The organism is Pseudomonas soli (assembly GCF_021283165.2).
Taxonomy (GTDB): Bacteria; Pseudomonadota; Gammaproteobacteria; order Pseudomonadales; family Pseudomonadaceae; genus Aquipseudomonas; species Aquipseudomonas soli.
Genome location: NZ_CP128543.1, coordinates 1,914,708 through 1,972,378, shown reverse-complemented (window position 1 = coordinate 1,972,378; position 57,671 = coordinate 1,914,708). Strand labels below are relative to the sequence as shown.

Genomic DNA, 57,671 nt, shown 5'->3' with positions numbered 1-57,671 from the left:
ACCGAGGAAGACGTCGAGTTCCGCAACGGCCATGTGCGCGTGCGCGAGCAGATCGTCAGCTTCGAGCAGTTGGTGCAGCAGGCATACTTCGCCCAGGTATCGCTGTCGACCACCGGTTTCTACCGTACGCCGAAGATATTCTACGACCGCAACCAGGCCCGTGGCCGCCCGTTCTACTACTTCGCCTTCGGCGCCGCCTGCGTGGAGGTTATCGTCGATACCCTCACCGGTGAATACAAGATGCTGCGCGCCGACATCCTGCATGACGTGGGCGACTCGCTGAACCCGGCCATCGACATCGGCCAGGTGGAGGGTGGTTTCGTCCAGGGCATGGGCTGGCTGACCACCGAGGAACTGGTGTGGAACGCCAAGGGCAAGCTGATGACCAACGGCCCGGCTAGCTACAAGATCCCGGCAGTGGCCGACATGCCGATCGACATGCGCGTCAAGCTGGTGGAAAACCGCAAGAACCCCGAGGACACCGTGTTCCATTCCAAGGCCGTGGGCGAGCCGCCGTTCATGCTCGGCATTGCCGCCTGGTGCGCGATCAAGGACGCAGTGGCGAGCATCGCCGACTACCGCGTGCAGCCGAACATCGACGCGCCATCGACGCCGGAGCGAGTGTTGTGGGGTTGCGAGCAGATGCGCAAGGCGGTGGCTGCGGCGCAGCCTGCCGAACAGCAACTGGAACCTGTGACGCACTGACGCCACGCTCCCTGTAGACGCGACCTTGCGTTGCGCCTACAGGGGACCGAGGAGGACTGAAGACATGCATCAATGGATCAACGCCCTCGCCGACCACCAAGCCCGTGGCGAACCCTGCGTGTTGGTGACCATCATCGAGGAGCGCGGCTCCACTCCGCGCAACGCCGGCTCGAAAATGGTAGTCAGCACCAGCGCGCTGTACGACACCATCGGCGGCGGCCACCTGGAGTTCAAGGCCCTGCACATCGCCCGGCAGATGCTCGCGGAACACCGCAGCACCCCGCATCTGGAGCGCTTCAGCCTCGGCGCCAGCCTCGGCCAGTGCTGCGGCGGCGCCACCGTGCTGCTGTTCGAGCCGATGAGTGGCGTGCAGGCCGAGATCGCCGTGTTCGGCGCGGGCCATGTCGGCCGCGCTCTGGTACCCTTGCTCGCCGCGCTGCCCTGCCGGGTGCGCTGGATCGATTCGCGCGAGCAGGAATTCCCCGCGCTCATCCCCGACGGGGTGAGCAAGATCGTCAGCGAAGAGCCGGTCGACGAAGTCGCCGACCTGCCCGCCGGCAGCTACTGCATCGTCATGACCCATAACCACCAGCTGGACCTGGAGCTGACCGCCGCGATCCTCAAGCGCAACGACTTCACCTGGTTCGGCCTGATCGGTTCGAAGACCAAGCGCGTCAAGTTCGAGCACCGCCTGCGCGAGCGCGGCTTCGAAGACGCGCTGATGGCGCGCATGCGCTGCCCGATGGGCCTGGCCGAGGTCAAGGGCAAGCTGCCGATCGAGATCGCCGTGTCCATCGCCGCCGAAATCATTGCCACCTACAACGCCTGCTTCGGCCAGCACGACGCTGCCGCCAATTCAGGCCCCATCGCCCAGTTGCTGCCGTCCTCGCGACGCAGCCAGACCCTTTGACGAGAGCCCCATGAGCGCAACCCGCAAAGCCTACCGAGCCGCCATCCTGCACAGCATCGCCGACCCCGCCGAGGTCGGCCTGGAGGCGTCCTGCAAATACTATGAAGACGGCCTGCTGGTAGTCGACGGCGGCCGCATCAGCGCCCTGGGCCATGCCAGCGAGCTGCTGCCGACCCTCGACGCTGACATCCCGGTGCAACACTACCAGGACGCCCTGATCACTCCGGGCTTCATCGACACCCATATCCACTTCCCGCAGACCGGCATGATCGGCTCCTATGGCGAACAGCTGCTGGACTGGCTGAACACCTACACCTTCCCCTGCGAAAAGCAGTTCGCCGACAAGGCCCACGCCGACCAGGTGGCGAAGATCTTCCTCGCCGAACTGCTGCGCAACGGCACCACCACCGCGCTGGTGTTCGGCAGCGTGCACCCCGAGTCGGTCAACGCCCTGTTCGAGGAGGCCGAGCGCCTGGACCTGCGCATGATCGCCGGCAAGGTGATGATGGACCGCAACGCGCCCGACTACCTGACCGACACCGCCGAGTCCAGCTACCGCGACAGCAAGATGTTGATCGAGCGCTGGCACGGCAAGGGCCGCCTGCACTACGCGGTCACCCCCCGCTTCGCGCCGACCAGCACGCCGGAACAGTTGAGCGTGGCCGGTCAGTTGCTCAAGGAGCACCCGGGCGTGTACATGCACACTCACCTGTCGGAGAACCTCAAGGAAATCGACTGGGTCAAGGAACTGTTCCCCGAGCAGAAAGGCTACCTTGACGTCTACGACCACTTCGAGCTGCTCGGCGAGCGCTCGGTGTTCGCCCACGGCGTGCACCTGTGCGACGACGAGTGCCAGCGCCTGGCCGAAACCGGTTCGGCCATCGCCTTCTGCCCGACCTCCAACCTGTTCCTCGGCAGCGGCCTGTTCAACCTGCCCCAGGCCGAGCGCTTCAAGGTCAACGTCGGCCTGGGCACCGATGTCGGCGCCGGCACCAGCTTCTCGCTGCTCAACACCCTCAACGAGGCGTACAAGGTGATGCAGCTGCAAGGCGCGCGCCTGCACCCGTACAAGTCGCTGTACCTGGCTACCCTAGGCGGCGCCCGCGCCCTGCGCCTGGACGACCGCATCGGCAGCCTGCGCCCGGGCAATGACGCCGACTTCGTGGTGCTCGACTACAAGGCCACCCCGTTGTTGGACTACCGTCTGCAGCAGTCGAAGAGCATCGAGGAGACCTTGTTCGTGCTCACCACCCTGGGCGACGACCGCACCGTGCGTGAAACCTACGCCGCCGGGCGTTGCGTGCACCAGCGCTAAGGCTGTTTCGCCAACCCTCGGTACAGTGCGCCGCCGATCGCTGCCCCGATCAGCGGCGCAAGCCAGAACAACCACAGCTGCTGCAGCGCCCAGCCACCCACGAACAAGGCCGGCCCTGTGCTGCGTGCCGGGTTGACCGAGGTGTTGGTGACCGGAATCGAAATCAGATGTATCAGGGTCAGCGCCAGGCCAATCGCAATTGGCGCAAAGCCGGCCGGTGCCCTGGCATCGGTGGCGCCCATGATGATCACCAGGAACATCGCGGTCATCACCACCTCACTGGTGAAGCCTGCCGCCAGCGTGTAGCCGCCCGGCGAATGCTCGCCGTACCCGTTCGAGGCCAGGCCGCTGGCCAGTTCGAAGCCGGCTTTGCCACTGGCGATGAAGTAGATCACCGCTGCGGCCAGGATGGCGCCGATCACTTGGGCAATCACATAGGGCAGCAGCTCTTTTGCCGGGAACCGCCCGCCCACCACCAAACCGAACGACACGGCCGGATTGAGGTGACAACCCGAGATATGGCCGATGGCGAAGGCCATGGTCAGGACAGTCAGGCCGAACGCGAAAGCGACACCGAGAACGCCGATGCCAACGGGAGAACTGGCGGCCAGCACGGCACTGCCGCACCCGCCAAGGACCAGCCAGAAAGTGCCGACCAGCTCGGCACCCATGCGCACACCCAGAGATGAAGTCATGAACCCTTCCTCAAGTAATTGGACGCAACGACTGCGCAAGCCCAACTGCTTGATGAAGGTTTGCTGGTGTGAAATCTAGCAGAGCTTTGGCCAAGGGCCAGTAACGACGAAGGGCCGCTAAGCGGCCCTTCGGTCATCAAGGCAAACGTTCAACCCTTGGCGGTAGCCTTGGGCTTTTTCAGCAGGTGCGAGAACACCGCGTGCAGGTCGTCCGAGGCGCTCTCCTCGTCGAGATTGAGCTTGCTGTCGATATGGTCCATGTGATGCATCATCAGGCTTACCGCCTGCTCGGCATCACGGGCCTCGATCGCATCGATCAGCTGCATGTGCTCATCGTACGAGCAGTGCGAGCGGTTACCGCTTTCGTACTGGGCGATGATCAGCGAAGTCTGCGACACCAGGCTGCGCTGGAAGCTCACCAGTGGCGCATTGCCGGCGGCTTCGGCCAGCTTGAGGTGGAACTCGCCGGACAGGCGGATACCGGCGCCACGGTCGCCACGGGAGAAGCTGTCACGCTCCTCGCGGACCATCTGGCGCAGTTCGTTGAGCTGTTCGAGGGTGGCGTGCTGCACGGCCAGCTCGGTGATCGCGCGCTCGACCATGCGCCGCGAGAAGAACACCTGCCGCGCCTCCTCGACCGTAGGGCTGGCCACCACCGCACCACGGTTGGGCCGCAACAGCACCACGCTCTCATGGGCCAGGCGCGACAGGGCGCGGCGGATGATGGTGCGGCTGACGCCGAAGATCTCGCCCAGTGCTTCCTCGCTCAACTTGGTGCCCGGTGCCAGACGCTGCTCGAGGATCGCCTCGAAGATATGCGCATAGACGATGTCGTCCTGGGTACCGCTGCGGCCGGCCTTGCCAGTGCGCACAGGTTTTTTCAGAGGTTGCAGCTGTTCGTTCATGGGCTCTCGAGCACAAAGGATCTGCCAGTCGGTCCGTGACTGTAATACCGGTCAGCGGGGGGATGGCAAGTCCTGGAAGAAGAAAAGGGGCCAAGGTATGGCGCCATTGTACACAGGCTGACCCGTTTCTGCAGGTGGCCTTTTACCTATATAGCCGTTGTACGGCAGTTTGTGAGCACAAAAGATAAAACATTATTTGCATTCTTTGTACACAAACGCATAATCCTGCGAGCAACTTCCTGACCCAAAAGTCAACAAAATGGTCGGACGTCTGCCACACCCCCTCGCGAAGCCCCCCAGTGCATGGCTCAGGACCAGGCTTCGAACAACAAGAAAGACTTGAGGAGTACTCGCTGTGGAAAGCCGCAAATCCGAAGCACCTACGCTGGATCTCGCCCCACCGCTCGAAACGGGCTGGCTGGAGCGGATTTTCAAACTCAAGCAGCATGGCAGCACCGTCCGCACCGAGCTGATCGCCGGGGTGACCACCTTCATCACCATGGCCTACATCATCTTCGTCAACCCCAACATCATGGCCGACGCCGGCATCGACCACGGCGCGGCGTTCGTCGCCACCTGCATCGCCGCCGCCCTCGGCTGCCTGCTGATGGGCCTGTACGCCAACTGGCCGGTGGGCCTGGCGCCGGGCATGGGACTCAACGCCTTCTTCACCTACACCGTGGTCGGCACCATGGGCTACAACTGGGAAACGGCGCTGGGGGCGGTGTTCGTCTCGGGCGTGCTGTTCATGTTCCTGACCGTTTCGCGCGTGCGTGAGTGGCTGCTCAACAGCATCCCGGTGAGCCTGCGCCATGCCATGGGGGCCGGCGTCGGCCTGTTCCTCGGGCTGATCGGCCTGAAAACCGCCGGCATCATCGTCGACAGCCCGGCAACCCTGGTCAAGCTGGGCTCGCTGCATGAGCCCGGCCCGCTGCTGGCGGCCGTGTGCTTCCTGCTGATTGCCATCCTCAGCTACAAGCGGGTGTTCGGCGCGATCCTGATCAGCATCATCGGCGTCACCCTGGCCGGCTGGGGCCTGGGCCTGGTCAAGTTCGGCGGGGTGGTGTCGATGCCGCCGAGCCTGGCACCGACCTGGATGGCCATGGACGTGGTCGGCGTGTTCAACGTCAGCATGATCAGCGTGGTGCTGGCGTTCCTGTTCGTGCACATGTTCGACACCGCTGGCACGCTGATGGGCGTGGCCCAGCGGGCCAACCTGGTGGCACCGGACGGGCGTATCGAGAACTTGTCGCGGGCACTGAAAGCCGACAGCACCTCCAGCGTGTTCGGCGCGGTGGTCGGCGTGCCGCCGGTGACCAGCTACGTGGAAAGTGCCGCAGGTGTCGCGGCAGGTGGACGCACCGGCCTGACCGCCGTGGTGGTTGGCGTGCTGTTCATCGCCGCGATGTTCTTCGCCCCGCTGGCCGGGATGATTCCGGCCTATGCCACCGCCGGCGCGCTGATCTACGTGGCGATGCTGATGATGGGCAGCATGGCGCATATCGAGTGGGACGAAGCCACCGACAGCATTCCGGCGATCGTCACGGTGATCATGATGCCGCTGACCTTCTCGGTGGCTGATGGCATCGCCCTTGGTTTCATCAGCTACGTGGCGCTCAAGGCGGGTACCGGCAAGTTCAAGGAGATCTCGGCCAGCCTGTGGGTGCTGTGCGCGATCTTTATCGCTAAGTTTGTGTTTCTCTAATCTTCACAGCTTCAACAAAGGGCGCTTCGGCGCCCTTACTTGTTGATCCTGGTAATACAGTTTTTTTCCTCGCGAAAATGCCCGTTCGCGGAAGGTTGGCTGGCCTTGCATCAGGCGGAGCTTCTTTTACAACTTCAATGGCATCATAAGCCGCTGGCAGGATCGCGGTCACATCAAACGCATCCTTCTTGTAGCCTATGCCTGGCACTAAACTGACACCGGCTTTAAGAAGTACCACTAAGGTAACACCCTCTATAGCGGCTTTACGGTAGGGTTCTACATATTCTGAGTCTGGCCCGAGATAGAAAGCCTCCCCTTGAGCTTGCCTACCTGGCCTTGAATGGCCTCGGGAAACACCTTGCAACAACCCTTTTACATTAAACGCATCTGTCGCATGACACCCAAGCAGTACAAGCCTCGGCATCTGACTCACAGACACTTTAACATGACCGCTTGGGTCTTTGTTGTTCACTGGATCTCTCTGACAGTAGCCGTATCCATTCAAACCACCTTTGGCGAACGGACTCATACTGTCCGGGCTATTGAAATTCATCAAAACCGGATTGTACGCTCTGTAACCATTACCCAAAAGGTAATGACCAGTTGCCCTTTCCACCAACTCGCCAGTGAACCCGAGAGAAACTTGAGCGAGCCTATGGTAGCCATAGGGCGCGTATGCATATTGAGTGCTCATCAGGCCGGCTGCTCAGCTGACTGAAAGGCCGATGGTCTCAAACGACCGACACACAGACCACTGACAAAAATGTCAGGGGCACGCTGGGCCCACCTGAAAGCATATTCAGCAGACGAAAAAAAGCCCGCCAGTGTGAGAGCGGGCCAAGGACCTACGAAGATTCTTCTAGCGACCAACTAGCTTCCACGATAGGTCGAATAGCTGTACGGCGAGATCAGCAGCGGCACGTGGTAGTGCTCCTGCTGCTCGTCGATGCCGAAGCGCAGCACGACCACGTCGAGAAACGCGGTGTCCGGCAGCTTCACACCCTTGGCGCGGTAGTAGTCACCGGCGCTGAACTGCAATTGATAGACGCCGGTGCGGTAATCGTCGCCCTGCAGCAGCGGCGCATCGACGCGGCCATCGCTGTTGGTCAGGGCGGTGTTCACCAGTTCCAGTTGCTGGCCTTCGACGCGGTACAGCTCGACCTTGATCGAGCTGCCCGGGCAGCCATGCGCGGCGTCCAGTACGTGTGTGGTCAAACGTCCCATTTGCTTGTCGCCTCTTGTCATCTACGTGGGCAAAAAATACACGGCAACAGGCTGGCACCGTGCGGGAATGCAGTCATTAAGACAGTTTAACGATAGATTGTACACAATTTTTTCTGCATCCTCGGTCAACACTCCACGAACACTCCATCAGTCGCAAAGACACGCCCGATGCCGACCCTCACGGCATTAGCTGACCAATCAGGCAGGTTTCTTGCAAGCCATTCTCAGGCGACAAATGGGAAGAAATGCGGAAAAACAGGCTTACAAAGTATTTAAGAAGTTGTATACAATCAGCCCATCCGGTGGTGCGACATCCCGACGCGGCCCGCCCACCACCCGCACATACGTACAAGAAGGAAGACTGCAGTGAGCGCTGACTACCCTCGCGACCTGATCGGTTACGGCAACAACCCACCTCATCCGCAATGGCCGGGGAATGCCCGCATTGCACTGTCCTTCGTGCTCAACTACGAAGAAGGTGGCGAGCGCAACATCCTGCATGGCGACAAAGAGTCCGAAGCGTTCCTTTCCGAAATGGTCGCCGCCCAGCCGCTGCAAGGCGCGCGCAACATGAGCATGGAGTCGCTCTACGAATACGGCAGCCGCGCTGGCGTATGGCGCCTGCTCAAGCTGTTCAAGGACAGCGGCGTGCCGCTGACCATCTTCGCCGTGGCCATGGCCGCCCAGCGCCACCCCGACGTGATCCGCGCCATGGTCGAGGCCGGCCACGAGATCTGCAGCCACGGCTACCGCTGGATCGACTACCAGTACATGGATGAAGCGCAAGAGCGCGAGCACATGCTCGAGGCCATCCGCATCCTCACCGAGATCACCGGCGAGCGCCCCGTGGGCTGGTACACCGGCCGCACCGGCCCGAACACCCGGCGCCTGGTCATGGAGGAAGGCGGCTTCCTCTACGACAGCGACACCTACGACGACGACCTGCCCTACTGGGAGCCGAACAACCCGACCGGCAAGCCGCACCTGGTGATCCCCTACACCCTCGACACCAACGACATGCGCTTCACCCAGGTGCAGGGCTTCAACTGCGGCGAGCAGTTCTTCCAGTACCTGAAGGACGCCTTCGACGTGCTCTACGAGGAAGGCGCCGAGGCGCCGAAGATGCTCTCCATCGGCCTGCACTGCCGCCTGGTCGGCCGCCCGGCGCGCCTGGCCGCGCTCAAGCGTTTCGTCGACTACGCCAAGAGCCACGAGCAGGTCTGGTTCGCCCGACGCGTGGACATCGCCCGCCACTGGCACGCCACCCACCCGTACAAGAAAGAGAACGCCTGATGACTGCCTTCAAGACCCTCAAGCCCTCCACCCTGGACCGCGCCGCCTTCGTCGCGGCCTTCGCCGACATCTACGAGCACTCGCCGTGGGTCGCCGAGAAAGCCTACGACCTGGGGCAACTGGCCGAGCTGGACGAGATCGAGGCGCTGCATCAACGCATGAGCGACATCCTGCTCAGCGCCAGCCATGCCGAGCAACTGGCACTGATCAATGCTCACCCGGACCTGGCCGGCAAGGCCGCCATCCAGGGCGAGCTGACCGAATCGAGCACCAACGAACAGGCCGGCGCCGGTATCCACCAGTGCACCGCTGAAGAGTTCGCCCGCTTCACCGAACTCAACGACGCCTACAAGGCCAAGTTCCGGTTCCCGTTCATCATGGCGGTCAAGGGCAGCAACCGCCACCAGATCCTCGCCGCCTTCGAAAAGCGCATCCACAACGACACGGAAGCCGAGTTCAAGGAAGCCCTGGCGCAGATCAACCTGATCGCCCTGTTCCGCCTGCAGCAGCTGTAAGGCGCTGGCAGCGCCCTGGCCCGAGTGCGTGACGCGTCCGCACCCAGGGCCTCGGCCCGCCAGGCCACCAAAATCCAGAACAACGAATAGAAGAGATAACCGCATGCGCACCCTGATGATCGAGCCCCTGACCAAAGAAGCCTTCGCCCCCTTCGGTGACGTGATCGAAACCGACGGCAGCGACCACTTCATGATCAACAACGGCTCGACCATGCGCTTCCACAAGCTCGCCACGGTCGAGACCGCTGAGCCGGAAGACAAGGCGATCATCAGCATCTTCCGCGCCGACGCGCTGGAAATGCCGCTGACCGTGCGCATGCTGGAACGCCATCCGCTGGGCAGCCAGGCTTTCATCCCGCTGCTCGGCAACCCCTTTCTGATCGTGGTCGCGCCACTTGGCGATGCACCTGTATCAGGCTTGGTCCGCGCCTTCCGCAGTAATGGCAGGCAGGGCATCAATTACCATCGCGGCGTCTGGCACCACCCGGTGCTGACGATCGAAAAGCGGGATGACTTCCTGGTGGTTGATCGCAGTGGTTCCGGCAACAACTGCGATGAGCATTACTTCCCCGAGGAACAGATGTTGATCCTCAATCCCCACCAATAAGAAAAGGTCGGTCACCCAGGTCCGCCTGAACCGTGACCGGCGAGAGGTACATACTGTGGAAGCACACCTTCACGAATGGCTGAACCTGAGCATTCGCTGGGTTCACATGATCACCGGCGTGGCCTGGATCGGTGCATCGTTCTACTTCGTCTGGCTGGAGAACCACCTGAATCGAAGCAACCCGCGCGATGGGTTGTCGGGTGACCTCTGGGCCATCCACGGTGGTGGCATCTACCACCTGGAAAAATACAAGCTGGCCCCGCCGAAGATGCCCGAGAACCTGCACTGGTTCAAATGGGAAGCCTACTTCACCTGGATGTCCGGGATCGCCCTGCTGTGCGTGGTGTTCTACTGGAACCCGACCCTGTACCTGCTGGCACCCGGCAGCACCCTCAGCGGTGCCGAAGGCGTGGCCATCGGTATCGGCTCGCTGATCGCCGGCTGGTTCATCTACGACTTCCTCTGCGACTCGCCCCTGGGCAAGAAGCCGGCGCTGCTCGGTGCCGTGCTGTTCGTGCTGATCATCGCCGCCTGCTGGGGCTTCAGCCTGGTGTTCAGCGGCCGCGGCGCCTACCTGCACACCGGCGCGATCATCGGCACCATCATGGTCGGCAACGTGTTCCGCATCATCATGCCGGCGCAGCGCCAGCTGGTGGCGGCCATCGAGAACAACCAGACCCCCGACCCGGTGCTGCCGGCCAAGGGCCTGCTGCGCTCGCGCCACAACAACTACTTCACCCTGCCAGTGCTGTTCATCATGATCAGCAACCACTTCCCGAGCACCTACGGCAGCCAGTACAACTGGCTGATCCTGGCCGGGATCGCGGTGGCCGCAGTATTGATCCGTCACTACTTCAACACCCGCCACGACAGCAACAAGTACGCCTGGACCCTGCCTGTCGGCGCCCTGGCGATGATCTGCCTGGCGTACGTGACCGGCCCGAAACCACTGCCGAGCGCACCTGAGCAGGCCGCCGCCAAGGTCGAGTACCAACCGCTGCCGGCCACCGCCGTGGGCGGCAAGACCGCCGCCGAACTGCGCGCCGAGGAAGCCGCCAAACCTGCGCCCCCCGCCGAGGCTCCGGCCCAGGCCACAGCCCAGGCTGGCGGTGAAACCTTCGACAAGATCCACACCGTCATCCAGGAACGCTGCACCGTGTGCCACTCGGCCAAGCCGACCAGCCCGCTGTTCAGCGCCGCACCTGGCGGCGTGATGTTCGACACCCCGCAGCAGATCCAGGCGCAGGCCGCGCGCATCCAGGCGCAGGCCGTCGCCAGCCAGATCATGCCGCTGGGCAACATCACCCAGATGACCGTCGAGGAACGCAAGCTGGTCGGCGACTGGATCGCCAAAGGCGCGCAGGTCAACTGAGACACCCCACGACTGCGTGGGAGCGGGCTTGCCCCGCGATGAGGCCGGTACTCCCGGCCTCGCTTCCAAGCTCTACGTAACAAGCAAGCATCGAGCGTTCGGCTTCACGCGGAAACCCCAGCCTCCTTTACCGGAGACTGCCACGTGAAGCCGCCCGCTTGGATCCGAGAATAAAAACAAAACTCGAGGTGCTGCATGTCCGAGTCACCCAAGGCGTACATCCCTGTTGCGCCGCCACGACAGCCCCTGCCTTTGTTCCAGCTGATCCTGGTGGGTCTGCAACACGTTCTGCTGATGTACGGCGGCGCCATCGCGGTGCCGCTGATCATCGGCCAGGCGGCGGGCCTGTCCCGCGAGGAAGTCGCCTTCCTGATCAACGCCGACCTGCTGGTCGCCGGCGTTGCCACCATCATCCAATCCTTCGGTATCGGCCCGGTCGGCATTCGCATGCCGGTCATGATGGGCGCCAGCTTCGCCGCCGTCGGCAGCATGGTGGCCATGGCCGGCATGCCCGGTGTCGGCCTGCAGGGGATCTTCGGCGCGACCATCGCCGCCGGGTTCTTCGGCATGCTGATCGCGCCGTTCATGTCCAAGGTCGTGCGCTTCTTCCCGCCGCTGGTGACCGGCACGGTCATCACCTCCATCGGCTTGTCGCTGTTCCCGGTGGCGGTCAACTGGGCCGGCGGCGGCCATGACGCCGAAGCCTTCGGCGCGCCGATCTACCTGATGGTCGCCGGCCTGGTGCTGGCGGTGATCCTGCTTATCAACCGCTTCATGCGCGGGTTCTGGGTCAACGTGTCGGTACTGGTGGGCATGGGCCTGGGCTACGTGCTCGCCGGATCCATCGGCATGGTCGACCTGTCGGGCCTGAGCGAGGCGCCGTGGCTGCAGGTGGTCACCCCCCTGCACTTCGGCATGCCGACCTTCAGCCTGGCGCCGATCCTGTCGATGTGCCTGGTGGTGGTGATCATCTTCGTCGAGTCCACGGGCATGTTCCTCGCCCTGGGCAAGGTGACCGACCGTGAAGTAACGCCGGGCATGCTGCGGCGCGGCCTGCTGTGCGATGCCGGCGCGTCGTTCATCGCCGGCTTCTTCAACACCTTCACCCACTCCTCGTTCGCCCAGAACATCGGACTGGTGCAGATGACCGGGGTGCGCTGCCGCTACGTTACGGTGATGGCCGGCGCGCTGCTGATCCTGCTCAGCCTGCTGCCCAAGGCGGCGTTCCTGATCGCCTCGATCCCGCCTGCGGTACTGGGCGGCGCGTCCATCGCCATGTTCGGCATGGTCACCGCCACCGGGATCAAGATCCTCCAGGAGGCAGACATCTCCGACCGACGCAACCAGCTGCTGGTCGCCGTCAGCGTCGGCTTTGGCCTGATCCCGGTGGTGCGCCCGGAGTTCTTCGCTCAGATGCCGCAGTGGATGGAACCCATCACCCACAGTGGCATCGCCATGGCCACCCTCAGCGCCCTGGTACTGAACCTGCTGTTCAACATCCTCGGCGGCGCCGACCGCGCCGCGCACAACGATGCCTGTCACCAGCATTGAGTGACCAGGGGCGGCGCCGCTCTGGCCGCCCCGCTTCAACCCTGTGGTAACGCAGTACCGTCGGCCCGCCGGAATGGGCCGTCCGGGGCGCCTGCGCGCCGAAAAAGCCCTTACAAAAACAATAAGTCCGGGAATCACAACATGAAGCGCATCACCACCTCCGTCCTGCTGGGCAGCAGCCTGCTGGCCACCCTCCCCGCCCATGCCGGCGAATGGCTGCAGTGGCACGGCGAAAGCCTGTCCTATCTCTACGGCAAGGACTTCAAGGTCAACCCCGATATCCAGCAGACCATCACCTTCGAGCACGCCAACAAGTGGAAGTACGGCGACACCTTCCTGTTCGTCGACAAGATCTTCTACAACGGCAAGGCCGACCCCGGCAAAGGCGTGACCACCTACTACGGTGAGTTCAGCCCGCGCCTGTCGTTCGGCAAGATCTTCGAGCGCAACCTGGCCTTCGGCCCGGTCAAGGACGTGCTGCTGGCCATGACCTACGAGCGTGGCGAGGGCGACAACGAGGCCTACCTGATCGGCCCCGGCTTCGACCTGAACGTGCCCGGCTTCAACTACTTCACCCTGAACTTCTACCTGCGCAACACCGAAGGCAGCCGCCCCGGCGACAACGTCTGGCAGATCACCCCGGCCTGGTCCTACACCATCCCGGTGGGCAAGTCCGACATTCTGATCGACGGCTACATCGACTGGGTGGTCGACAACGACCAGACCCGTCGCGGCACCTACCACGCCAACCTGCAGTTCAACCCACAGGTCAAATACGACCTGGGCAAGGCCCTGAACCTGGGCGCCAAGCAGCTCTACGTCGGCTTCGAATACAGCTACTGGAAGGACAAGTACGGCATCGACAGCCACGGCAACGTGGACAGCAACCAGAGCGTGGCCAGCGCCCTGGTGAAGGTGCACTTCTGAAAAACTGACCGAACGCCCAAATTTGCACCACCGTGCTCCAGGACGGAGCACTTGAGGCCCGGCGCGCAAGTGAGTAATCTGCGCGCCCCCTCGATCGGGGCGGGAAGGATCCCGCCCGCGTTTGCTGACCGCCCAGTCAATGTTTCCGGGCGGTTGGCCAACGTGTTGCCAGCGTGAAATACCCATTTCATCCGTTCAGAAAGACGTCGAGCAGGATGGTTGTGCCCAACGTGGAAAAGTTGGCGCAGCTCTTGCCAAACAGCTGTGGCCAATTGAAAAAAGCTGACCCAAAAGACAAGAACAGCGCCCGAGCGCTGACAACAGATCCAATAAAGGGAGCGACACACGCAATGCGTACCATCAATAGCCTGATCCTCGCCGGCGGCCTGCTGGCCTGCGGCGCCAGCCAAGCCGGTGACCTGCTGCAATGGCAGAACAACAGCCTGACCTACCTGTGGGGCAAGAACTTCAAGGTCAACCCCGAGATCCAGCAGACCGTGACCTTCGAGCACGCCGATGCGTGGAAGTACGGCGACAACTTCTTCTTCCTCGACAAGATCTTCTATCAAGGCAAGAAGGACGCCAGCAACGGCCCGAACACCTACTACGGCGAGTTCAGCCCACGCCTGTCGTTCGGCAAGATCTTCGACCAGAAGCTCGAGTTCGGCCCGGTCAAGGACGTGCTGCTGGCCATGACCTACGAGTTCGGCGAGGGTGACACCGAGTCCTACCTGATCGGCCCCGGCTTCGACCTGGCGATCCCAGGCTTCGACTACTTCCAGCTGAACTTCTACCAGCGCACCACCGACGGCAGCCGTCCGGGCGACAATGTCTGGCAGATCACCCCGGTCTGGTCCTACACCATCCCCGTGGGTTCGTCCGACATTCTCATCGACGGCTTCATGGACTGGGTGGTGGACAACGACGAGAACCGTCGCGGCACCTACCAGGCGAACCTGCACTTCAACCCGCAGGTCAAGTACGACCTGGGCAAAGCGCTGCACCTGGGCGAGAAGCAGTTGTACGTGGGTATCGAGTACGACTACTGGAAGAACAAGTACGGCATCAAGGACAGCGATGCCTTCACTACCGATCAGAACACCATGAGCTTCCTGGTCAAGGTTCACTTCTGATCCGAGTGTAAGCCGGCCCCACAGTGATCGTGCTGTTCCTGTGGGAGCCGGCTTGCCGGCGAACCGGGGCAAGCCCCGGCCAGGCGCCTCAGTTCGCGGGTCTTAGCGCCCGCCAGAACTTGCTCACGACAGCAACCACCGCCAGCACCACAGCCCCCGCAATCACCCCCGCCACACCATTGAGCAGTGCCCCGGTCAACGCCCCGCCCCGTCCTTCGCTGAACGCCTCGATGGCGTGATGCAGCGGCGCGATGCCATGCACCAGGATGCCGCCACCGACCAGGAACATCGCCGCGGTGCCGATCACCGACAGGCTTTTCATCATGTACGGCGCGGCGCGCAGGATGCCGTTGCCCACCGCCTGGCTCAGCGCCGAGGCTTTCTTGGTCATCCACAGCCCCAGGTCATCGAGCTTGACGATGCCTGCCACCAGGCCATACACCCCCAGGGTCATGACGATGGCGATCCCCGACAGCACGATGATCTGCTGGCTCAGCGGCGCATCGGCCACGGTGCCAAGGGTGATGGCGATGATCTCGGCGGAGAGGATGAAGTCGGTGCGCACCGCGCCCTTGATCTTGCTCTTCTCAAAGGCCACCAGGTCGACCTGCTCGTCGGCCACGGCCGCCTTGCGCGCCTCATGCTGCGCGTCGTCCTCGGCCTTGCTGTGCAGGAACTTGTGCGCCAGCTTCTCGAAGCCCTCGAAGCACAGGTAGGCGCCACCGACCATCAGCAGCGGAATCACCGCCCAGGGAATGAACGCGCTGATCAGCAGCGCCGCCGGCACCAGGATCGCCTTGTTCACCAGCGAGCCCTTGGCCACCGCCCACACCACCGGGATCTCGCGTTCGGCGCGCACACCGGTGACCTGCTGGGCGTTGAGCGCCAGGTCGTCGCCCAGCACCCCGGCGGTCTTCTTCGCCGCGACCTTGGTCATCAACGAGACATCGTCGAGGACCGTGGCGATATCGTCGATCAATACCAGTAAGCTGCTTCCTGCCATGTCAAAATGTTTCCAGTAGGTTCGAATGGCCGGGATTCTAGCCCAAAGACGCTGCCTTGAGCGCCCGTCCGAGCGGGTGCTACCATGCCGGACCCCTCTTGGAGGGGCCAGACCCGAGGAAGATTCCCGACAATGAGCACCATTCGCGAGCGCAACAAGGAATTGATCCTGCGCGCAGCCAGTGAAGAATTCGCCGACAAGGGCTTCGCCGCCACCAAGACCAGCGATATCGCGGCCAAGGCCGGCCTGCCCAAGCCGAACGTGTACTACTACTTCAAGTCGAAGGAAAACCTCTACCGCGAGGTGCTCGAGAGCATCATCGCGCCGATCATGCAGGCCTCGACACCGTTCAACGCCGACGGCGATCCGAAAGAAGTGCTCAGCGCGTACATCCGCTCGAAGATCCGCATCTCCCGCGACCTGCCCCACGCCTCCAAGGTGTTCGCCAGCGAAATCATGCATGGCGCGCCGCACCTGTCGCCGCGCCAGGTGGAGCAGCTCAACGAGCAGGCCCGCCACAACATCGAGTGCATCCAGCGCTGGATCGAGCGCGGCCAGATCGCTCACGTCGACCCGCACCATTTGATGTTCAGCATCTGGGCGGCGACGCAAACCTATGCGGATTTCGACTGGCAGATCGCCGTGGTGACCGGCAAGGCCAAACTGGCCGACAGCGACTACGATGCGGCGGCGGAGACCATCATCCGCCTGGTGCTGAAGGGCTGCGAGCCAGAGGTGGCCTGAACCATCGCAATCGCGAGGCAAGCCCGCTCCCACGACCTGAACTGCCCTAAGCATTCAATACCTTAGGGAAAAGTCCAGGTCATGGGAGCGGGCTTGCCCCGCGATAGTTCTAAAGCCTGATCAGGCTGCAACCCCCGCGTCCGCCGTCAGCCCCACCTCTTCGATCGCACTGATCGCGCACTGCTCGTCGATATCCGACGTATCCCCGCTGATCCCCACCGCCCCCAGCACCTTGCCCTCCTGATCACGGATCAGCACGCCCCCCGGCACCGGCACCACTGGTCGCTCGCCGAGCCCGTTCAAAGCCGCATAAAAGGCGGGGCGCTGCTGCGAGTCCAGCGCCAGCAGGCGTGAACCCTTGCCCAGCGCCACCGCGCCCCAGGCCTTGCCAATGGCCACCTCGGGGCGCAGCAAGCTGGCGCCGTCCTCGCGCTGCAACGCCAGCAGATGCCCACCGGCGTCGAGCACCGCCACGGTCAAGGGCGCGGCGTTGATCTTGCGGCCTGCGGACAACGCGGCATTTACCACGCCCACGGCCTGTTTGAGGGTCAATGCGTTCATGAAAAGGTCCTCTTCTTGTTGTGAGAAGCCCTGAGGGCAGTTGAAAACCAATAGACAAGATAGAACACAACAAAGACACTGTTTGTATACAATTTTCTGATCCAATGTGTCTCACTGCGACGAAATGCCGCCCTTTTTCGCCATGACCAGCAAGTCGAACCCACCGACGAAAATGGATTGACCTTTTGCGCCGACCATGAATACACTCTGCCGCAACGCAAGTTGTATACAATTACAAAATCGATGAGGCACAAACCATGAGCAAAATGAGAGCAATCGATGCAGCCGTTCTGGTCATGCGCCGTGAAGGTGTAGATACCGCGTTCGGCATCCCCGGCGCCGCGATCAACCCGCTGTACTCGGCCCTGAAAAAAGTCGGTGGCATCGATCACGTCCTCGCTCGCCACGTCGAAGGCGCCTCGCACATGGCCGAGGGCTACACCCGCGCCAACCCAGGCAACATCGGCGTGTGCATCGGCACCTCCGGCCCTGCCGGCACCGACATGGTCACCGGCCTGTACAGCGCCTCGGCCGACTCCATCCCGATCCTGTGCATCACCGGCCAGGCCCCGCGTGCCCGCCTGCACAAGGAAGACTTCCAGGCCGTCGACATCACCAGCATCGTCAAGCCGGTGACCAAGTGGGCGACCACCGTGCTGGAGCCGGGCCAAGTGCCCTACGCGTTCCAGAAGGCCTTCTTTGAGATGCGTACTGGCCGCCCAGGCCCGGTGCTGATCGACCTGCCGTTCGACGTGCAGATGGCCGAGATCGAGTTCGACATCGATGCCTACGAGCCACTGGCGATCAACAAGCCAGCCGCCACTCGCGTACAGGCCGAGAAAGCCCTGGCCTTGCTCAATGACGCCGAGCGCCCGCTGCTGGTAGCCGGCGGCGGCATCATCAACGCCGACGCCAGCGACAAGCTGGTCGAGTTCGCCGAACTGACCGGCGTACCGGTAGTGCCAACCCTGATGGGCTGGGGCACCATCCCGGACGATCACGAATTGATGGTCGGCATGGTCGGCCTGCAGACCTCGCACCGCTACGGCAACGCGACCATGCTCAAGTCCGACCTGGTGTTCGGTATCGGCAACCGCTGGGCAAACCGCCACACCGGCTCCGTCGACGTCTACACCGAAGGCCGCAAGTTCGTGCACGTGGACATCGAACCGACCCAGATCGGCCGTGTGTTCACCCCTGACCTGGGTATCGTTTCCGACGCCGGCAAGGCCCTGGACGTGTTCCTCGAAGTGGCCCGCGAGTGGAAAGCCGCAGGCCTGCTCAAGTGCCGCAAGGCCTGGCTGGAAGACTGCCAGGAACGCAAGGCTACCCTGCAGCGCAAGACCAACTTCGACAACGTCCCGGTCAAGCCACAGCGCGTGTACCAGGAAATGAACGAAGTGTTCGGCAAGGACACTACCTACGTCAGCACCATCGGCCTGTCGCAGATCGCCGGCGCGCAGTTCCTGCACGTGTACAAGCCACGCCACTGGATCAACTGCGGCCAGGCCGGCCCGCTGGGCTGGACCATCCCTGCCGCCCTCGGTGTGGTCAAGGCCGACCCGAAACGCAAGGTGGTCGCGCTGTCCGGTGACTACGACTTCCAGTTCATGATCGAAGAGCTCGCGGTGGGCGCGCAGTTCAACCTGCCCTACGTCCACGTGCTGGTGAACAACGCCTACCTCGGCCTGATCCGCCAGGCGCAGCGTGGTTTCGACATGGATTACTGTGTACAACTGGCGTTCGAGAACATCAATTCCACCGACGCCGCCACCTACGGTGTCGACCACGTCGCCGTGGTCGAGGGCCTGGGCTGCAAGGCCATCCGCGTGTTCCAACCGGCCGAGATCGCACCTGCCCTGCTCAAGGCGCAGAAGATGGCCGAAGAGTTCCGCGTGCCGGTGGTGGTCGAAGTGATTCTCGAGCGTGTGACCAACATTTCCATGGGCACCGAGATCAACGCGGTCAACGAGTTCGAAGACCTCGCCCTGGTCGGCAACGACGCGCCGACCGCCATCTCGCTGCTGGACTGATCGCCTGACGCCCCCGCGCCGCGCGCGGGGGCAATCAACGCAAGGAGACGACTTATGCCTCGCTTCGCCGCCAACCTGTCCATGCTGTTCACCGAACAGGACTTCCTGGCTCGCTTCAAGGCCGCCGCCGACGCTGGTTTCAGCGGCGTCGAATACCTCTTCCCGTACGATTTCAGCGCCGCCGAGATCAAGCAGCAGCTCGACGCCCATGGCCTGACCCAGGTGCTGTTCAACCTGCCGGCCGGCGACTGGTCGAAAGGTGAGCGCGGCATCACCTGCCACCCCGACCGCGTCGAAGAGTTCCGCGTCGGTGTCGACAAGGCCATCGAGTACGCCAAGGTGCTGGGCAACACCCAGGTCAACGCCCTGGCCGGCATCCGCCCGCAAGGCCCGGACTGCGCCACCGTGCGCAAGACCTTCGTGGAAAACCTGCGCTACGCCGCCGACAAGCTCAAGGCCGCCGGCATCCGCCTGGTCATGGAAATGATCAACACCCGCGACATCCCGGGCTTCTACCTGAACACCACGAAACAGGCCCTGGAAATCCAGGCCGAGGTGGGCAGCGACAACCTGTTCCTGCAGTACGACATCTACCACATGCAGATCATGGAAGGTGACCTGGCGCGCACCCTGGAAACCAACCTCAAGCTGATCAACCACGTGCAGCTGGCCGACAACCCGGGCCGCCACGAGCCGGGTACCGGCGAGATCAACTACCGCTTCCTGTTCGAGCACCTGGACCGCATCGGCTACCAGGGCTGGGTGGGCGCGGAGTACAAGCCCAAGACCACCACCGAGGCGGGTTTGGGCTGGCTGAAGACGCACAACGCAATCTGAAGGCCGAGCGCAGGCCCGCTCCTGAAAGGCCTGCACCGCCTGCTCCATCGAGATTCAACAATTACAACGAGGTAATCTCTCATGGCTAAAATCGGTTTCATCGGCACCGGCATCATGGGCAACCCCATGGCCCAGAACCTGCAAAAAGCAGGTCACAGTATCTTCGTCTCGACCCACCACGACGCAGCTCCGGCCAACCTGATCGCCGCTGGCGGCGTGGCCCTGGCCAACCCGAAGGAAGTGGCCCAGGAAGCTGAGTTCATCATCGTCATGGTGCCCGACACCCCACAGGTCGAAAGCGTGCTGTTCGGTGAAAACGGCGTCGCCGAAGGCGTGGGCCCGAACAAGGTGGTGATCGACATGAGCTCGATCTCGCCTACCGCCACCAAAGCCTTCGCCGAGAAGATCAAGGCCACCGGCGCCGCCTACCTGGACGCCCCGGTGTCCGGCGGCGAAGTCGGTGCCAAGGCCGCGACCCTGAGCATCATGGTCGGCGGTTGCCCGAAAGCTTTCGAGCGCGCCCTGCCGCTGTTCGAAGCCATGGGCAAGAACATCACCCGCGTCGGTGGTAACGGCGACGGCCAGACCGCCAAGGTGGCCAACCAGATCATCGTCGCCCTGAACATCCAGGCCGTTGCCGAAGCCCTGCTGTTCGCCGCCAAGAACGGCGCCGACCCGGCCAAGGTGCGTGAAGCCCTGATGGGCGGCTTCGCCTCCTCGAAGATCCTCGAAGTGCATGCCGAGCGCATGATCAAGGGCACCTTCGACCCTGGCTTCCGCATCAACCTGCACCAGAAGGACCTGAACCTGGCCCTGCAAGGCGCCAAGGAGCTGGGCATCAACCTGCCCAACACCTCCAATGCCCAGCAAGTGTTCAACACCTGCCAGGCCCTGGGCGGCGGCAACTGGGACCACTCGGCGCTGATCAAGGGCCTGGAGCACATGGCCAACTTCTCGATCCGCGACGACAAGTAAGGCGCTATCCCACACCATCTGCATGCCAGATGGTGACCCCGAGCAACACCCGCCCCTGGTTCGGCCTGCACGGAGGCAGTTCCAGGGGCGTTTTCGATTTTGCAGAACAACAAGAATCTGGGAGCCTGCCATGTCGGTCGATCCACAAAAATTCCTGCGCGAGCTGTTCGACACAGCCATCGCTGCCGCCCACCCCCGTCAGGTCCTCGAACCCCACCTGCCCGCCGACCGTAGCGGCCGGGTCATCGTCATCGGCGCCGGCAAGGCCGCCGCCGCCATGGCCGAAGTGGTCGAAAAGAGCTGGCAGGGCGAGGTCTCGGGCCTGGTCGTGACCCGCTACGGCCACGGCGCCAACTGCCAGAAGATCGAGGTGGTCGAAGCCGCCCACCCGGTCCCCGATGCCGCCGGCCTGGCCGTGGCCAAGCGCGTGCTCGCGCTGGTCAGCAACCTCAGCGAAGACGACCGCGTCATCTTCCTGCTCTCCGGCGGCGGTTCCGCCCTGCTGGCCCTGCCCGCCGAAGGTCTGACCCTGGCCGACAAGCAGCAGATCAACAAGGCACTGCTGAAGTCCGGCGCCACCATCGGCGAGATGAACTGCGTGCGCAAGCACCTCTCGGCGATCAAGGGCGGGCGCCTGGCCAAGGCCTGCTGGCCGGCCACCGTCTATACCTACGCGATTTCCGATGTACCCGGCGACCTGGCCACGGTCATCGCCTCCGGCCCCACCGTGGCCGACCCCAGCACCTCGGCCGACGCCCTGGCGATCCTCAAGCGCTACAACATCGAAGCGCCCAAGGCCGTCATCGACTGGCTCAATAATCCGGCATCGGAAACCGTCAAAGCGGACGACCCCGCCCTTTCGCGCAGCCACTTCCAGCTGATCGCCCGGCCCCAGCAGTCGCTCGAAGCCGCCGCGGTGAAAGCCCGCCAGGCCGGGTTCAGCCCGCTGATCCTCGGTGACTTGGAAGGCGAGTCGCGCGAGGTGGCCAAGGTGCATGCCGGCATCGCCCGCCAGGTCGTCCTGCACGGCCAGCCGCTGAAGGCGCCCTGCGTGATCCTGTCCGGCGGCGAGACCACCGTCACCGTGCGCGGCAATGGCCGTGGCGGGCGCAACGCCGAGTTCCTGCTCAGCCTTACCGAAAGCCTCAAGGGCCTGCCGGGGGTGTACGCATTGGCCGGTGATACCGACGGCATCGACGGCTCCGAGGACAACGCCGGCGCCTTCATGACCCCGGATAGCCACGCCCGCGCCGAGGCCCTGGGCCTGTCGGCCAGCGATGAGCTGGACAACAACAACGGCTATGGCTACTTCGCCGCGCTCGACGCGCTGATCGTCACCGAGCCGACCCGCACCAACGTCAACGACTTCCGCGCCATCCTGATCCTCGAGACCGACCCTCATGACGCCTGATAAAAAAGTAAAAATCCTCGCCACCCTCGGGCCTGCGATCAAGGGCATCGATGACATCCGCCAGCTGGTCGAGGCCGGGGTGAACATCTTCCGCCTCAACTTCAGCCACGGCGAACACGCCGACCACGCCCTGCGCTACCAGTGGATCCGCGAAGTCGAGCAGCAGCTCAACTACCCGCTGGGCATCCTCATGGACCTGCAGGGGCCGAAGCTGCGCGTCGGTCGCTTCGCCGACGGCAAGGTGCAACTGCAACGCGGCCAGGCCCTGCGCCTGGACCTGGACAAGACCCCGGGCGACAGCCGCCGCGTGAACCTGCCACACCCGGAGATCATCGCCGCGCTGGAGCCCGGCATGGACCTGCTGCTCGATGACGGCAAGCTGCGCCTGCGGGTGACCGCCAAGCACAGCGATGCCATCGACACCGAAGTGCTGGCCGGCGGCGAGCTGTCCGACCGCAAGGGCGTCAACGTGCCGCAAGCCGTGCTTGACCTCTCCCCGCTCACCGAAAAGGACCGCCGTGACCTCACCTTCGGCCTCGAGCTGGGCGTGGACTGGGTGGCCCTGTCGTTCGTGCAGCGCCCGCAGGACATCCTCGAAGCACGCGAGCTGATCGGCGACCGCGCCTACCTGATGGCCAAGATCGAGAAGCCCTCGGCGGTCGAGCAACTGCAGGCCATCGCCGAGCTGTCCGACGCGATCATGGTCGCCCGTGGCGACCTGGGCGTGGAAGTGCCGGCCGAGAGCGTGCCGCAGATCCAGAAGGGCATCATCAATACCTGCCGCCAGCTGGGTAAACCTGTGGTGGTGGCCACGCAGATGCTCGAATCCATGCGTTTCTCCCCGGCACCGACCCGCGCCGAGGTCACTGATGTGGCCAACGCCGTGGCCGAAGGCGCCGACGCGGTGATGCTGTCGGCCGAGACCGCCTCGGGCGACTACCCGCTGGAGGCCGTGCAGATGATGAGCAAGATCATCCGCCAGGTGGAGAACGGCCCGGACTACCAGGCCCAGCTCGACGTGGGCCGGCCCAAGGCCGAAGCCACCGTGTCGGATGCCATCAGCTGCGCGATCCGCCGTATCAGCGGCATCCTGCCGGTGGCGGTGCTGGTCAACTACAGCGAGTCGGGGAACTCCACCCTGCGCGCCGCTCGCGAGCGACCACGGGCGCCGATCCTCAACCTGACGCCGAACCTGAACACCGCCCGCCGCCTGAGCGTGGCCTGGGGCGTGCACTCGGTGGTCAACGACCGCCTGCGCCAGGTCGACGAGGTTGTCTCGACGGCGCTGGAAATCGCCCAGGCCCAAGGCATGGCCAGTCGTGGCGACACGCTGCTGATCACTGCCGGTGTGCCTTTCGGCAAGCCGGGTTCGACTAATACGCTGCGGATCGAGACCCTAGTCTGAGATCGCCGGGGGCGCTGTGCGCCCCTTTTCGCCGGCAAGCCGGCTCCCACAGGAATCATGCATGCCTTTGTGGGAGCCGGCTTGTCGTGGCGACGAACCGCGGCGAAAGGAGGGCAAAGCCCTCCCGACACACCGAACCTGCGGAAAACCGAGGCCCGAAGAGGCCCACCGCTCCCCCACTCACCTTACCGACTGCCCATGTACACCAAGAATTTCGTCAACCCGTGCCCCGACTGGGCCACGGCCTTGCTCAACGGCTTCAGCCAGGTGCTGCTGCTGCGCAACCCCCTGTGCGGCCTGTGCTGCCTGCTGGCCATCCTGCTGACCGCGCCGAACCTGGTCGGCGGCGCCCTGCTCGGCGCCCTGGCCGGCCTGCTCACCGCCCAACGCCGCGGCTACGACCGCGCCGACCGCCAGGCCGGGCTGTACTGCTACAACGGCGTGCTGATCGGCATCCTGATCAGCGCCGTATTGCCCTGGTCGGCGATCCTGCCACCGCTGATCATCGCCGCCGGCGGCCTTTCGAGCATGCTCACCCACCAATGGCGCAAGCGCGGCGGCAAGCTGCTGATCGCCTACACCGCGCCATTCGTGCTGCTGGGCTGGGCCGCGTTGCTGCTGACCGAGCCGTCGGCCAACGGCTATGTCGAAGCGGATCCGGTGTATGCCCTGCTGCGCGGCGTGGGGCAGATCTTTTTGCTCGACAAGCCCATGGCCGGCCTGCTGATCGTCATCGGCATGTACTTCGCCAACCCCTATGCCGCCACCTGGGCGCTGATCGGCTCGGCCATCGGCGGTGGTGTCGCGCTGCTGGCTGGAGAAACGCAGGCCGCGTGGCTGGGGTTGCATGGCTTCAACGCAGCCCTCGCGGCCCTGGCCTTCAGTCGCCAGGGCGAGAAACCCTGGGTGACCTTGCTCGCCATCGCCTGCGCCCTGCTGCTGCAACCGCTGTTCAACCTGCTGCCGATCGCCGGGTTGACCGCGCCGTTCGTGACCGCGTGCTGGCTGATGCACCTGGGCAACCACCTGGTGCAGCTCAACCAGCGCCGCAACGCGCCTCGCTTGCACAGCTGATACCCAACCCCTAGGCTCTGCCCATCCACACAATGGAACGAGCCCATGGACAACCCTTCGAGCCTGCGCGAGCGGCTCTACGTCATCGTCTTCCAGACCGACACCACGGCTGGCAGACGCTTCGACAAGATCCTCCTGCTGATCATCCTCGCCAGCCTGGTCACGGTGATCCTCGACAGCATCGACGACGTTCACCAGAACTACGCCGGGTTGCTGGCCGGCATCGAGTGGGGTTTCACGGCGATCTTCCTCGCCGAGTACATCACCCGCCTGTACTGCTCGCCCAAGCCACTGCGCTATGCATTCAGCTTCTACGGGCTGGTCGACCTGCTGGCGATCGTGCCGGGGATCATCGCCCTGTACTACAGCGACGCCCAGTACCTACTGATCATCCGCGTGGTGCGCATGCTGCGGATCTTCCGCGTGCTCAAGCTCAGCCCGTACTTGAAGCAGGCCCATTACCTGTTGGCGGCGCTGCAGGGCAGCAAGCAGAAGATCATCGTGTTCCTGGTCAGCGTGTCGACCCTGGTGACCGTGTTCGGCACGTTGATGTACGTGATCGAAGGGCCGGAGCATGGCTTCACCAGCATCCCCAAGGGCATCTACTGGGCCATCGTCACCCTCACCACCGTGGGCTTCGGAGATATCGTGCCGACCACGCCGCTGGGGCAGGTGCTGTCGTCGCTGGTGATGATCACCGGTTACTCGATCATCGCCGTGCCCACCGGCATCTTCACCACCGAACTGGCCAATGCCCTGCGCGGCGAACAGTTGCAGCATGACTGCCCGACCTGCGCCAAGCACCACCACGAGCATGGCGCGGCGTTCTGTTCGCGCTGTGGCAATGCGTTGTTTCCCAAGCAATAGGCAGCGTCCCCAATGCAGGGCAAGCATAAGCAAAGAGCCATTTGGTCTTTAGCCACCCTAGCGCCAAACGCTATAGTCGCTGGCATATCGCCAACCCTTTGAATCAGAACAAGGAATGCCCCCAGTGAAAAAACTCTTCAGCGCCTCGCTGCTCGCCGCGGGCCTGGCCCTGGGCAACCTCGCCCAGGCCGCCCCTACCCTGCTCAACGTGTCCTACGACGTGATGCGCGACTTCTACAAGGACTACAACCCGGCGTTCCAGAAGCACTGGGAGAAGGAACACAACGAGAAGGTCAACCTGCAGATGTCCTTCGGCGGCTCGAGCAAGCAGGCGCGCGCAGTGATCGATGGCCTGCCGGCCGACGTGATCACCATGAACATGGCCACCGACATCAATGCCCTGGTCGACAACGGCAAGCTGGTGCCGGACAACTGGGTAACGCGCCTGCCGAACAACAGCGCGCCGTTCACCTCGGCCACCGTGTTCATCGTGCGCAAGGGCAACCCCAAGGCGCTGAAGGACTGGCCCGACCTGCTCAAGGACGGCGTGCAGGTGATCGTGCCCAACCCGAAAACCTCGGGTAACGGCCGCTACACCTACCTCTCGGCCTGGGGCTACGTGCTCAAGCAGGGCGGTGACGAAAGCAAGGCTCGCGACTTCGTCGGCAAGCTGTTCAAGCAGGCGCCGGTGCTCGATACCGGTGGCCGCGCCGCCACCACCACCTTCATGACCAACCAGATCGGCGACGTGCTGGTGACCTTCGAGAACGAGGCCGAGATGATTGCCCGCGAGTTCGGCCGCGACCAGTTCGAAGTGGTCTACCCGAGCGTGTCGGCCGAGGCCGAGCCGCCAGTGAGCGTGGTCGACAAGGTGGTGGCCAAGAAAGGTACCCAGGCCGTGGCCGAGGAATACCTGAAGTACCTGTGGTCGCCGGAGGCCCAGGAGATCGCCGCGAACAACTACCTGCGTCCGCGTGACGCCACCGTGCTGGCCAAGTACACCGACCGTTTCCCGAAAGTCGACTTCCTGTCGGTGGAGAAGACCTTCGGCGACTGGCGCACTGTGCAAAAGACCCACTTCAATGACGGTGGCGTGTTCGACCAGATCTATACCAACAAGTAACTACACCCCCTGTAGGAGCGGGCTTGTCCCCTCCTACAGGAGCCCTGCTTTCAGGCCTGCTGACGAAACACCAGCGCCTTCAGCCCCCCCTCCGGATCCGCATCCGGAAACTCCGGCGGATTCTCCAGCCGCTCGACAAACACCAGCCCCGGCGCCTGCTCGGCCATCCCCTCGATGAGAAACTGCGGCCCGATCCCCGGATCGTTGACGCAGGCCAGTACCGTGCCGCCTTCAGTCAACAACTCCGGCAAACGCCGAAGGATCTTGGCGTAGTCCTGGGTCAGCACGAAGCTACCGCGCTGGAAGGTTGGCGGATCGATGATGATCAGGTCGTACGGCCCGTACTTGCGCACCTTGCCCCACGACTTGAACAGCTCATGCCCCAGGTACGCCACCCGCGAGGCGTCATGGCCATTGAGCCGGTGGTTGTCGCGGCCCCGGGACAGCGCCGACTTGGCCATGTCCAGGTTGACCACCTGCTCGGCGCCGCCGGCAATCGCCGCCACCGAGAAGCCGCAGGTGTAGGCGAACAGGTTGAGCACGCGCTTACCGCCCGCCTGCTCGCGCACCCAGCGCCGGCCGTAGCGCATGTCGAGGAACAGGCCGTTGTTCTGTCGCACGCCCAGGTCGAGCAGGTATTTCAGGCCAGCCTCGACCACCTCGCGCTGCTGGCACGGTGCGCCCCACAGCCACTGGCCGGGGCTGTCAGGCAGGTAGCGGTGCTGCAGCAGGATGGCCTGGCCGCTCCACTGCGGGCGCTCGGCCAGTGCCATCAGCATCGCTTCAAGCTCGGCCAGCTGGCCCTCGGGCGGTTCGCGGAACAGCGCCACCAGCAACACGCCGTCGAGCCAGTCGACGGTGATCTGTTCAAGCCCCAGCCAGCAGCGGCCACGGCCATGGAACAGGCGGCGAGTCTCCTGGGGGGCGGGGTCGAGGGCGGCGAGCAGGTGCTGCTCGAGGGTGGCGATGGCTGGGCTCATGTCGGCTACGGTCAGGCAAAAGCGCCATTCTACCCGCTCGCGGCTGGGCTGGGCGGCCATCAATGAAGGGGATGAGAGGGTTTGCGGCACTTTTGTCGCTTTTTTCTTGCCGGGGCGCTGTGGATAGTGCGGCCATCCCTCCCTGAAACCGGATCACTGCCATGTCACCCCTGAAAGTCGAATTCTTCCACGATGTCGTCTGCGGCTGGTGCTTCGTCCTCGCCCCGCGCCTAAAGCAGCTGCAGGACGAACTGAACCTGGACGTGCAGCACCGCAGCTTCATCCTGCAGACCAGCCGCGAAGCTATGGTCGAGCGCTTCGGCTCGATGCCCAAGGCCAAGGAGACCATCCTCAGCCACTGGCTGTCGTGCTCGCGCGCCGAGGACGTCAAGCGCATCAACATCGAAGCCATGCGCCAGCAGGATTTCGAGTACCCCACCGGCCTGCTCGCAGGCCTCGCCTGCCAGACCGCCAAGGCACTGGGTGGCAACGAAGGCCACGAGCGCATGTTCGACCGCCTGCAGGAAGCCCACCTGGTGCAGGCCCGCAACATCGGTGACCGCGCCACCGTGCTGGCGGTGGCCGCCGAAGCCGATTTCGACCCGCTGGCCTTCGCCACGGCATTCGACCAGCAGGCCCCGCAGATGCTCGAGGAAGAGCTGGCCCAGGGCCGGCGACTGGGCATCAGTTCGGTGCCCAGCCTGGTGATCGACGGTCGCTACCTGGTCCCCGGCGCGCTGAGCCTTGAGCAACTGCGCCAGACCTTCATCCAGGTCCGTGCCAACCAGAAGCAGGCACAAGGAGCCACCCAATGAAAAGCCGTTACTGGATCGCCGCCGGCACTTCCCTGTCGCTGCTGGCCATGGCCCTGCTGCCCGCTCCGGCGGTAGTGGCCAACGACGCCCCCGCCGCCCAGGCCAACGCCACCCCGGTGGCAATCGCCCGCGTGCAGTCGGGCCCGATGCCGCAGGTGCTCAGCGCCGTCGGCACCCTGGAGGCGGTACACCAGGTCAATGTCTCGCCCGAGGTCGGCGGGCGCATCACCGCGCTGGAGTTCACCGCCGGCAAGGCCGTGGCCGCAGGCCAGGTGCTGGTCAAGCTCAACGACGCGCCCGAACGCGGCGAGCTGGCCAAGCTGCAGGCCCAGGCCAAGAACGCCAAGCTGGCCCTGGAGCGCACGCGCAAGGTGCTGCCGCTGGCCTCCACCCAGGCCCAGCTGGACCAGGCCCAGGCCAACTACGACCAACTGCTCGGCGAGATCGCCCAGGTCCAGGCGCAGATCGCGCAGAAGACCATCCGCGCCCCGTTCGCCGGTGTGCTGGGCATCCGCAAGGTCAACCTCGGCCAGTACGTCAGCCCCGGCGACAGCCTGGTGACCCTCACCGAGCTGTCGCGCCTGCACGTCAACTTCCCACTGCCCGAGCAGTCCGCCGCCGCCCTGCAGGCCGGCCAGGCCATCACCCTCAAGGTCGACGCCTGGCCGCAGCAGCGCTTTGTCGCCGCGGTCACCACCCTGGAGCCGCAGATCGACCCGGGCGCCCGCTCGATGCTGGTGCAGGCAACCCTCGACAACCCCGACCAGCAACTCAAGCCGGGCATGTTCGCCAACGTCAGCATCGAGCTGCCGAGCCACGCCGATGTGCTCAGCGTGCCAGAGACGGCGATCAGCTACAGCGCCTACGGCAACTCGCTGTACGTGCTGCGTGAGAAGGACGGCGCCCTGCGCGTGGAGCAGGTATTCGTCAAGCTCGGCGCGCGCCGCGACGACCGCGTGGTGGTGCTCGATGCGCTGACCCCGGGCGACCGCGTGGTGGTGTCCGGGCAGATCCGCCTGAGCAACGGCATGCCGGTGCGGGTCACCGACGACACCCTGGCCGCCAGCACCACGCGCAAGCCGGACCTGGCCCAGCAGTAATGGGTTTGCGTGCCACTGAAAAGGACCTGTAGCACCATGAAATTCACCGACCTGTTCATCCGCCGCCCGGTACTGACCCTGGTGGTCTGCGCGATGATCGTCATGCTTGGCCTGTTGGCGCTGCTGAACCTGCCGATCCGCCAGTACCCGCAGCTGGAAAGCGCGACCATCACCATCACCACCGAGTACCCCGGCGCCCGCTCGCAGCTGATGCAGGGCTTCGTCACCCAGCCCATTTCGCAGGCCGTGGCCTCGGTCGACGGCGTCGACTACCTGAGCTCGACCTCGACCCAGGGCAAGAGCGTCATCACCGTGCGCCTGAAGCTCAACGCCGACTCCAACAAGGCCCTCACCGAAATCATGGCCGCCGTCAACCAGGTCAAGTACCGCCTGCCCGAAGGCGCCTACGACTCGGTGGTGGCCAAGTCTTCCGGCGAAGGCACGGCGGTGATCTACGTCGGCTTCTCGAGCAAGGACATCGGCCTGCCGGCGATCACCGACTATATCTCCCGCGTGGTTCAGCCGCGCCTGGCGGCCATCGACGGCGTGGCCGAGGCGCAGATCCTCGGCGGCCAGAAACTGGCCATGCGCCTGTGGCTGGACCCGGCGCGCATGGCCGCGCGCAACCTGTCGGCCAGCGACGTGGCCGAGGCCATCCGCCAGAACAACTTCCAGGCCGCCCCCGGGCAGACCAAGGGCCAGTACGTCTCGGCCAACATCAACATCAACACCGACCTGACCAGCGTCGACCAGTTCCGCCAGATGGTGGTGCGTCGCGACGGCGACACGCTGATCCGCCTGAGCGACATCGGCACCGCCGAGCTCGGCGCCACCTCCTATGACACCAGCGGCATCATGGACGGCGAGCCGGCGGTGTTCATCGGCCTGCACGCCACCCCCGCCGGCAACCCGCTGACCATCGTCGGTTCAGTGCAGGAAATGATGCCGCAGATCCGCGAGACCATGCCGCCGGGCATGACCGCCAATATCGTGTTCGAAGTGGCGCGCTTCATCCAGGCGTCCATCGATGAAGTGGTCAAGACCCTGGTCGAGGCGGTGGTGATCGTCGCCGTGGTGATCTTCCTGTTCCTCGGCTCGCTGCGCAGCGTGCTGATCCCGCTGGTGACCATCCCGCTGTCGCTGATCGGCGCGGCGGCGATCATGAGCCTGTTCGGGTTCAGCATCAACCTGCTGACCCTGCTGTCGATGGTCCTGGCCATCGGCCTGGTGGTGGACGACGCCATCGTCGTGGTGGAGAACGTCCACCGGCATATCGAGGAAGGCAAGTCGCCTTTGCAGGCGGCCTTGGTCGGCGCCCGCGAGATCGCCGGCCCCGTGATCGCCATGACCCTGACCCTGGCCGCGGTGTACGCCCCCATCGGCCTGATGGGCGGGCTGACCGGCGCGCTGTTCAAGGAGTTCGCCTTCACCCTCGCCGGTGCCGTGGTGGTGTCCGGCGTGGTGGCGCTCACCCTGTCGCCGGTGATGAGCGCCTTCCTGCTCAACCGCCAGGCCAGCGAAGGCCCGATGGCGCGTGGCGCCGAGCGTTTCTTCCACTGGCTGGGCAACGGCTATGGCCGTTTGCTTGACGTGTCCCTGCACCACCGCTGGGTCACCCTGGCCATCGCCGTGGCGGTGTTCGTCAGCCTGCCGATCCTCTACCTCGGCGCCCAGCGCGAACTGGCGCCGGTCGAGGACCAGGCCCAGGTGCTGGCGGTGGCCAAGGCCCCGCAGTACGCCAACATCGATTACACCCAGATGTACGCGCACCGCATGGACCGCCTGTTCGCCACCTTCCCGGAAACCGACATCACCTGGGTGGTCAACGGCAACGACGGCCCGCGCACCGCGTTCGGCGGCGCCAACCTGAGCACCTGGGAAAAGCGCCAGCGCAGCGCCGACCAGCTGCAAGCCGAGATCCAGAAAGCCGTGGGCGAGATCGAGGGCGTGGCCATCTTCGCCTTCCAGCTGCCGCCGCTGCCCGGCTCCACCGGCGGCCTGCCGGTGCAGATGGTGATCCAGAGCTCCCAGGATCACCGCGTGGTGTTCGACGCCATGGACAAGATCAAGCAGGCGGCCATGGCCAGCGGCCTGTTCGCCGTGGTCGACTCCGACCTGGACTTCAACAGCCCGCTGGTCAACATCAACATCGACCGTAGCAAGGCCAACGACCTGGGCATCAGCATGCAGGCCATCGGCGACGCCCTGGCGGTGCTGGTGGGCGAGAACTACGTCAACCGCTTCGCCCTCGACGGCCGCTCCTACGACGTGATCCCGCAGGTGGCACGGGCCCAGCGCCTGTCGGCGGAAATGCTGGTCGGCCAGTACGTCAAGGCCGCCAACGGCGCCCAGGTGCCGCTGTCGACCCTGGTCAGCTTCGACATGTCGATCGAGCCCAACAAGCTGACCCAGTTCAACCAGCTCAACTCGGCCACCCTGCAGGCGGTGCCGGCGCCGGGCGTGAGCATTGGCGACGCGGTGCAGTTCCTTGCCGCCCAGGCCAATGCCCTGCCCACCGGCTTCAGCCATGACTGGCTGTCCGATGCCCGCCAGTTCGTCCAGGAAGGAAGTGCCCTGGTCGTGACGTTCATCTTCGCCATCCTGGTCATCTACCTGGTGCTGGCCGCGCAGTTCGAAAGCCTGCGCGACCCGCTGGTGATCCTGGTCAGCGTGCCGATGTCGGTGTGCGGCGCGCTGATCCCGCTGTACCTGGGCTACGCCACGGTGAACATCTACACGCAGATCGGCCTGGTGACCCTGGTCGGCCTGATCAGCAAGCACGGCATCCTCATGGTCGAGTTCGCCAACGAGCTGCAGCAGGCCGACCAGCTCGACCGCCGCACGGCCATCGAGCGCGCCGCGCAGATCCGCCTGCGGCCGATCCTGATGACCACCGCGGCCATGGTGGTGGGCCTGGTGCCATTGCTGCTGGCCAGCGGCGCCGGCGCCCACAGCCGCTTCAGCCTGGGCCTGGTGATCGTCATCGGCATGCTGGTCGGCACCCTGTTCACCCTGTTCATCCTGCCCACCGTGTACTCGCTGCTGGCCAAGGACCACCGAGCCAGTGAGGACCAACGCCTGCAGGAACTGGCCGCCTACACCCAGCCAGCCTGACCCCTTAGCCCGCCCTCCCCTGTGGCAGCCATGACCGGCTGCCCCTGGGAGCGGCCGGCCCGAATAAAGAGAAACGACATGCTACGTAAGACCCTTCTGCCCCTGCTGCTGCTGGCGCCCCTGGCCCAGGCCGTTGCCGCCGAGCGTGCGACGCTGATGTCGGTGTACGCCCAGGTGGTCGAGCACAACAGCGACATGGCCGCCGCCCGCGAGAACTACCTGGCCCGCCGCGAGGCCGTGCCCCTGGCCCGCGCCCGCCTGCTGCCGCAGGTGGCCCTGGATGCCGAGGCCGGCGACGTGCGCAGCGACCGCCGCCAGGTCGAGCAGCGCAGCGGCAGCCTGTACCGCCTGAGCCTCGACCAGCCGTTGTTCGACCTCAGCCGCTGGTTCGACTACAAGGCCGCGCAGTCCGAGAACGAACAGGCCGAACTGGACTTCTCGGCATTCCAGCAGCAGTTGATCCTCGACACCGCCAGCAGCTACTTCGACACCCTGCTGGCCGAGGACAACCTGGCCACCGCCAAGGCCGAGCTGCGCGCCTTCGACCGCCAGTTGCAGCAGACCCGGCTGAGCTACGACGCCGGCCTGTCCGACCAGAACGACATGCTCTCGGCCCAGGCCAGCTTCGACCGCGCCAGCGCCAACCTGATCGACAGCCAGCGCCGCAGCGAAGACGCCTACCAGGCGCTGATGCGCCTGACCGGGCAGGCGCAACCGGCATTGGCCGGGATCCGCCACAGCCTGCCGGTGCAAGCGCCGGTGCCCGCGCGCGCCGAGGCCTGGGTCGAACAGGCCATGGCGCAGAACCTGCGCCTGCGCGCCAGTCAGGCCGCCGTCAGCCAGGCCGGCCAGACCCTGCGCAGCAGCAAGGCCGATCACCTGCCGACGTTCAACCTGGCCGTGGGCTACGCCGAGGGCGACAGCGACCTGATGGATTCCAGCGCGCACTTCGGCCAGCGCTCCGGCAACCAGCGCGACAGCTCGGTGATGGTGCAGATGAAGCTGCCGCTGTTCAGCGGCGGCGGCACCAGCGCGCGGGTGCGCCAGGCCACCCATGAGCTGGCGCGCACCGAGCACGGCCGCACCAGCCTCGAACGCGAGGTGCTGGAAGGGTCGCGCAACGCCTTCCGCGCGGTGGTCAGCGATGTCGAGCAGGTGCGCGCGCGGCGCCAGAGCATCATCTCCAGCCAGGGCTCGTTGCGGGCCACCGAGGCGGGGTATGAGGTGGGCAGCCGCAACATCGTCGATATCCTCGATGCCCAGCGCGACCTGTACAACGCGGTGCGCGACTACAACGTCTCGCGCTATGCGTACATCGTCGACAGCCTGCGGCTCAAGCAGCAGGCTGGCAGCCTGAGCCCGGAGGACCTGCGCGAATTGGCGGGGTATCTGAAGCTGGATTACGAGCCGGAGCGGGATTTCCTGCCGAGTGATTTGCGCGGGTGAGTTTTTGAGTATGACGGGAGTGTTGTTGCGCCCTTGAGATCGAGCGCCGCGCAGGCGGCGCTCGGTCTCAAGGGCGCTGCACCACTACCGGCGAACACCTCGAATAGCGTGCGCGCAAGCCATCACCCCGGCCGATACTCCCGGCACCGCTCCCGCAGTATCTGCGCCAGCAAGCGCACCTCGGGACTGTGCCGGTACTCCTCGGGATACCCCATGTACATCGGCACCTCCCGCTCCCGCTGATGCTGCAGGTTGACCCGCACCAACCGCCCTTGCGCCAACCCCTGCTGCACCCGGTGCTCCGGCAGCCAGGCAAAGCCCATCCCCCGCTCGACGAAGCTCTCGGCCGCCGCCAGGCTGCTCACCGTCCAGCGCTGCGAGGTCCCCAGCCAGCCGCTGTTCTGCGAATTGCGCGTGCCGGAATCGCGGATCACCACCTGCCGGTGGTTCTTCATGTCGTCCAGGCTCAACTCCCCCTGCGCCGCGCTCAGCGGGTGGCTGGCTCCCACCACGCAGATCAACGAGACATTCAGCAAGAACTCCTGCAGATACCCCGAGGGCAGGCTGCTGGCGATGCCCAGCTCGACCTTGCCGTCTTCGAGCAGCTCGCGGGCCCCGGACAACGCCGTCTCGTACAGGCGGATACGGTGATCCTTGTACTCCAGGGCAAACTCCTGCAATGCCTGCTGCAGCAATTCGATGGGGAACAGCACATCCACCGCCAGCGCCTGTTCGGTGAACAACCCCGGCTGGTACTGGTTGGCCAGGTGCTCGAGCTTCTGCGCCGCGCCCAGCAGGTGCTTGGCCTGGGGCAGCAGCGCCTTGCCCAGCGAGGTGAGCACGGCCTTGCGCCCTTCGATGATGAACAGCTCCTGGCCCAGGAGCATTTCCATGCGGTTGACCGAATGGCTGATCGCCGACTGAGACTTGTACATGTGCTCGCCGGCCTGCTGGAAACCGCCGCACTCGACCGTGCAGACGAACGCGCGCCACTGATCGAGACTGATCTTGGAAAACACCATCACCTCCTTGTGTGCCCGAAAACCGGGCGACGAATCCGTTGTCCTGCGGCGTTGTACCACAGCTGCCGCCAACACATGAAGACCGTGCCGTGATGCACGCACTTTTTGTCACTATTCGCCCAGGCCGCTTCGTGCGACAACAACGTCCCGCACAGTGCCTGGCACTAATGGATGAATAATGGACAAGGAGCGTCCCCCATGCAGATATGCACAAGCGATACGGCATAAAACAATAGCCGGAACAACACGGCAAAATAAAAGGCCATAACGCCATAAAATTTTCATATTAAGATAATTGAAAATTTTAATTGCCATATTGTTCGACAATCCCTTCCCAAGCCTTTTATGAAAGCCGCGTGACAGCACGGGGCCTGCGCCTGCGCGCGCTAAAAAAATGCATAACTTAATAGCCAAGAAAACCATGAACAGGCGTCATCAATCCCATCGGAATTATTCGCTTTTTTTGGCAAAAGCTTCAGCCGCAATAATTAAATGGCCAGCAGGGACTGGCACCGGAACAACAAGACCGGTTGTGTATTTTGGGATTTTTTCAACAGTGAAAAATAATTGGGCATACACATGAAAATCGGCATTGATGATATTGGGCTGTCTGTACCGCAACACTTTTTCGCACTGGAAGAACTTGCCGAACGGCACGGTATCGACCCGCAGAAATACCTGGTCGGCATCGGCCAGGAGTTCATGGCCGTACCGGCCCCGGACGAAGACATCGTGACCCTGGCGGCCAACGCCGCCCTGCCGCTGCTCGATGACGCCAGCCGCGCCTCGATCGCCACGGTGATCCTCGCCACCGAGAGCGGCATCGACCAGTCCAAGGCCGCCGGCCTGTTCGTCCACAGCCTGCTCGGCCTGCGCGCCGACTGCCGCGTGGTGGAGTTCAAACAGGCCTGCTACGGCGCCACCGCCGGCTTGCAGATGGCCCGTGCGCTGGTCGCCCAGCGTCCGCACGAAAAGGTGCTGGTGATCGCCACCGACATCGCCCGCTACGAGCAGAACTCCGAGGGCGAATGCACCCAGGGCGCCGGCGCCGTGGCCATGATCGTGGCCGAGAACCCGCGCCTGCTGGAGCTGCACCCGCACCAGGGCCGCTACAGCCTGGACGTCTCGGACTTCTGGCGGCCGAACCTGCGCAGCACCGCGCTGGTCGACGGCAAGCTGTCGATCGAGGTCTACCTGGAGTCGCTGCGCAACGCCTGGCAGAGCTACCGCGCCGACGGCGGCCTGGGCCTGGAAGACATGAGCTTCCTGTGCTTCCACCAGCCGTTCACCAAGATGGCGAAGAAAGCCTTCTCGGTGTTCGAGGCTATCGAACCCGAAGCAGCCAAGGCCCTGGGCGAGAAGGCCTACTCCACCAGCCAGCTGTACGGCAAGGCCATCGGCAACTGCTACACCGCCTCGCTGTACATCGCCCTGCTGTCGCTGCTGGACAACAGCGACGAGGACCTGACCGGGCGCAACATCGGCCTGTTCAGCTACGGTTCGGGCAGCGTCGGCGAGTTCTTCAGCGCCACCGTGGTGCCGGGCTACCAGGCCCATTCGCGGCGCAAGGCGCATGCGCGCATGCTGGCCAGCCGCACCCGCCTGGGCCATGAGCAGTACAGCACCTGGTTCTACGGCGACAACCACCCGGCCGTGGCCGACTACAGCACGCCGTACGTCACCGGCGGCGCCTTCCGCTACGGCGGTTGCGAGGGCTATCGCCGTCAGTACGAGAGCACCGCCCTGTCCCTGAAGATGGCGAGCTGACGACCATGAGCGACGTGCTGCTGAGCTGGCCGCAACCTGCGGTCGCCTGCCTGACCCTGAACCGTCCGCATGCCGGCAACGCCCTCGACGAGGCCCTGCTCGGGGCCTTGCACGAGCAGTTGCAGGCCCTCGCCGAGCACCCCGGGCTGCGCGCCCTGGTGCTCGACGGTGCCGGCGAGCACCTGTGCACCGGGGCGGACCTGGAGTGGATGCGCCGCAGCCGCGAGTTCGACCATGCGCGCAACCTGGAGGACGCCAGCCTGCTGGCCAACGTCCTGCAGCGCCTGGACGACTTCCCGGTGCCGGTGCTGATGCTGGCCCGCGGCGCGGTGTTCGGCGGGGCCTTGGGCCTCTTGTGCTGCGCCGACCACGTGCTGGCCGCCGAGGATGCGCGCTTCTGCTTCAGCGAGGCGCGCCTGGGCCTGGCCCCGGCCTTGATCAGCCCCTACGTGGTGCGCGCCATGGGCGTGCGCCAGGCACGGCGCTACATGCTCTCGGCCGAGGTGTTCGGCGCCGAGGACGCGCTGCGCCTGCAGCTGGTCCACCGCCTGGTGCCCGCCGCCGAGCTGGAGCAGGCCCGCGACCGCTGGCTGGCCACCCTGCTGCAGACCGGCCCCCAGGCCAGTCGCGAGATCAAGCAGATGCTGGCGCGCCTGGCAGGCCGCGACCACCTGCTCGACGAGCAGGGTTGCAACCTGCAGCTGATCGCCCGCCTGCGCACCTCCAGCGAGGGCCAGCACGGTCTTGCCGCCTTTTTCGAACGCAGCCGCCCCGACTGGGCGCAATGAACCCTGGGTGCGCGGACCACGAAGCCCGCGCCGTTCCGGCGTCGCCGACGACGCCCGACCTATGAGAAAAGGATTTTGCCATGTGTGGTTTCATCGGTGTCTACCAGTCCAAACGCAACAGCATCAGCGACCAGTCGATCCTCGACGCCCTGGCCGCCATCAACCACCGCGGCCCGGACGAGCACAGCCTGTGGCGTGACCCGGGCGAGCGCGCCGTGCTCGGCCATACCCGCCTGAGCATCATCGGCCTGGACAACGGCATGCAGCCGATCGTCGCCGACGAAGGCGACCTGGCGGTGATCGTCAACGGCGAGTTCTACGACCACGAGCGCATCCGCGCCGAGCTGCAGGCCGAAGGCGCGATCTTCAAGACCGCCTCGGACAGCGAGATCGCCCTGCACCTGTACCGCCGCTCCGGCATGGCCGGGCTCAAGGAGCTGCGCGGCGAGTTCGCCATGGTCCTGTTCGACCGTCGTCGCCGCCTGATGCTGGCGGTGCGCGACCGCCTGGGCATCAAGCCGCTGTTCTACACCCAGCACGAAGGCAACTGGTACTTCGCCTCCGAGATCAAGGCCCTGCTGGCCGCCGGCGTCAACCCGACCTGGGACGAGAACGCCTATGCCAGCCGCGCCTTCTACCTGCGCGACCACACCTTGTTCGAAGGCGTGCGCAGCGTGCAGCCGGGCTGCTGGGTGATGGTCGACCACGGCGGCCTGCACAGCGGCCGCTACTGGGACATGGAATTCGCCCGCCGCGACACCCCGGCGCCGAGCGACGAGGCCGGCATGATCGAATCCGTGCGCGCCGCCATCGAAGAAGCCGTGCGCCTGCGCCTGCGCGCCGACGTGCCGATGGGCGTGTACCTGAGCGGCGGCATCGACTCCTCGGCGATGCTGGGCATGGCTACCGCCCTCAAGGGCGAGCCGCTGGATGCCTTCAACCTGTCGTTCACCGATATGGACGACTACGACGAGAACCGTTTCGCGCGCATGGCCGCCGAGCACAACGGCGCGCGCTTCCACACCATCGAGATCACCCAGGACGACCTGGCCGACAACTTCGAGCAGGCGGTGTGGCACAACGAGACGCCGTTCTTCAACGCCCACGGCGTGGCCAAGTACATCCTCAGCAAGGAAGTGCGCAAGGCCGGTCTGAAGGTGGTGCTGACCGGCGAAGGCGCCGACGAAGTGTTCGCCGGCTACCCGCACTTCCGCCGCGACATGCTGCTGTACAACAACGAACAACAAGACCCGAAAGTCATCGACCTGCTGCGCCAGCGCATCCAGGCCAACGAGCAGGGCTACACCAACGCGCACATGCCCCATGACATCCACTGGATGGTCGACCAGCTCAAGCACGGCGTGTCGTGGCTGGACAACCAGGCCGGCTGGTTCAAGGCCCTGGAGAGCCTGTACCGCGGCGACTTCCGCGACCACTTCACCGGCGTCGACCCGTACCGCCAGTTCTTCGACCGCCTCGACCACGGCAAGCTCGCCGACCGCGACCCGGTGCACAACTCCATGTACCTGTGGGCCAAGTCGTACCTGCCGAACTTCGTCCTCACCACCCTGGGCGACCGCATGGAGATGGCCAACAGCATCGAAGGCCGCGTGCCGCTGCTCGACCACCACGTGGTCGAACTGGCCTGCCAACTGCCGGTGTGGATGAAGGTGCGCGGCGCCACCGAGAAGTACGTGTTCCGCGAAGCCATGCGCCCTTACCTGCCCAAGGCCCTGTACGAGCGCAAGAAGCACTACTTCCGCGCGCCGCCGGCCACCCTGCAGCAGCAAGGCCGACTGTGGCAACTGGTGCAGGACACCCTGCACAGCCGTGACCTGGACGCGCTGCCGTTCTTCGATGCGGCCAAGGTACGCAGCCTGCTCAAGCAACTGCCGACCCTCAGCGCCCAGGAACAAGGCCTGCTCGACCCGATGCTGATGGAGCTGACCAGCCTGTGCCTGCTGCAGCGCCGCTACCGCATGAGCGGCCAGAGCTGGAACACCTTGAGCGAGGTGGCCGCATGAAGATCGCGATCATCGGCGCCGGCCTCAATGGCTTGGCCTGCGCCCTGATTCTCAAGCGCTTCGGCCTCGAGGCCACGGTGTACGAGCGGGCCCATGGCCCGCGCGACTCGGGCACCGGCATCTACGTCTGGCCCCAGGGCGTGCAGGTGCTGCGCTTCCTGTTCAACGACACCGGTTTCATCGGCCGCGGCAAGGCCATCGAGTTCCTCGACACCCATGGCCGCGACGGTCGCCTGATCCACAGCCAGCCGGTACGCCCGGACGGCCTGGGGATCCCGGCGCCGGCGGTGATGTTCCCGCGCCCCGAGCTGTTCGGCCTGCTGCGCGAACGCCTGGCGCCGGGGCAGATCCGCTACCAGATGGGTTGCGAGAAGGTGGAGAAGGTCGGCGAACAGGCGCGGGTCACCTTCAGCAACGGCGAGCAGGAAGACTTCGACCTGGTGATCGGCAGCGACGGCGTCGGCTCCACCGTGCGCCAGTGCCTGGAGCCAGGGCTGACGCCCTATGACACGGGCCTGGTGGCCAGCCGCGGCATGGTCGAGTTCGACTCGCCGCTGCTGCTGCCCGACCGTTGCCAGATCTTCGCCTCGGAGTTCTCGCGGGTGGTCACCTACCCGCTGGCGGCCGACCGTCCGTACCGCTACTGGTTTGCCGCCTACCAGCACCGCAACCAGCCGCTGCTCGACCGCGACGGCCTGGTGCGGCTGTTCGCCGACCTGCCGCCGGATGTGGTGCGGATGATGGAAGCCACCGAGCACGAGCAGATCCTCACCCACAAGATGATGGCGCTGACCGGCGCCGGCTGCTGGCAGAACGGCCGCGTGGTGATGCTCGGCGACAGCATCCACGCCATGCTGCCGACCCTCGGCTACGGCCTGACCCTGGGCCTGGAGAACGCCTTCATGCTCGCCCAGGCCCTGGTCGGCTGCTGCGACGAGCGCCTCGACAGCGCCCTGCAGCGCTACGAGATCCGCGCCGCCGAGCGTTCGCGGGTGATGCTGGAAGTGATGCGCGACATGACCGACCTGTACTACTTCGAGGAAGACAGCGCCATGACCTCGTCGCGGATCCGGCCAATCGTCGAACGCTTCCACGACCTGGCCCTGACCACGGTGTTCTGAGGAGGCCGCCATGACCGACGCATACCGCCAGCGCTTGCAGGCCTTCGTCAGCGAGCGCATCACGCCGAACGTGGCGGCCTGGGAGCAGCTCGGCGCCTACCCCGCCACGCTCAACCGCGAGGCCGGCGCCGCCGGCCTGCTCGGCCTGGGCCATGACCACCGCCAGTTGCCGGACGACCCGCGGGCCGTGGCGGTGCTGATCGAGGAGCTGACCCGCAGCGGCGCCCAGGGCATCACCATGGGCCTGGGCTCGCACTTCGTCAGCCTCAAGGCAGTGCAGGCCACCGGCCACCCGATCGTCCACGACCTGGTGCCGGCGGTGCTCGACGGCCGCCAGAGCATCGCCCTGGCGATCACCGAGCGCCAGGCCGGCTCCGACCTGCGCGCCCTGGAGTGCCGGGCCACGCGCCAGGCCGATGGCTACCGGCTGAACGGGCACAAGGCGTTCATCTGCAACGCCACCCGTGCCGACTGGCTGCTGATGGTCGGCCACTGCGAGGACGGCCTGGCGCTGTTCCTGGTCGAAGGCTCCGCCGCCGGCATCCGCCACACCCCGCGCCAGGCCTTGGGCTGGCGCTGCCTGCCGCTGGCCGACCTGGAGCTTGTCGACGTGCCAGCGCTGCGCCTGACCGGCAAGGGCGGCGTCGGCCGCCTGCTGCAGGCCAGCCTGCAGCAGGAGCGGCTGAACCTGGCGGTGATGGCCATCACCAGCGCCGACATGGCCCTGCAGGCCGCCATCGACTGGTGCAAGAGCCGCAAGGTCGGCGGCAAGGCACTGTTCGGCAAGTCGGTGATCCGCCAGCGCCTGGCCGAGCACTACGCACAGCTGACGGTCAGCCGCCAGTTCGTCGACACCTGCGTGGCCCGCCAGGCCGAAGGCACCCTGGACGCGCACCAGGTCGCCATCGCCAAGAACAGCGCCGTGCAGACCCTGGAAACCCTGGCCCGCGACGCCGTGCAACTGCATGGCGCCCACGGCTGCGTCGAGCCCTCGCTGGTCGAACGCATCCACCGCGACGCCCGCCTGCTGGCCATCGGCGGCGGCACCCACGAAATCATGCTGGAAATCATTGCCCGGCACCTGTGAAGGATCACACCATGAGCACCATCAGCGACCACGCCGCCGCGCACTCGCGCGCGCTGCTCGAACACGCCTACCAGCGCTACTGCGGGCTGGAGATGCTGGAACAGTCCCCCGGCCAGTGCACCTGCCGGCTGACCGTCAACGCCGACATCGACAACCTGAGCCAGACCCTGCACGGCGGGGTGATCTACTCGATGCTCGACGTCACCAGCATGCTCGCCACCCTGCCCTTGCTGGGGCCCGACGAGTACGCCCTGACCAACAGTTTCAACACCCTGCTGCTGTCGGCCACGCCGCGCGACACCGAGGTGCTGTTCCACGCCAAGGTGATCCGCGACGGCCGCAACCTGATGTTCACCCAGGCCGAGGCCTGGCGGATCAATGCCGACGGCAGCCAGACCCGCATCGCCAGCGCGCAGCTGAGCAAGTTCAGGCTCAAGCGGGAGTGGTGAAGGCGTAATCGCACATCACCTTCATTCGCGGGGCAAGCCCGCTCTCACACCCTCTGTGAGAGCGGGCTTGCCCCGCGCTCGTTTCCATGCGCTCTTTTCAACGCAAAGCCCCTCCCGATACATGACAACCTTAAGGGTAAAACCCTGATTATCTGCGCTTTTCACTCCCGCCCGATTGCTCAAGACTGCATGCCACACACATCACAGAAAGGATTCGCGCAATGAATCACAAGGTCCTGGTCATCCGCTCCTCGATCAAGTCCGACGGCGGCTTCTCCGGCCAACTGGTGGACAACTTCCTCAAGCAGCTCAAAGAGGTCAACCCCGAAGCTTCGGTGGCGGTGCGCGACCTGCACGCCCAGCCCATCCCGCACCTCAATGCGGTGACCATGGACGCCCTGTTCGGCGGTGACGCCAGCAGCATCGAGGCGGCCGCGGCGCTGAAGCTGTCCAACGAGCTGATCGAAGAAATCCAGGAAGCCGACCGCGTGGTGATCGGCCTGCCGCGCTACAACTTCGGCGCACCGTCGATCCTGCACACCTGGGTCGACTACATCGTGCGTGGCGGCGTCACCTTCACCTATGTCGACGGCGCCCCGGTCGGGCTGCTCGACGACAAGCCGGTGCACGTGCTCAACGCCAGCGGCGGCATCTACAGCCAGGGCACCGACACCCTGGCCGGCTGGCTGTCGCAGACCCTGGGCTTCGTCGGCCTGAACAGCGTCGAGTTCATCTACGCCGAAGGCCTGGGCATGGGCGAAGAGAGCCTGGCCGCGGGCCTGGCCGCCGCCAACCTGAAGATCCAGCACAGCATCGCCGCCCTCGGCGAGCGCCCATGCCCAAGCCTGGCCACCGCAGTAGGGAGATAAGATGACCCGCAGCCAAGACAACCCGTCGGTCCAGGAGCTGTTCCTCAGCGAACTGGTGGCCGAGCCCAACCGCTACCACCTGTACATCTCCCACGCCTGCCCGTTCTCGCACCGGGTGCACCTGGTGCAGAGCCTGCTGGGCCTGGAAGACGCGCTGGACGTAACCTCGGTGGCGGCCCGCCGCCACGACCAGGGCTGGGAGTTCGACGAGCACGACCAGGACCCGCTGCACAAGGACGTCACCCTGCTGTCGAGCCTGTACGAGCGTTCGCGCCCCGGCTTTGCCGGCAACCAGTCAGTGCCGGTGCTCTGGGACCGCCAGCAGAACCGCATCGTGCACAACGATTCGGCCGAGCTGGCGCTGCAGATGGCCACCCGCCTGCTGCCCCTGGCCAAGACCCCGATCGACCTGGTGCCCGACCGCTCCAGCTGCGACATCGTCGAGCTCAACCAGTGGCTGCACACCAACATCAACCGCATGGTCTACCACATGGGCTTCGCCCCGGACCAGGCGAACTACGACGAGGCCTACAAGCAGTTCTTCGCGGCCATGGACACCCTCGAGCACCGGCTGCGCAAGCAGCCGTACCTAGTGGGCGGCAAGCTGAGCCTGTCGGACCTGTTCCTGCTGCCCACGCTGATCCGCTACGAGGCGGTGTACTACGTGCACTTCAAGGCCAACCACAAGACCCTGGCCGAGTACCCCGCGCTGTACCAGTACCTGGTGCGCCTGACGCAGATCCCGGCGATCTACCGCACCATCGACATGGCGCATATCAAGCTGCATTACTACTACTCGCACAACCACATCAATCCGACCCGGATCGTGCCGCAGGGGCCGGCGTTGAGCTGGTTGAACTGATCCACCGCCTCACTCCGGCCTGGCCACGCCACGCGCGCTGGCAGGCCGGAACCACCACCCCTGCTGCATGCCGGCAGCAGCGAGCAGAATCAGCCCCACCCCCAGCCACTGCAACGGCGCCAGGCGATGGTCGAAGGCCACCCAATCGACCAGGATCGCGGCGATCGGGTAGATGAACGACAACGCTCCGGTCAACGCCGTGGGCAGGCGCTGGATAGCGCTGTACAGCAACACATACATCAACCCCGTGTGCACGATGCCCAGCGTGACCAGGCTGCCGAGCGCCGGCAGTTCACCCGGCAGCCCACCCAGCTTCACCCAGGGCGCCAGCAGCAAGACGCCGGTACTCACCTGGATCAGGGCGATCAGGTGCGGCGGCGTGCCGGTCAGACGCTTGATGATCAGCGCCGCCACGGCATACAGAAACGCCGCACCCAGCGCCAAGGCGATGCCCTGCAGGTACTCGCCACCACTGGCCTGCCCCGCGCCATGAGCGCTGACGATGGCCAGCATGCCGAGGAACGCCACGCTCAGCCAGGTGAGTTTGGCCAAGGTGATCTTCTCGCCCAGGAACAGCGCCGCCAGCCCCACCAGCATGAACGGCTGGACGTTGTACACCGCGGTGCCGATGGCGATCGATGCCCGCGAATAAGAGGCGAACAGCAGTACCCAGTTACCGACGATCGCCACCCCGCTGACCACCGCCAGCAGGAAAGTCGCACGGGTCAGCACGCCCGGTTTGAGGAGGCCCATGGCCGCGCAGATAAGCAGCAAGGTGCCTGCACCGAACACGCAACGCCAGAACACCACCTCCAGCACCGGCTGCCCGGACACCAGCACGAACCAGCCGATGGTCCCGGAAATCAGCATGGCGGCGATCATTTCCAACGAACCACGGCGCAACGAATTGTCCATCTCACACCTCCAGTCGACGATGGGCACAGTATGCGGAGGGTTGAGGCTGACCTTCCAGCGGATAACCAAGGCAGATCAGTAACTGCACCTTTACTATCAAGGCAAATTTGGAAAATCACCTAACGAGGTAGCCATGACCGATGACATTGACCAGTTGCTGATCAACGCCCTGATGGAGGACTCGCGCCGCTCGCTCAAGGCACTGGCGCAGATCAGCGGCCTGTCGGCGCCCAGCGTCAGCGAGCGCCTGCGCCGCCTGGAGGAGCGCGGCGTGCTGCGCGGCTACACGGTAGAGGTGGACCCGCGCTGTTTCGGCTATCAGTTGCAGGCCATCGTGCGCATCCGCCCGCTGCCGGGGCAGTTGCAGGAGGTGGAACGGCAGATCGTCGCCATCCCCGAGTTCACCGAGTGCGACAAGGTGACCGGCGAGGACTGCTTCATCGCCCGCCTGCATGTGCGCTCGATGGAACAGTTGGACACGCTGCTCGACCGCCTGAATGTGCTGGCCGAGACCAATACCGCGATCATCAAGAAGACGCCGGTGAAGCGGCGGTTGCCGCCGATGGACTGAGAAGGTCCGGCAGTGCAGACGTCAGCCGACGCATGTTTCAGCCGGAACACGCACCGAACGTGTCCAGAAGTTGATCGACAGCGACGTACTCAACGAAGTGACTTGATGAAACCAGCCTTCAGGCAAGAACAGCAGGTCGCCAGGCCTCAGTCGAACGGGCAGGAATTCCACATTCCGGGCTGTCGGGAAATCCTCCCAGTTCGGCTTGTCCGGATTGAAATCACATCCTTCCAGGCCGCCATCCGGTGAAGTCGCCCAACTGCCCAAGGCCTCGCGATGATGCGGTGCGGCCAGCAGCATCGATTTCTCACCCCACACCTGGGCAAACAGATTGTCGCTGTCATCTCGGTGAAGTGGCGTCAGCGTGCCCTTCGGGCCCAGCCAGAACCTTGGCGCTATATACTGTGCCCGCTCGAACAACTCGGGAAACCGGATCAGTTGAAGCCATTGCTGCGGTACCTGATTGTTTCCCATGTACACAGCGGGTTCGTCACCGGTCGGCCCACTCGCCTCTTCCATCCCGGCGACGAAATCCACCACCCTGGTGGCCTTGAACTCACGCTCGGAAGAGAACGCATGGTCGGCGTAGTGCCCGTGCCGACTGATGCCCTGTACGTCGGCAAAATGCTCCAGGGCTTGCCCCATCGACATCTTCGCCAATGGCCAATCGTCGAGTGCCGAGCTAAGCACCAAGGGTTTGCCGGCTGCCCGGTAACGGGTTGTGAACTCGTGTACCGAAAGCTGTCGCGCGGTACGCCGCTCGATCCCGCCACGCATGTCCAGACGAGCCGATAATTGCTCGCTGAAGCGAGGGCGAGCCGGGTAGCGGCGGTCCATTTCCACCCGTTCCCCATCGCCGCCATGCAATGCTCGACTGACCAGGCGCGGAAGCAATGTCGCCAGCCCGAGGCGGCCGTCGATTTTCAGCTGCCCTTGGGCAAAGAGCGCTTCGATATCGGACTGCCCCTGCATGATTGCGAGAAACACTGACGTGTCCATGGCGATGGTCACATCTGCCTGTGAATGCATGCCCGCATGAACCTGGGTGCAAGCCGGCGCACGCACCCAGAAGTGTTGCTGCCCGGAAAACACGAACTGGAAGGTACCGGCAACCCCCACTTCATTGGCTCGCGCAAACAATGACGACAGCGCGGATTGCACTAACATGTCGACCTCCGATCAAGTCGCTTCAGGCTACTTTGCGAAGACAGTTCCGTGCCCACGCGTCACACCCTCCATTTCGGAGCGTTCGGCCAGTGCGCCATCGAACGAGATCAACCTGTCCGTCGTGGCTTTCCAGTCGGCCAGACGGTGATAGGCATTGATGAACCAGCTGAGATTCTCGCAAAGGTTGCCGAACGCCGAGTTGATCTGCATGACGTCACCAAACTGGATGGCACCGGAAAAGAAGCGCGGAACCGCCAGCAGGCTACTGAACACCAGCGAGAGCTGGCTGTAACTCTCGGTGAACAACGAAAGACGCATCTTCACGCGGATAGTGCGGCGCATGTTGGCCAGGCTGACATCGAGCTTTTCACTGATGCGGTCTTTTTCGCCATTGCGGCCTGACTGATCCCCCTGCTCGCAGGAGTGGTCCCGGAAACGGATGAGGAAATATCGCAGATCCGCCTCGGAACGCTGTTGATTATTGCTCAAGGAGACCAGTTTGAAGCCGATTTTCTGGCTGATGAAGGTGCCCAGCAGCGCGTAGAAAATGGCAGCCCAGAACATGTAGGCGGGGATATTCAAGCCCCACAGTTGCGCACCGCCTGAAATACCGATCAACACCACGCTGAACGAGACCACGCTGGCCAGGGTGTAGAACAGGCCACAGGCCAGGTCGATGGTCTCGAACGTGAACTTATTGATGTCTTCGGCAATGCGCTGATCGGGATTGTCAACCTGCCGCTCGATCTGATCGGGACGATTCGATTCGACGACCCAGGCAGACAAGTAGTGATTGGTCAGCCAGCGACGCCATCTCAGCGCGAAGACGTCGACCCAATAGGTAATCAGCACCGAACGAAACACCGAGAACAGCACAATGGCAATGAACACCAGCACCAGTCGATAGAAGGAGTAGGCATCGAGTTCTTGAATGGCATTATAGAAGTGCTTGTACCATTCATTGATCGCCAGTGCGGTGGCCACCGCCAGAAGGGACAGCACCCCCAATGCCAGCAGTGAGCACCAGGCGAAAAGCTTTTCTTCACTCTTCCAGTACAACGACACCAAACAAAAAGTTTTACGAAAAAATGACGACTTTTCGGAGGCGCCATTACCCCCACTGGAAAATTTCGAGTTCATTGACATCACGGAATATAAATTAATTATTAGCGGAGCCTGTATTGCCCCCAATAAAAACTCTGAACGGACTGTCTGACCGTCGCGCACAGGGTCATCACACTAAAAGTACATCTAACAAAATCCACCACGCTTTGCGATCACACCGATGACACCGGCAACCGCCAACTTCCCCTTGACGACGTATTCCACGATACACCACAACCCTCAGGCGCGTTTAACTTTACCCTTTTCCCCGGCCAACACACGAAGCGTCAGCGTTATCGCCAATGCCATCAACGTGTACTTCATGTAAATATTAATCATCCAATAGTCGGCCGCTGTCCCCACCGCTATTCCGATCGATATCGTCACGACCATGACGACGAGAGAGTTCATGGGCACATTCCAGATCACCTATTTCTGATGCCACGTATTTACGTCGGCAGAATGGCTTAAAGCCACTACTGATGCTAAGTCTATCGCCAGCGTACCGCTCCCGACACCCTACAGGTGTAGGGATGGCGCGGGGCCGTTTGCCGCCCCAAATCGAAAGGAAGCTCAAACACCCAGCATTTCGCAGCTATTTCAGTCTCTCCCGACCCTGCGGGCGGGCAACCGTTCAAGATTGACCGGACTGCCTGCACTGATGGTGGGCCATTGAAAGCATTTCGCAGTCACCCTGTTTTTGCACACCTGCAAGGCACTTTAGCCTTACAGGTGAGCCGCATCACCCTCTAAAAAAATTTAGACAATGACGGGTGAACAAAATAATAAATCAACAGGTAGATTACCGGCACTGATATCAGCCCCAGCACGCCCTCAGTATTCCAGCCAAGCTTGATTTTCAGGAGACCGGCCATTTTTTTGAAAAGCACCGCCAACAGCAAGGCCAACACCAAGTCCAAAACATATATCACCCTTACCTCCGATCTGCGGGTATTGATTTAACTTGTCATCATGAAGAAAGAGGCGACCTCATTTCGAGGCCACCTCTGTCACAACAAACGCTTAAGCGCCAGTCGACGCGCTACCCCAAAGTCTTGACCCATTACCCGCAATCACTCCGCCACCAAAGCCCAGTGCCGTCCCCGTGGCAATACCGCCAATACCTACAGGTCCGGTGGCAGCTCCCACCAGCGCGCCAACCCCTGCCGCTATCGCCAGGTCAGCTGCATTGATACTTCCACCACCGGTTTGGTTACCCAGATAGGTAGCAACTCCAGCCACTGCCCCGCCTACAGCCCCAACCGGACCAAAAGCGCCAGCCACCATCTCGAGCTCTTCTGCTGTGATATCTCGCATTGTTACAACTCCCTATGATTTCATGGAAAAACGTTTGGCATTTACCCTTTGGTACACGCGCGAATCCACTTGTCGTACAGCAGCGATCAAAGCGCCCAGAACCCCAAGCGCCCCAAGCTCGCCGCCAGACGCAATCGCGCACGGTGCCAACCATTCAATGCAGCAATATGCTCCTGCTCCGCCATTGCATAGGCGGAAGAAGCATTGAGCAGCTCGATCATGCTGCCCACTCCAGAGCGATAACGGCCCTGGACCACGCTCAGGGCGAGCATTGCCTGCTCGACCCACTCGGCGGTTCTGTCCAGCGCCTGGGTCTCGATACCCAGGGCCTGGTAACTGGCCCACAGCTCCAGCGCCACTCGCTGCCGTGCATCGGCCAGTTCTGCTTCCTGGGCCTGCACCCTGGCCCGGGCACCCCGAACCTGATAGGTGCGCCCGAACCCTTCGAACAGCGGGATGCTGACCTGAAGACCAACGCTGTTGTCACGGATATGACTATCGCCGTTGTAATCCATGGCTTGATGGGTCTTCACATCCGACAGCGAGGCAATCAACGACAGCGATGGGCGGCCGGCAGCCTCGCGTTCGGCAACGGCTGCCTTTGCCGCCTCCAGTTTCGCCTTGGCGGCGATCAACGCAGGGTGGTCGTTGCCCGCCTGCTCGAGCAGTGCATCCAGGCCTTTGACGAAAGCGGTATCCGGCCGCCGTGTCAGCGTTTGCGCCAGCATCAGCCGCGCCTGCGGAGCCAGCCCCATGCGCAAGGCGATCTGGCCTTTGGCATCGCGCACCGCCCCCTGGCCGCGGACCAGATTCAGGCTGGCCTGCGAGTAAGCGGTCTGCGCCTGGAGGCGGTCGCTCAGCGCGGCGGCGCCGGCGTCGAACTTGGCGCTGGCATCCTTGAGGTTTTCCGCGGCCAGCGCAGCAACCTGCTCGGCGGCCCGCTGCCTGTCCTGAGCGGCCAAGGTGTCGTAGTACAGGCTGGCTGCCTGCACAAAAGCCTCCTGCAAACGCTCATCCTGATTGGCATTGGCCGCCACCAGCAACTGCCGCGCATTGCGCAGGTCGGCTTCACGCCGGCCGGAATCGAACAGCACCCAGCTCAGGCCCAGACGATGGTCGAGCCGACGTTGGCGCCCCTGAACCGAGGCGTCCACCGCTTCATAATGGCTGTCGTTGCGCCCACGGCTGTAGGTGGCTGTGGCATCCAGCCTGGGCAGGTACGCCGCCTGCGCAACCCCGACCTGCGCCGCCTGAGCCTTGGCCTGCGCCCAGGCCTGCCGGGCCTGGGGGTCGTGGCACAACACCCGCTCGACCATGACCTCCAGGCTGAGCACCTCCGGTAGCGCCCCATCCACGCAGGCCGCACCCAGGCCTGAGCCTTGGAGCACGGCGGCAGGCGCCACGGCGTCGGCGGTCGAGAACACGTCCAGTGCAGCGGCACAGGGCGCCCATATGCACACAAGCACCAGCAGGCAACGATTGAAAACTCCTGCACTCATGGCGTGACAGCTTCGTCCAGGTCCGACGACACGCTCGCCACCCGCTGATCAAGCACCACCCGCCCCGCCTCGAGACGCACTACCCGATCTGCGGAGGCGATCGTCTCGGCACGGTGGGCAACAATGATTCGCGTCACATCGAGTGCACGCACCGCCGCATTGACACACTGCTCGCTGGCCACATCGAGATGACTGGTGGCCTCGTCGAGAATGAGAATGTCCGGCCGCCGGTACAGTGCCCTGGCCAGCAGCACACGTTGTTTCTGCCCGCCCGACAGCACCGTGCCCATGTCGCCCACCAGTGTGTTGTAGCCCATCGGCATGGCCGCGATATCGGCATCGATGGCGGCCATGCGCGCGCATTCCATGGCCCATTCCAGGTCGGGGCTGGTTTCGAAGAACGTGATGTTGTCCGCGAGCGAGCCGGCGAACAGGCAGTCGTCCTGCATCACCGTGCCGATCCGCCCGCGCCAGGACTCCAGATCCAGCTGGCGCAGTTCATGCCCTGCCATGCGTATCTGCCCGCTGGTAGGCGGCAATACCCCCAGCAGCACGTTCACCAGGGTACTTTTGCCACATCCGGAGGCCCCGGTGATGGCCACGGACTCTCCGGGAGCAATGCGCAGGTCGATGCCATCGAGCACCAGCGGCTCATGCTCGGAGTAGCGGTAGCTGAGGTTGTGGACTTCGATGCTCATCCGCCCGGCTGGCCAGTTCACCGGCTGGGACGCATCGCGCTGCTCCTCGGGCGGTTGCAGGACGATGTCAGCCAGACGCTCGCCCTGCAAACACAGCATATGCAAGTCGAACAGGTGGTCTACCAGGCTCGCCACACGGCTGACGAACTGGCTCTTGTACGCCACGAACGCCATCAACACGCCAACGGTGAAGTGGTTGTCCATCACCAGCGCAGCGCCAAAGCCAATGGTGCAGAGGTTTTCCAGGCCGAAGATCAACGCATTGAGCTGGGTATAGAGCAACTGCAGTTTCTGCGTGCGCAACCCCGCGTTGATCTGCGCGACCAGCAGCCCCAGCCAGGTGGAACGCCTTTCGCCTTGCCGCTGGAACAGCTTGAGCGTGCGTATGCCGCGCAGGGTTTCCAGAAAGTGGCTCTGCTGGCGGGCCGCATGCACGATCTGCTCCTCGCTGGCACGGCGCAGCGGGCCATACCACGCCCAGCGCACGCCGATATAGGCCACCATGGCCAGTACCGCGATCATCGCCAGCAGCGGGCTGTAGAGGAACATCAGGGCCAGGGTCGCGATGGTCATCAGGCCATCGAGAATCGCCGAGAAGAACGCGGCGGTCAGCGTATGCTGGATTTGATCGACAGCCCCGAAGCGAGACACCACATCACCCAGGTGGCGTTTCTCGAAGTACTGGATCGGCAGGCGCAACAGGTGGCTGAAGACGTTCGCCCGCCATTGCACGCTCAGCAAGGTGCTCATGTGCATCATCACCCAGGCCCGCGTGGCGCTGACCAATTGCTGCATCAGCAGCAACAGGCCGAAGCCGATCATCAGCGTGCTCAGCAAGTCGCGGTCCTGGGTGACCAGCACATTGTCGAGGGTCCATTGCAACAGGAACGGGCTGACCAGCGAAAACACCTCCAGCGCCAGCGCCAACAGCAACACCTGGACCAGGCCGCGGTACAGCCCGCTGACGCGGCCGAGCATTCTCGTCAGGCCGAGCCGAGGCTTGGCAGCCTGCGCTTCGAAGCCCGGCTCGGGCCAGACCTCCAACGCAACGCCGGTGAAACATTCGCTGGCCTGGGCCAGGCTCAGTTGCCGCACCCCCTGCGCGGGATCATGCAGGGTCAGGCGCTGCCCGTTGACAGCCTTGAGCACCACGAAATGGTTGAAGTTCCAGTGCAGCACACAGGGCAGCTTGAGCTTGTTCAGCTCGCTGAGCTCCAGCCTTACCGCTCGGGTGCCCAGGTCGAGGCGCTGCGCAGTCTGCATCAGCTGCCTAAGGGTGATGCCTTTGAGCGAAACACTGAACTGCCGGCGCAGCTCCATCAGCGTCGTATGGTGGCCGTGCAGGCCAGCGATCATGGCCAGGCAGGCGAGCCCGCACTCGGTGGCCTCGGTCTGCAGGATCAACGGCAGGCGGCGCCCCAGCGTCGGGGTGATGGCGTCGATGTAGTTCATGCATGCATTCCTAGAGCTTGCCGGTCAGACTGTAGAGCGGTTCGAGTACCCACTCGTAGAGTCGCCGGGTCTCCTGCAGGACATCCGCCTCGACCAGCATGCCGGCCTGCAAGGGCCGGGATTCACCGTAAGCGAGCACCGACTGCTGCTCGATCCCCACGCGGATGCGATAGATCTGTTCGCCGTTGCCACCCAGGCCCGGCACGGTCCCGACCACATTGGCAAGCTCGGCGGCCGAAAGCGTCGTTCTGGACACGGAAATCACCTGGCCATGGTGCTGGCCGAACTTTTGGTAGGGGTAGGCCTGGTAACGCAGCAACACGGCATCACCCGCCCGGATAAAGCCTATGGCCTTGCTGGGGGCATACAACTCGGCTTGCAGGTTGGCATCCGCCGGCACCAGGCTCATCAACGATCGCGAACTGTCCACGACCTGCCCCGGCTCGGCCAGGATGGAAGTGGCCACGCCTTCCTGCGGCGCCGTGATGACCAGTGAGCGCTTGGCTTCGCTCTCGATCAGCGCCTGCTGCACCGACGACAGGGAGCGGCCGATGCTGGCCAGCTGATTGCCGTGTAACGCGGCCAGCCCGGCCCGTTCGTGCTGGCGCTCGACCAACTGCTGCTTGAGCACCGTGGACTCGCGCACCAACCCCTGCAGGCTCCGGCGCTGACCAAGAAGCTCGGCCTGCCGCTGCTGCAACTGGTCCATGGAGATGTAGCCCTTGTCCATGAGGCCCTGGTAACGCTCCACCGCATTGCTGGCCAGTTGCACAAGCCGCTGCTGGCTGGCGATTTGCTGGGCCAGCGTGTCCAGCTCCTGAGTCAGGCTTTGCAATTTGCTGTCCAGGCTCAGCCGCGCTTCGACTTGCAGTTGCTGCTGCTTGCGCAGCTCTTCCTCCAAGGAATGACGCTGGCGCTGGAGCTGATCGCTGACCTCTGCCTGGACAGGCCCCGAGTCGACCGAGCGCTCACTGGAAATCAGCAACAACCGAGCCCCTTGCTCTACCAGCTGACCCTCTTCGACGAAACGCTCCAGCACGACACCGTACTGCGGTGCGTGTATTTTCAACTGCCCGGATGACGGCACCAGTTGACCCGGGACTGTGCTGCGCCGGGTATAGCTGCCGTAGAAGAAAAAACTCACGACCATCGCCGCGAGCAACAACGCCACGAGTGTCATCACCGTGAACGAAACGGGCCGGACCAGCACGATGTCACCCAGCCAGTTGGTCTGTCGCGCGGCCAGCGCTTCGTGTCGAAACAAGGGGGCCTTACCTGTCACGCAGTCATCCTTTTTTGGCCGGGCGTCATGCTCCCGGCTCAACCCCACAGGGCCAATCGCGTCAAGAGGTCGCCCTCGGTGGCCGATAAGAAATGGGCCTGCGCACTAAATTTTTGACCTGACCGTTCGTCCCACCCCACCATGAGCAGGACAGCACATACAGCCACTCGATTTTTACCATCCGCCGCCTGACAGTCGGCAACTGCAACACTAAGGGAACATGCGTTGAACATCACGGAACGAGAACATGACGTCATTCATTGCTTATCAAAAGGATTGACCAACAAGGAAATCGGGCAACAATTGGGTATCAGCCAGCACACCGTCAGAGACCATTTGTCTTCGGTATTCAAGAAATTGAATATCAGCAGCCGTATTGAACTGGCGATTCTCATCAATGCGTCTAAAGTTCCTGCGCACAATGCTTGATTATCCACACTCTTGAAGTTCAGGCCATCCTACACCTGTAGGGTGGCACTTTGGCATGATCGTGAGGTATAAACAGTCACTGCCCCGCCAGTTCGATACGCTGACTGGCCACTTCGGCAGCCACCTGCCCACCACTGTCGAAACTACGCTTTCCCGATGAACGCCCCAGACAATAAAGCGGCTCAACTCAATGAGCTGCACGAAGTATTCGTCCCTTTCGACGCCGTACTTATCGAAGGCTGTGAAGTTGTTTATCTCAACGAGTCGCTGTGCCAACAACAGACTTCGGATGACGTACTCGCTTCTTACAGTTACTTGATCAAGCCCGAGGCCGTGCCGCGGTGCGACAGCGCACCGCGCAAGACCTTCATGGCTGAACGCTATGGCGGCGACGGTATTCTCAGCAACGGCGGTGGCGCGCGCTGCGGGTTCGATGGCACCTGGCAACTCAAGGGGCTGGGGGCCAATGCCCTGGTCGGTCATGATGTCGACGCGGGCCACGGGGATGGCAACCTGTCGCTGACCACCGCGCTCTATGAATCGATCTGGGCAGAGATCATCGAGTCGGTGCTGCCTTTCGGGGCGACGCGCACCGTGGCCATCCTCGACACCGGCCTGACCTATGACACGTGGAAAGGGGCGTTGAAACGCGGCCTTCTCGTGCGTCAGCCGGTTGTGCGCCCCGCGCATTTCATCAGGTCCGTTTATTTCAGACAGAAGCGCCTGGATGGTTTGGGCGAGGATGCGCTGCGGGTAAAACAGGCCATTCACCGACTTGTCGAATTCCTCCCCGCGGCACCAGGCTCGACCGCCCAGATGCCCGCACTCGAACGACGCCTGCAAAGTGGCCTTGTTGAACTGGCCGACCGCTATGCCGAGCAATTCGCGGCTGCGCGGGCAAAGCACATCATCCATTTCAATGTCAGCGCATCCAATGTTTCACTTACAGGCGGCTGGCTGGACCTCAGCGGTATTTGCCTTTTCACTGACGACGCTATACACGACCGCTCCAGCATCGACCGCTTCAATACCGAATACCTGCCCGCCGTGCAAAGCCTGCAAAGCCTGTGTTACTACCTGGGCAAATATGCGGTCGTGACAGGCGACGTTTCGCTATGCCTTTGGCAAACCACTGCGGAGCACTTTACCCAACGCTACAACCACTACCTGCACCTGTATCAGGTGGCTCAGGCCGGGTTCCCGCTCTGGTTGTTGCGCGCGGTGGAAAATGCCCCGGAGTTCACCGCCTTTGCCACGGCACTGCACCGTGCTCTGGAACTTGACCAGTTCACGGTCACCTGCATAGCCGACGCAGTAGGTTGGGACGGATATGAACGCTGGAGTGGAGCGCTCTTTCACGCCCTATTGACCAGCCTGGACCAGGACACTGCAGCAGCCGGCCCAGCCTGGCTGGCGAGCAATACCACCCTGGACGCTCAACTGCGCTCAAGTTACGGTCAGCTGTTTGACAGGGTTGCACAGGCGGCTGGCGATCACGGCATCGACCGCCGGCACTTGCACCTCGCCCTGCTGATCAATGCCACGCGGCTGAACCGCAGCCACCGCGTGCTGCATGAGCTGCAAAGCCAGATCGATGCCCTCGACGAGAAACCGGACGGTGACCGAAGAGCGGCCCTGCATGCCTTGCAAGACCACGCGCTGCTGGCGGCTCGCTTCAACCTCGGCCATGAACAGCCGGACGCCCTGCCGTTCTGGTCAACTACCACGCTGACCATCAGCTTCAACCCTGAAACCGGCCGCTTCACCTTAACCGGGCGCGCTACACAAGCGCTGACCCTGGAGGCGCTGCTGGCCGAGGCCGATGGCGATGAAGAAATCAGACAAGCATTGAACTTCTACCCTGGCCTCGCGAGGTGAAAAGATGACCAGACATTACAACCTGCAGACCAACTGCCGGGATACCAAGCTCAATGACAAGGCGGCGATGTTGGGCCATGCGGCCATGGTCATGGCCTGCTGCCGACGCTCTTCAAGCTTCCAGATACGCACGTTGTACTACTGGCTCGCACCCGCTATCGAGCACGCACAGATCATCATGCTCTTCGATTCGTCATCTACCCCCCGAGGTTTTCTCATCTGGGCGCACCTGGCGCCCGATACCGAACAACGCTTTGTGCAGGACCCGAATTTCCTGTTGCACCCCAGCGAGTGGAATGAGGGGGGACGGGCCTGGGTGATCGATTTCTGCTTCCCTGGCGGCGCTGTCAAGGAAGCGCTTGCCATGTTCCGGAAGCATTTGCGCGAAGCCGGCGTCAGCCAGATTTCCTGGGCACGCAGACGCGCTGACTATTCGATCCGGCGCGTTGGAAGCTGCAGGACATGAATGTCCTGGCCGGAAAAAGGATCCACTCGCATAAATAGTTGTACACACAAACGTCACCATTGGTGCCATTTTTGTGTGCACTTTCACAAGGTAACGCCCCAATAAGTTACACATCAATCGTTGTAAAATTTGACCAAATGATCAACTAATTCAACATCATAAAATTTAAACCTGTTCATTTGGTCAGTTTATAATCGACTACTTTCATTAACTTACCTACCAACTAGATCATTTCGAAATAAAAGCTACACCGCACTCCGATTCCCTCTGGCATGGAACTGGCTTTTGTGTGTTCGTGTTTTGTATACAAATTCAACAAAACATAAATACACAAGAACCCGCAGCGTCGCCCCGTCGGCGACCGTTGCGCCCAGAACCCAGTGATGCCAACGCCTGCACCGACGAGATGGCGAGCCCGTGCGCCAGCGCCCGCTCATCGCAGTCACGCGCATCAGGAGCCGCCGGAATGAGTAGCAGCCTCCCCCTTGCCCCTGAACTTTCCGTTGCCAGCACCCAACCCTCGACCACCAGCCTCGAAGGCCACCCGGCCGACCTCGAA

The 57,671-nt window shown here is 63.7% G+C and carries 51 protein-coding genes and 1 pseudogene (2 of these 52 cut by a window edge); 37 read left to right on the top strand and 15 right to left on the bottom strand.

Going from position 1 to position 57,671, the window contains the following annotated elements:
* The 3 genes from xdhB to guaD all read left to right on the top strand — a co-directional run.
* Positions 1-705, top strand: the 3' end of a protein-coding gene (xdhB, locus tag LU688_RS09265) for a xanthine dehydrogenase molybdopterin binding subunit (protein ID WP_094010610.1). 1,695 nt of this gene lie to the left of the window's left edge; only the last 705 of its 2,400 coding nucleotides appear in the window; its start codon lies beyond the left edge, outside the window; it ends in the stop codon at positions 703-705.
* A gap of 64 nt (positions 706-769) precedes the next feature.
* The gene (xdhC, locus tag LU688_RS09260) at positions 770-1,615 is read left to right on the top strand and encodes a xanthine dehydrogenase accessory protein XdhC (protein WP_023631389.1); all 846 of its coding nucleotides are present in this window, start codon (positions 770-772) and stop codon (positions 1,613-1,615) included.
* 10 nt (positions 1,616-1,625) lie between these two features.
* Positions 1,626-2,930: a guanine deaminase gene (gene guaD, locus LU688_RS09255; RefSeq protein WP_160291079.1), complete on the top strand. Its 1,305-nt coding sequence runs from the start codon at positions 1,626-1,628 to the stop codon at positions 2,928-2,930.
* Here guaD and aqpZ read toward each other — a convergent pair.
* Together aqpZ and LU688_RS09245 are read right to left on the bottom strand one after the other, a co-directional pair.
* Positions 2,927-3,625, bottom strand: coding sequence for an aquaporin Z (gene aqpZ / locus LU688_RS09250; protein ID WP_038705702.1), 699 nt, complete (start codon positions 3,623-3,625; stop codon positions 2,927-2,929). The genes guaD and aqpZ overlap by 4 nt on opposite strands.
* A 149-nt stretch (positions 3,626-3,774) precedes the next feature.
* Entirely contained in the window at positions 3,775-4,530 is a 756-nt protein-coding gene (locus tag LU688_RS09245; RefSeq protein ID WP_038705701.1) for a GntR family transcriptional regulator, read from the bottom strand.
* 355 nt (positions 4,531-4,885) lie between these two features.
* On the opposite strand from LU688_RS09245, the gene LU688_RS09240 reads away from it, so the two are divergent.
* On the top strand, positions 4,886-6,235 hold the full coding sequence (locus LU688_RS09240; RefSeq protein ID WP_160291078.1) for an NCS2 family permease: 1,350 nt from the start codon (positions 4,886-4,888) through the stop codon (positions 6,233-6,235).
* Between the two features lie 439 nt (positions 6,236-6,674).
* Here LU688_RS09240 and LU688_RS09235 read toward each other — a convergent pair.
* Positions 6,675-6,923, bottom strand: a pseudogene (locus tag LU688_RS09235) (RHS repeat-associated core domain-containing protein); the annotation flags it as partial.
* Positions 6,924-7,105: 182 nt separating this feature from the next.
* A complete protein-coding gene (gene uraH, locus LU688_RS09230; RefSeq protein ID WP_028692847.1) occupies positions 7,106-7,459 on the bottom strand; it encodes a hydroxyisourate hydrolase in 354 nt (117 codons plus the stop codon).
* A 366-nt stretch (positions 7,460-7,825) separates the two neighbouring features.
* On the opposite strand from uraH, the gene puuE reads away from it, so the two are divergent.
* From puuE to LU688_RS09195, 7 genes are all read left to right on the top strand, one after another.
* Positions 7,826-8,752: an allantoinase PuuE gene (gene puuE, locus LU688_RS09225; RefSeq protein WP_038705700.1), complete on the top strand. Its 927-nt coding sequence runs from the start codon at positions 7,826-7,828 to the stop codon at positions 8,750-8,752.
* Positions 8,752-9,267, top strand: a complete 516-nt coding sequence (gene uraD / locus LU688_RS09220) for a 2-oxo-4-hydroxy-4-carboxy-5-ureidoimidazoline decarboxylase (protein ID WP_160291076.1) — start codon at positions 8,752-8,754, stop codon at positions 9,265-9,267. Before puuE ends, uraD begins: the two co-directional genes overlap by 1 nt.
* Positions 9,268-9,370: 103 nt before the next feature.
* Entirely contained in the window at positions 9,371-9,874 is a 504-nt protein-coding gene (locus LU688_RS09215) for an ureidoglycolate lyase (protein WP_023631381.1), read from the top strand.
* A 55-nt stretch (positions 9,875-9,929) separates the two neighbouring features.
* Entirely contained in the window at positions 9,930-11,246 is a 1,317-nt protein-coding gene (locus tag LU688_RS09210; RefSeq protein WP_094010613.1) for a urate hydroxylase PuuD, read from the top strand.
* A 195-nt stretch (positions 11,247-11,441) separates the two neighbouring features.
* Positions 11,442-12,797 carry a nucleobase:cation symporter-2 family protein gene (locus LU688_RS09205; protein WP_046856489.1) on the top strand — a complete coding sequence of 452 codons (1,356 nt, stop codon included), beginning with the start codon at positions 11,442-11,444 and terminating at the stop codon, positions 12,795-12,797.
* A 141-nt stretch (positions 12,798-12,938) separates the two neighbouring features.
* A complete protein-coding gene (locus LU688_RS09200; RefSeq protein WP_046856490.1) occupies positions 12,939-13,724 on the top strand; it encodes an outer membrane protein OmpK in 786 nt (261 codons plus the stop codon).
* 350 nt (positions 13,725-14,074) lie between these two features.
* Positions 14,075-14,857 carry an outer membrane protein OmpK gene (locus LU688_RS09195; RefSeq protein WP_023629829.1) on the top strand — a complete coding sequence of 261 codons (783 nt, stop codon included), beginning with the start codon at positions 14,075-14,077 and terminating at the stop codon, positions 14,855-14,857.
* A gap of 88 nt (positions 14,858-14,945) precedes the next feature.
* Here the strand turns inward: LU688_RS09195 and LU688_RS09190 are convergent, their stop codons facing one another.
* Entirely contained in the window at positions 14,946-15,860 is a 915-nt protein-coding gene (locus LU688_RS09190) for a DUF808 domain-containing protein (protein WP_023629828.1), read from the bottom strand.
* A 132-nt stretch (positions 15,861-15,992) separates the two neighbouring features.
* Here LU688_RS09190 and LU688_RS09185 point away from each other — a divergent pair, with 132 nt between their 5' ends.
* Entirely contained in the window at positions 15,993-16,604 is a 612-nt protein-coding gene (locus LU688_RS09185; RefSeq protein ID WP_023629827.1) for a TetR/AcrR family transcriptional regulator, read from the top strand.
* Between the two features lie 120 nt (positions 16,605-16,724).
* Here the strand turns inward: LU688_RS09185 and LU688_RS09180 are convergent, their stop codons facing one another.
* On the bottom strand, positions 16,725-17,165 hold the full coding sequence (locus LU688_RS09180) for a GlcG/HbpS family heme-binding protein (RefSeq protein WP_038705698.1): 441 nt from the start codon (positions 17,163-17,165) through the stop codon (positions 16,725-16,727).
* A gap of 257 nt (positions 17,166-17,422) precedes the next feature.
* Here LU688_RS09180 and gcl point away from each other — a divergent pair, with 257 nt between their 5' ends.
* The 8 genes from gcl to LU688_RS09140 all read left to right on the top strand — a co-directional run bounded on the left by gcl (position 17,423) and on the right by LU688_RS09140 (position 26,890).
* Positions 17,423-19,198, top strand: coding sequence for a glyoxylate carboligase (gcl, locus tag LU688_RS09175; protein WP_046856494.1), 1,776 nt, complete (start codon positions 17,423-17,425; stop codon positions 19,196-19,198).
* 54 nt (positions 19,199-19,252) lie between these two features.
* On the top strand, positions 19,253-20,035 hold the full coding sequence (gene hyi / locus LU688_RS09170) for a hydroxypyruvate isomerase (RefSeq protein WP_110604202.1): 783 nt from the start codon (positions 19,253-19,255) through the stop codon (positions 20,033-20,035).
* An 81-nt stretch (positions 20,036-20,116) separates the two neighbouring features.
* Entirely contained in the window at positions 20,117-21,010 is an 894-nt protein-coding gene (locus LU688_RS09165; RefSeq protein WP_023631172.1) for a 2-hydroxy-3-oxopropionate reductase, read from the top strand.
* Positions 21,011-21,140: 130 nt separating this feature from the next.
* Positions 21,141-22,421, top strand: coding sequence for a glycerate kinase type-2 family protein (locus tag LU688_RS09160; RefSeq protein ID WP_160291075.1), 1,281 nt, complete (start codon positions 21,141-21,143; stop codon positions 22,419-22,421).
* Positions 22,411-23,826: a pyruvate kinase gene (gene pyk, locus LU688_RS09155; RefSeq protein WP_110605504.1), complete on the top strand. Its 1,416-nt coding sequence runs from the start codon at positions 22,411-22,413 to the stop codon at positions 23,824-23,826. Before LU688_RS09160 ends, pyk begins: the two co-directional genes overlap by 11 nt.
* Before the next feature lie 198 nt (positions 23,827-24,024).
* Positions 24,025-24,900, top strand: coding sequence for an urea transporter (locus LU688_RS09150; RefSeq protein WP_038705695.1), 876 nt, complete (start codon positions 24,025-24,027; stop codon positions 24,898-24,900).
* Between the two features lie 45 nt (positions 24,901-24,945).
* Positions 24,946-25,767, top strand: coding sequence for an ion transporter (locus LU688_RS09145; protein ID WP_232887984.1), 822 nt, complete (start codon positions 24,946-24,948; stop codon positions 25,765-25,767).
* Between the two features lie 124 nt (positions 25,768-25,891).
* Positions 25,892-26,890, top strand: coding sequence for a sulfate ABC transporter substrate-binding protein (locus LU688_RS09140; protein WP_023629078.1), 999 nt, complete (start codon positions 25,892-25,894; stop codon positions 26,888-26,890).
* 50 nt (positions 26,891-26,940) lie between these two features.
* Here the strand turns inward: LU688_RS09140 and LU688_RS09135 are convergent, their stop codons facing one another.
* On the bottom strand, positions 26,941-27,870 hold the full coding sequence (locus tag LU688_RS09135; RefSeq protein WP_232887985.1) for a class I SAM-dependent methyltransferase: 930 nt from the start codon (positions 27,868-27,870) through the stop codon (positions 26,941-26,943).
* 161 nt (positions 27,871-28,031) lie between these two features.
* Here LU688_RS09135 and LU688_RS09130 point away from each other — a divergent pair, with 161 nt between their 5' ends.
* The 4 genes from LU688_RS09130 to LU688_RS09115 all read left to right on the top strand — a co-directional run bounded on the left by LU688_RS09130 (position 28,032) and on the right by LU688_RS09115 (position 34,345).
* Complete coding sequence (locus LU688_RS09130; protein WP_052062185.1) at positions 28,032-28,685, top strand: DsbA family oxidoreductase; 654 nt, start codon at positions 28,032-28,034, stop codon at positions 28,683-28,685.
* On the top strand, positions 28,682-29,785 hold the full coding sequence (locus LU688_RS09125) for an efflux RND transporter periplasmic adaptor subunit (protein ID WP_052062184.1): 1,104 nt from the start codon (positions 28,682-28,684) through the stop codon (positions 29,783-29,785). Before LU688_RS09130 ends, LU688_RS09125 begins: the two co-directional genes overlap by 4 nt.
* A 36-nt stretch (positions 29,786-29,821) precedes the next feature.
* Complete coding sequence (locus LU688_RS09120) at positions 29,822-32,899, top strand: MexW/MexI family multidrug efflux RND transporter permease subunit (protein WP_160291074.1); 3,078 nt, start codon at positions 29,822-29,824, stop codon at positions 32,897-32,899.
* Between the two features lie 78 nt (positions 32,900-32,977).
* Complete coding sequence (locus tag LU688_RS09115) at positions 32,978-34,345, top strand: TolC family outer membrane protein (protein ID WP_160291073.1); 1,368 nt, start codon at positions 32,978-32,980, stop codon at positions 34,343-34,345.
* A 122-nt stretch (positions 34,346-34,467) separates the two neighbouring features.
* On the opposite strand, the gene LU688_RS09110 is transcribed toward LU688_RS09115, so the two are convergent.
* Positions 34,468-35,364: a LysR family transcriptional regulator gene (locus LU688_RS09110; RefSeq protein WP_158659540.1), complete on the bottom strand. Its 897-nt coding sequence runs from the start codon at positions 35,362-35,364 to the stop codon at positions 34,468-34,470.
* A gap of 582 nt (positions 35,365-35,946) precedes the next feature.
* On the opposite strand from LU688_RS09110, the gene LU688_RS09105 reads away from it, so the two are divergent.
* The 8 genes from LU688_RS09105 (at position 35,947) to LU688_RS09070 (ending at position 44,334) form a co-directional block, all read left to right on the top strand.
* Positions 35,947-37,134 carry a hydroxymethylglutaryl-CoA synthase gene (locus LU688_RS09105; protein WP_038705691.1) on the top strand — a complete coding sequence of 396 codons (1,188 nt, stop codon included), beginning with the start codon at positions 35,947-35,949 and terminating at the stop codon, positions 37,132-37,134.
* A gap of 5 nt (positions 37,135-37,139) precedes the next feature.
* Positions 37,140-37,922, top strand: coding sequence for an enoyl-CoA hydratase-related protein (locus LU688_RS09100; RefSeq protein ID WP_081941215.1), 783 nt, complete (start codon positions 37,140-37,142; stop codon positions 37,920-37,922).
* Positions 37,923-38,002: 80 nt separating this feature from the next.
* Positions 38,003-39,946 (top strand): asparagine synthase (glutamine-hydrolyzing), encoded by a 1,944-nt coding sequence (gene asnB / locus LU688_RS09095; RefSeq protein ID WP_094010623.1) that lies wholly within the window; start codon positions 38,003-38,005, stop codon positions 39,944-39,946.
* Positions 39,943-41,067 (top strand): FAD-dependent oxidoreductase, encoded by a 1,125-nt coding sequence (locus LU688_RS09090; RefSeq protein ID WP_038705689.1) that lies wholly within the window; start codon positions 39,943-39,945, stop codon positions 41,065-41,067. The genes asnB and LU688_RS09090 overlap by 4 nt, the downstream gene beginning before the upstream one ends.
* A 10-nt stretch (positions 41,068-41,077) precedes the next feature.
* Positions 41,078-42,154, top strand: a complete 1,077-nt coding sequence (locus LU688_RS09085; RefSeq protein WP_232887986.1) for an acyl-CoA dehydrogenase family protein — start codon at positions 41,078-41,080, stop codon at positions 42,152-42,154.
* Positions 42,155-42,165: 11 nt separating this feature from the next.
* The gene (locus LU688_RS09080) at positions 42,166-42,603 is read left to right on the top strand and encodes a PaaI family thioesterase (RefSeq protein ID WP_104444230.1); all 438 of its coding nucleotides are present in this window, start codon (positions 42,166-42,168) and stop codon (positions 42,601-42,603) included.
* Between the two features lie 221 nt (positions 42,604-42,824).
* Positions 42,825-43,472 carry an FMN-dependent NADH-azoreductase gene (locus LU688_RS09075; protein ID WP_051555769.1) on the top strand — a complete coding sequence of 216 codons (648 nt, stop codon included), beginning with the start codon at positions 42,825-42,827 and terminating at the stop codon, positions 43,470-43,472.
* Position 43,473: 1 nt separating this feature from the next.
* On the top strand, positions 43,474-44,334 hold the full coding sequence (locus tag LU688_RS09070) for a glutathione S-transferase C-terminal domain-containing protein (protein ID WP_094010625.1): 861 nt from the start codon (positions 43,474-43,476) through the stop codon (positions 44,332-44,334).
* Positions 44,335-44,343: 9 nt separating this feature from the next.
* Here LU688_RS09070 and LU688_RS09065 read toward each other — a convergent pair whose 3' ends face one another.
* Complete coding sequence (locus tag LU688_RS09065; RefSeq protein ID WP_094010626.1) at positions 44,344-45,249, bottom strand: DMT family transporter; 906 nt, start codon at positions 45,247-45,249, stop codon at positions 44,344-44,346.
* A gap of 133 nt (positions 45,250-45,382) precedes the next feature.
* On the opposite strand from LU688_RS09065, the gene LU688_RS09060 reads away from it, so the two are divergent.
* Complete coding sequence (locus LU688_RS09060; protein WP_094010627.1) at positions 45,383-45,820, top strand: Lrp/AsnC family transcriptional regulator; 438 nt, start codon at positions 45,383-45,385, stop codon at positions 45,818-45,820.
* Positions 45,821-45,841: 21 nt separating this feature from the next.
* Here the strand turns inward: LU688_RS09060 and LU688_RS09055 are convergent, their stop codons facing one another.
* The 6 genes from LU688_RS09055 to LU688_RS09030 form a co-directional block, all read right to left on the bottom strand.
* Positions 45,842-46,987, bottom strand: a complete 1,146-nt coding sequence (locus LU688_RS09055; RefSeq protein WP_094010628.1) for a cupin-like domain-containing protein — start codon at positions 46,985-46,987, stop codon at positions 45,842-45,844.
* 27 nt (positions 46,988-47,014) lie between these two features.
* Entirely contained in the window at positions 47,015-48,127 is a 1,113-nt protein-coding gene (locus LU688_RS09050) for an SbmA/BacA-like family transporter (RefSeq protein ID WP_160291072.1), read from the bottom strand.
* 204 nt (positions 48,128-48,331) lie between these two features.
* Positions 48,332-48,502, bottom strand: a complete 171-nt coding sequence (locus tag LU688_RS09045; RefSeq protein WP_158659542.1) for a hypothetical protein — start codon at positions 48,500-48,502, stop codon at positions 48,332-48,334.
* Between the two features lie 992 nt (positions 48,503-49,494).
* The gene (locus LU688_RS09040; RefSeq protein WP_094010631.1) at positions 49,495-50,907 is read right to left on the bottom strand and encodes a TolC family protein; all 1,413 of its coding nucleotides are present in this window, start codon (positions 50,905-50,907) and stop codon (positions 49,495-49,497) included.
* Positions 50,904-53,057, bottom strand: a complete 2,154-nt coding sequence (locus LU688_RS09035; protein WP_094010632.1) for a peptidase domain-containing ABC transporter — start codon at positions 53,055-53,057, stop codon at positions 50,904-50,906. The genes LU688_RS09040 and LU688_RS09035 overlap by 4 nt, the downstream gene beginning before the upstream one ends.
* A gap of 10 nt (positions 53,058-53,067) precedes the next feature.
* Complete coding sequence (locus LU688_RS09030) at positions 53,068-54,321, bottom strand: HlyD family secretion protein (RefSeq protein ID WP_177182891.1); 1,254 nt, start codon at positions 54,319-54,321, stop codon at positions 53,068-53,070.
* Between the two features lie 243 nt (positions 54,322-54,564).
* Here LU688_RS09030 and LU688_RS09025 point away from each other — a divergent pair, with 243 nt between their 5' ends.
* From LU688_RS09025 to LU688_RS09010, 4 genes are all read left to right on the top strand, one after another.
* Positions 54,565-54,768 carry a response regulator transcription factor gene (locus LU688_RS09025; protein ID WP_094010633.1) on the top strand — a complete coding sequence of 68 codons (204 nt, stop codon included), beginning with the start codon at positions 54,565-54,567 and terminating at the stop codon, positions 54,766-54,768.
* A gap of 156 nt (positions 54,769-54,924) precedes the next feature.
* Entirely contained in the window at positions 54,925-56,646 is a 1,722-nt protein-coding gene (locus LU688_RS09020) for a hypothetical protein (protein ID WP_094010634.1), read from the top strand.
* A gap of 4 nt (positions 56,647-56,650) precedes the next feature.
* Positions 56,651-57,112, top strand: coding sequence for a toxin-activating lysine-acyltransferase (locus LU688_RS09015; RefSeq protein WP_094010635.1), 462 nt, complete (start codon positions 56,651-56,653; stop codon positions 57,110-57,112).
* Positions 57,113-57,578: 466 nt separating this feature from the next.
* Positions 57,579-57,671, top strand: partial view of an NCS1 family nucleobase:cation symporter-1 gene (locus LU688_RS09010; protein WP_094010636.1) — the beginning only. Its footprint extends 1,443 nt past the window's final position; 93 of the gene's 1,536 nt are visible here — the first part of the coding sequence; the start codon lies at positions 57,579-57,581; its stop codon lies beyond the right edge, outside the window.

What these genes read in the sequence shown, in the direction of transcription:
- gcl (WP_046856494.1), top strand. Translation starts at nt 17,423, where the DNA reads ATGAGCAAAATGAGAGCAATCGATGCAGCCGTTCTGGTCATGCGCCGT.
- LU688_RS09130 (WP_052062185.1), top strand. Translation starts at nt 28,032, where the DNA reads ATGTCACCCCTGAAAGTCGAATTCTTCCACGATGTCGTCTGCGGCTGG.
- LU688_RS09190 (WP_023629828.1), bottom strand. Translation starts at nt 15,860, where the DNA reads ATGGCAGGAAGCAGCTTACTGGTATTGATCGACGATATCGCCACGGTC.
- uraH (WP_028692847.1), bottom strand. Translation starts at nt 7,459, where the DNA reads ATGGGACGTTTGACCACACACGTACTGGACGCCGCGCATGGCTGCCCG.
- LU688_RS09135 (WP_232887985.1), bottom strand. Translation starts at nt 27,870, where the DNA reads ATGAGCCCAGCCATCGCCACCCTCGAGCAGCACCTGCTCGCCGCCCTC.
- LU688_RS09150 (WP_038705695.1), top strand. Translation starts at nt 24,025, where the DNA reads ATGTACACCAAGAATTTCGTCAACCCGTGCCCCGACTGGGCCACGGCC.
- LU688_RS09145 (WP_232887984.1), top strand. Translation starts at nt 24,946, where the DNA reads ATGGACAACCCTTCGAGCCTGCGCGAGCGGCTCTACGTCATCGTCTTC.
- LU688_RS09120 (WP_160291074.1), top strand. Translation starts at nt 29,822, where the DNA reads ATGAAATTCACCGACCTGTTCATCCGCCGCCCGGTACTGACCCTGGTG.
- LU688_RS09050 (WP_160291072.1), bottom strand. Translation starts at nt 48,127, where the DNA reads ATGAACTCGAAATTTTCCAGTGGGGGTAATGGCGCCTCCGAAAAGTCG.
- LU688_RS09080 (WP_104444230.1), top strand. Translation starts at nt 42,166, where the DNA reads ATGAGCACCATCAGCGACCACGCCGCCGCGCACTCGCGCGCGCTGCTC.
- LU688_RS09045 (WP_158659542.1), bottom strand. Translation starts at nt 48,502, where the DNA reads ATGAACTCTCTCGTCGTCATGGTCGTGACGATATCGATCGGAATAGCG.
- LU688_RS09020 (WP_094010634.1), top strand. Translation starts at nt 54,925, where the DNA reads ATGAACGCCCCAGACAATAAAGCGGCTCAACTCAATGAGCTGCACGAA.
- hyi (WP_110604202.1), top strand. Translation starts at nt 19,253, where the DNA reads ATGCCTCGCTTCGCCGCCAACCTGTCCATGCTGTTCACCGAACAGGAC.
- LU688_RS09165 (WP_023631172.1), top strand. Translation starts at nt 20,117, where the DNA reads ATGGCTAAAATCGGTTTCATCGGCACCGGCATCATGGGCAACCCCATG.
- guaD (WP_160291079.1), top strand. Translation starts at nt 1,626, where the DNA reads ATGAGCGCAACCCGCAAAGCCTACCGAGCCGCCATCCTGCACAGCATC.
- xdhC (WP_023631389.1), top strand. Translation starts at nt 770, where the DNA reads ATGCATCAATGGATCAACGCCCTCGCCGACCACCAAGCCCGTGGCGAA.
- pyk (WP_110605504.1), top strand. Translation starts at nt 22,411, where the DNA reads ATGACGCCTGATAAAAAAGTAAAAATCCTCGCCACCCTCGGGCCTGCG.
- LU688_RS09065 (WP_094010626.1), bottom strand. Translation starts at nt 45,249, where the DNA reads ATGGACAATTCGTTGCGCCGTGGTTCGTTGGAAATGATCGCCGCCATG.
- LU688_RS09215 (WP_023631381.1), top strand. Translation starts at nt 9,371, where the DNA reads ATGCGCACCCTGATGATCGAGCCCCTGACCAAAGAAGCCTTCGCCCCC.
- LU688_RS09035 (WP_094010632.1), bottom strand. Translation starts at nt 53,057, where the DNA reads ATGAACTACATCGACGCCATCACCCCGACGCTGGGGCGCCGCCTGCCG.
- asnB (WP_094010623.1), top strand. Translation starts at nt 38,003, where the DNA reads ATGTGTGGTTTCATCGGTGTCTACCAGTCCAAACGCAACAGCATCAGC.
- LU688_RS09075 (WP_051555769.1), top strand. Translation starts at nt 42,825, where the DNA reads ATGAATCACAAGGTCCTGGTCATCCGCTCCTCGATCAAGTCCGACGGC.
- uraD (WP_160291076.1), top strand. Translation starts at nt 8,752, where the DNA reads ATGACTGCCTTCAAGACCCTCAAGCCCTCCACCCTGGACCGCGCCGCC.
- LU688_RS09160 (WP_160291075.1), top strand. Translation starts at nt 21,141, where the DNA reads ATGTCGGTCGATCCACAAAAATTCCTGCGCGAGCTGTTCGACACAGCC.
- LU688_RS09085 (WP_232887986.1), top strand. Translation starts at nt 41,078, where the DNA reads ATGACCGACGCATACCGCCAGCGCTTGCAGGCCTTCGTCAGCGAGCGC.
- LU688_RS09200 (WP_046856490.1), top strand. Translation starts at nt 12,939, where the DNA reads ATGAAGCGCATCACCACCTCCGTCCTGCTGGGCAGCAGCCTGCTGGCC.
- LU688_RS09100 (WP_081941215.1), top strand. Translation starts at nt 37,140, where the DNA reads ATGAGCGACGTGCTGCTGAGCTGGCCGCAACCTGCGGTCGCCTGCCTG.
- LU688_RS09055 (WP_094010628.1), bottom strand. Translation starts at nt 46,987, where the DNA reads ATGTTAGTGCAATCCGCGCTGTCGTCATTGTTTGCGCGAGCCAATGAA.
- LU688_RS09205 (WP_046856489.1), top strand. Translation starts at nt 11,442, where the DNA reads ATGTCCGAGTCACCCAAGGCGTACATCCCTGTTGCGCCGCCACGACAG.
- LU688_RS09180 (WP_038705698.1), bottom strand. Translation starts at nt 17,165, where the DNA reads ATGAACGCATTGACCCTCAAACAGGCCGTGGGCGTGGTAAATGCCGCG.
- LU688_RS09060 (WP_094010627.1), top strand. Translation starts at nt 45,383, where the DNA reads ATGACCGATGACATTGACCAGTTGCTGATCAACGCCCTGATGGAGGAC.
- aqpZ (WP_038705702.1), bottom strand. Translation starts at nt 3,625, where the DNA reads ATGACTTCATCTCTGGGTGTGCGCATGGGTGCCGAGCTGGTCGGCACT.
- LU688_RS09105 (WP_038705691.1), top strand. Translation starts at nt 35,947, where the DNA reads ATGAAAATCGGCATTGATGATATTGGGCTGTCTGTACCGCAACACTTT.
- LU688_RS09040 (WP_094010631.1), bottom strand. Translation starts at nt 50,907, where the DNA reads ATGAGTGCAGGAGTTTTCAATCGTTGCCTGCTGGTGCTTGTGTGCATA.
- LU688_RS09195 (WP_023629829.1), top strand. Translation starts at nt 14,075, where the DNA reads ATGCGTACCATCAATAGCCTGATCCTCGCCGGCGGCCTGCTGGCCTGC.
- LU688_RS09015 (WP_094010635.1), top strand. Translation starts at nt 56,651, where the DNA reads ATGACCAGACATTACAACCTGCAGACCAACTGCCGGGATACCAAGCTC.
- LU688_RS09115 (WP_160291073.1), top strand. Translation starts at nt 32,978, where the DNA reads ATGCTACGTAAGACCCTTCTGCCCCTGCTGCTGCTGGCGCCCCTGGCC.
- LU688_RS09090 (WP_038705689.1), top strand. Translation starts at nt 39,943, where the DNA reads ATGAAGATCGCGATCATCGGCGCCGGCCTCAATGGCTTGGCCTGCGCC.
- LU688_RS09185 (WP_023629827.1), top strand. Translation starts at nt 15,993, where the DNA reads ATGAGCACCATTCGCGAGCGCAACAAGGAATTGATCCTGCGCGCAGCC.
- LU688_RS09070 (WP_094010625.1), top strand. Translation starts at nt 43,474, where the DNA reads ATGACCCGCAGCCAAGACAACCCGTCGGTCCAGGAGCTGTTCCTCAGC.
- LU688_RS09125 (WP_052062184.1), top strand. Translation starts at nt 28,682, where the DNA reads ATGAAAAGCCGTTACTGGATCGCCGCCGGCACTTCCCTGTCGCTGCTG.
- LU688_RS09245 (WP_038705701.1), bottom strand. Translation starts at nt 4,530, where the DNA reads ATGAACGAACAGCTGCAACCTCTGAAAAAACCTGTGCGCACTGGCAAG.